Source organism: Methanobacterium sp., assembly GCA_016222945.1.
GTDB lineage: Archaea > Methanobacteriota > Methanobacteria > Methanobacteriales > Methanobacteriaceae > Methanobacterium_D.
The window spans coordinates 173,014-230,684 of sequence record JACRPY010000006.1; the positions used below are offsets into that span (position 1 = coordinate 173,014).

General features: G+C 34.8%; 68 protein-coding genes and 2 tRNA genes (2 of these 70 only partly in view). 65 read left to right on the forward strand and 5 right to left on the reverse strand.

Annotated elements, in window-relative coordinates; all coding sequences use genetic code 11:
- From HZC47_09860 to HZC47_09875, 4 genes are all read left to right on the forward strand, one after another.
- Positions 1-169, forward strand: the final stretch of a protein-coding gene (locus tag HZC47_09860; protein ID MBI5681188.1) for a hypothetical protein. The gene continues 176 nt to the left of window position 1, outside the view; 169 of the gene's 345 nt are visible here — the last part of the coding sequence; its start codon lies off the left edge, out of view; the stop codon is at positions 167-169.
- A 285-nt stretch (positions 170-454) separates the two neighbouring features.
- Positions 455-979 carry a TIGR00288 family NYN domain-containing protein gene (locus HZC47_09865; protein MBI5681189.1) on the forward strand — a complete coding sequence of 175 codons (525 nt, stop codon included), beginning with the start codon at positions 455-457 and terminating at the stop codon, positions 977-979.
- The gene (locus HZC47_09870; GenBank protein ID MBI5681190.1) at positions 969-2,144 is read left to right on the forward strand and encodes a TIGR03576 family pyridoxal phosphate-dependent enzyme; all 1,176 of its coding nucleotides are present in this window, start codon (positions 969-971) and stop codon (positions 2,142-2,144) included. The genes HZC47_09865 and HZC47_09870 overlap by 11 nt, the downstream gene beginning before the upstream one ends.
- 62 nt (positions 2,145-2,206) lie before the next feature.
- Complete coding sequence (locus HZC47_09875) at positions 2,207-3,223, forward strand: RNA 3'-terminal phosphate cyclase (GenBank protein ID MBI5681191.1); 1,017 nt, start codon at positions 2,207-2,209, stop codon at positions 3,221-3,223.
- On the opposite strand, the gene HZC47_09880 is transcribed toward HZC47_09875, so the two are convergent.
- Both HZC47_09880 and HZC47_09885 read right to left on the reverse strand, forming a co-directional pair.
- The gene (locus HZC47_09880) at positions 3,220-4,188 is read right to left on the reverse strand and encodes a biotin--[acetyl-CoA-carboxylase] ligase (protein ID MBI5681192.1); all 969 of its coding nucleotides are present in this window, start codon (positions 4,186-4,188) and stop codon (positions 3,220-3,222) included. The genes HZC47_09875 and HZC47_09880 overlap by 4 nt on opposite strands.
- 63 nt (positions 4,189-4,251) lie before the next feature.
- Entirely contained in the window at positions 4,252-5,730 is a 1,479-nt protein-coding gene (locus tag HZC47_09885; protein ID MBI5681193.1) for an acetyl-CoA carboxylase biotin carboxylase subunit, read from the reverse strand.
- 185 nt (positions 5,731-5,915) lie between these two features.
- On the opposite strand from HZC47_09885, the gene HZC47_09890 reads away from it, so the two are divergent.
- The 57 genes from HZC47_09890 to HZC47_10170 all read left to right on the forward strand — a co-directional run bounded on the left by HZC47_09890 (position 5,916) and on the right by HZC47_10170 (position 44,024).
- Positions 5,916-6,554 carry a methyltransferase gene (locus HZC47_09890; GenBank protein MBI5681194.1) on the forward strand — a complete coding sequence of 213 codons (639 nt, stop codon included), beginning with the start codon at positions 5,916-5,918 and terminating at the stop codon, positions 6,552-6,554.
- Between the two features lie 201 nt (positions 6,555-6,755).
- Positions 6,756-7,571: an RNA-binding protein gene (locus HZC47_09895; protein ID MBI5681195.1), complete on the forward strand. Its 816-nt coding sequence runs from the start codon at positions 6,756-6,758 to the stop codon at positions 7,569-7,571.
- A gap of 44 nt (positions 7,572-7,615) precedes the next feature.
- On the forward strand, positions 7,616-8,629 hold the full coding sequence (gene rpl3p / locus HZC47_09900) for a 50S ribosomal protein L3 (protein ID MBI5681196.1): 1,014 nt from the start codon (positions 7,616-7,618) through the stop codon (positions 8,627-8,629).
- 47 nt (positions 8,630-8,676) lie between these two features.
- Complete coding sequence (locus tag HZC47_09905; protein ID MBI5681197.1) at positions 8,677-9,459, forward strand: 50S ribosomal protein L4; 783 nt, start codon at positions 8,677-8,679, stop codon at positions 9,457-9,459.
- Positions 9,460-9,478: 19 nt separating this feature from the next.
- Entirely contained in the window at positions 9,479-9,739 is a 261-nt protein-coding gene (locus HZC47_09910) for a 50S ribosomal protein L23 (protein ID MBI5681198.1), read from the forward strand.
- A 64-nt stretch (positions 9,740-9,803) separates the two neighbouring features.
- Positions 9,804-10,529 carry a 50S ribosomal protein L2 gene (locus HZC47_09915; protein MBI5681199.1) on the forward strand — a complete coding sequence of 242 codons (726 nt, stop codon included), beginning with the start codon at positions 9,804-9,806 and terminating at the stop codon, positions 10,527-10,529.
- Positions 10,530-10,704: 175 nt separating this feature from the next.
- A complete protein-coding gene (rpsS, locus tag HZC47_09920; protein MBI5681200.1) occupies positions 10,705-11,115 on the forward strand; it encodes a 30S ribosomal protein S19 in 411 nt (136 codons plus the stop codon).
- A 12-nt stretch (positions 11,116-11,127) separates the two neighbouring features.
- Positions 11,128-11,595, forward strand: coding sequence for a 50S ribosomal protein L22 (locus HZC47_09925; GenBank protein ID MBI5681201.1), 468 nt, complete (start codon positions 11,128-11,130; stop codon positions 11,593-11,595).
- A complete protein-coding gene (gene rpsC / locus HZC47_09930; protein ID MBI5681202.1) occupies positions 11,596-12,639 on the forward strand; it encodes a 30S ribosomal protein S3 in 1,044 nt (347 codons plus the stop codon).
- Positions 12,640-12,679: 40 nt separating this feature from the next.
- Entirely contained in the window at positions 12,680-12,886 is a 207-nt protein-coding gene (rpmC, locus tag HZC47_09935) for a 50S ribosomal protein L29 (GenBank protein ID MBI5681203.1), read from the forward strand.
- A gap of 5 nt (positions 12,887-12,891) precedes the next feature.
- On the forward strand, positions 12,892-13,197 hold the full coding sequence (yciH, locus tag HZC47_09940) for a stress response translation initiation inhibitor YciH (protein ID MBI5681204.1): 306 nt from the start codon (positions 12,892-12,894) through the stop codon (positions 13,195-13,197).
- A 92-nt stretch (positions 13,198-13,289) separates the two neighbouring features.
- A complete protein-coding gene (locus HZC47_09945) occupies positions 13,290-13,574 on the forward strand; it encodes a ribonuclease P protein component 1 (GenBank protein MBI5681205.1) in 285 nt (94 codons plus the stop codon).
- A 4-nt stretch (positions 13,575-13,578) separates the two neighbouring features.
- A complete protein-coding gene (locus HZC47_09950) occupies positions 13,579-13,899 on the forward strand; it encodes a 30S ribosomal protein S17 (protein MBI5681206.1) in 321 nt (106 codons plus the stop codon).
- Positions 13,900-14,298 carry a 50S ribosomal protein L14 gene (locus HZC47_09955; GenBank protein MBI5681207.1) on the forward strand — a complete coding sequence of 133 codons (399 nt, stop codon included), beginning with the start codon at positions 13,900-13,902 and terminating at the stop codon, positions 14,296-14,298.
- 10 nt (positions 14,299-14,308) lie between these two features.
- Positions 14,309-14,662: a 50S ribosomal protein L24 gene (rplX, locus tag HZC47_09960; protein MBI5681208.1), complete on the forward strand. Its 354-nt coding sequence runs from the start codon at positions 14,309-14,311 to the stop codon at positions 14,660-14,662.
- 1 nt (position 14,663) lies between these two features.
- Entirely contained in the window at positions 14,664-15,392 is a 729-nt protein-coding gene (locus HZC47_09965) for a 30S ribosomal protein S4e (protein ID MBI5681209.1), read from the forward strand.
- Positions 15,393-15,899 (forward strand): 50S ribosomal protein L5, encoded by a 507-nt coding sequence (locus HZC47_09970; protein ID MBI5681210.1) that lies wholly within the window; start codon positions 15,393-15,395, stop codon positions 15,897-15,899.
- A 51-nt stretch (positions 15,900-15,950) separates the two neighbouring features.
- Positions 15,951-16,103, forward strand: a complete 153-nt coding sequence (locus tag HZC47_09975; GenBank protein MBI5681211.1) for a 30S ribosomal protein S14 — start codon at positions 15,951-15,953, stop codon at positions 16,101-16,103.
- Positions 16,104-16,121: 18 nt separating this feature from the next.
- On the forward strand, positions 16,122-16,505 hold the full coding sequence (locus tag HZC47_09980; GenBank protein MBI5681212.1) for a 30S ribosomal protein S8: 384 nt from the start codon (positions 16,122-16,124) through the stop codon (positions 16,503-16,505).
- A 9-nt stretch (positions 16,506-16,514) separates the two neighbouring features.
- Entirely contained in the window at positions 16,515-17,048 is a 534-nt protein-coding gene (locus tag HZC47_09985) for a 50S ribosomal protein L6 (protein ID MBI5681213.1), read from the forward strand.
- Positions 17,049-17,061: 13 nt separating this feature from the next.
- Positions 17,062-17,397, forward strand: coding sequence for a 50S ribosomal protein L32e (locus HZC47_09990; GenBank protein MBI5681214.1), 336 nt, complete (start codon positions 17,062-17,064; stop codon positions 17,395-17,397).
- Between the two features lie 225 nt (positions 17,398-17,622).
- Positions 17,623-18,069: a 50S ribosomal protein L19e gene (locus HZC47_09995; GenBank protein ID MBI5681215.1), complete on the forward strand. Its 447-nt coding sequence runs from the start codon at positions 17,623-17,625 to the stop codon at positions 18,067-18,069.
- Between the two features lie 16 nt (positions 18,070-18,085).
- Entirely contained in the window at positions 18,086-18,667 is a 582-nt protein-coding gene (locus HZC47_10000) for a 50S ribosomal protein L18 (protein MBI5681216.1), read from the forward strand.
- Positions 18,667-19,308 (forward strand): 30S ribosomal protein S5, encoded by a 642-nt coding sequence (rpsE, locus tag HZC47_10005; protein ID MBI5681217.1) that lies wholly within the window; start codon positions 18,667-18,669, stop codon positions 19,306-19,308. Before HZC47_10000 ends, rpsE begins: the two co-directional genes overlap by 1 nt.
- A 9-nt stretch (positions 19,309-19,317) precedes the next feature.
- A complete protein-coding gene (gene rpmD / locus HZC47_10010; GenBank protein ID MBI5681218.1) occupies positions 19,318-19,776 on the forward strand; it encodes a 50S ribosomal protein L30 in 459 nt (152 codons plus the stop codon).
- A gap of 65 nt (positions 19,777-19,841) precedes the next feature.
- Positions 19,842-20,279 (forward strand): 50S ribosomal protein L15, encoded by a 438-nt coding sequence (locus tag HZC47_10015; GenBank protein ID MBI5681219.1) that lies wholly within the window; start codon positions 19,842-19,844, stop codon positions 20,277-20,279.
- A gap of 27 nt (positions 20,280-20,306) precedes the next feature.
- Positions 20,307-21,650, forward strand: coding sequence for a preprotein translocase subunit SecY (gene secY, locus HZC47_10020; GenBank protein ID MBI5681220.1), 1,344 nt, complete (start codon positions 20,307-20,309; stop codon positions 21,648-21,650).
- A gap of 15 nt (positions 21,651-21,665) precedes the next feature.
- On the forward strand, positions 21,666-22,223 hold the full coding sequence (locus tag HZC47_10025) for an adenylate kinase (GenBank protein ID MBI5681221.1): 558 nt from the start codon (positions 21,666-21,668) through the stop codon (positions 22,221-22,223).
- 40 nt (positions 22,224-22,263) lie between these two features.
- A complete protein-coding gene (locus tag HZC47_10030; GenBank protein MBI5681222.1) occupies positions 22,264-22,833 on the forward strand; it encodes a DUF106 domain-containing protein in 570 nt (189 codons plus the stop codon).
- A 181-nt stretch (positions 22,834-23,014) separates the two neighbouring features.
- Positions 23,015-23,281, forward strand: coding sequence for a 50S ribosomal protein L34e (locus HZC47_10035; GenBank protein ID MBI5681223.1), 267 nt, complete (start codon positions 23,015-23,017; stop codon positions 23,279-23,281).
- Positions 23,278-23,808 (forward strand): AAA family ATPase, encoded by a 531-nt coding sequence (locus HZC47_10040; GenBank protein ID MBI5681224.1) that lies wholly within the window; start codon positions 23,278-23,280, stop codon positions 23,806-23,808. Before HZC47_10035 ends, HZC47_10040 begins: the two co-directional genes overlap by 4 nt.
- On the forward strand, positions 23,796-24,023 hold the full coding sequence (locus HZC47_10045; GenBank protein MBI5681225.1) for a 50S ribosomal protein L14e: 228 nt from the start codon (positions 23,796-23,798) through the stop codon (positions 24,021-24,023). The genes HZC47_10040 and HZC47_10045 overlap by 13 nt, the downstream gene beginning before the upstream one ends.
- Positions 24,024-24,068: 45 nt before the next feature.
- Positions 24,069-25,031, forward strand: a complete 963-nt coding sequence (locus HZC47_10050; GenBank protein MBI5681226.1) for an RNA-guided pseudouridylation complex pseudouridine synthase subunit Cbf5 — start codon at positions 24,069-24,071, stop codon at positions 25,029-25,031.
- A 165-nt stretch (positions 25,032-25,196) separates the two neighbouring features.
- Positions 25,197-25,281 (forward strand) — tRNA-Ser (locus HZC47_10055).
- 193 nt (positions 25,282-25,474) lie between these two features.
- Entirely contained in the window at positions 25,475-25,930 is a 456-nt protein-coding gene (locus HZC47_10060) for a 30S ribosomal protein S13 (protein MBI5681227.1), read from the forward strand.
- Positions 25,931-25,963: 33 nt separating this feature from the next.
- Positions 25,964-26,494 carry a 30S ribosomal protein S4 gene (locus tag HZC47_10065; protein MBI5681228.1) on the forward strand — a complete coding sequence of 177 codons (531 nt, stop codon included), beginning with the start codon at positions 25,964-25,966 and terminating at the stop codon, positions 26,492-26,494.
- 14 nt (positions 26,495-26,508) lie between these two features.
- Positions 26,509-26,901 carry a 30S ribosomal protein S11 gene (locus tag HZC47_10070; protein MBI5681229.1) on the forward strand — a complete coding sequence of 131 codons (393 nt, stop codon included), beginning with the start codon at positions 26,509-26,511 and terminating at the stop codon, positions 26,899-26,901.
- 1 nt (position 26,902) lies between these two features.
- Complete coding sequence (locus tag HZC47_10075) at positions 26,903-27,706, forward strand: DNA-directed RNA polymerase subunit D (GenBank protein ID MBI5681230.1); 804 nt, start codon at positions 26,903-26,905, stop codon at positions 27,704-27,706.
- Positions 27,703-28,062, forward strand: coding sequence for a 50S ribosomal protein L18e (locus HZC47_10080; GenBank protein MBI5681231.1), 360 nt, complete (start codon positions 27,703-27,705; stop codon positions 28,060-28,062). Before HZC47_10075 ends, HZC47_10080 begins: the two co-directional genes overlap by 4 nt.
- Before the next feature lie 15 nt (positions 28,063-28,077).
- Positions 28,078-28,506, forward strand: coding sequence for a 50S ribosomal protein L13 (locus tag HZC47_10085; protein ID MBI5681232.1), 429 nt, complete (start codon positions 28,078-28,080; stop codon positions 28,504-28,506).
- Positions 28,507-28,514: 8 nt separating this feature from the next.
- The gene (locus HZC47_10090) at positions 28,515-28,916 is read left to right on the forward strand and encodes a 30S ribosomal protein S9 (GenBank protein MBI5681233.1); all 402 of its coding nucleotides are present in this window, start codon (positions 28,515-28,517) and stop codon (positions 28,914-28,916) included.
- 207 nt (positions 28,917-29,123) lie between these two features.
- Complete coding sequence (locus HZC47_10095) at positions 29,124-29,291, forward strand: DNA-directed RNA polymerase subunit N (protein ID MBI5681234.1); 168 nt, start codon at positions 29,124-29,126, stop codon at positions 29,289-29,291.
- Positions 29,292-29,445, forward strand: a tRNA-Gln gene (locus HZC47_10100).
- An 84-nt stretch (positions 29,446-29,529) separates the two neighbouring features.
- Positions 29,530-29,703 carry a DNA-directed RNA polymerase subunit K gene (locus HZC47_10105; GenBank protein MBI5681235.1) on the forward strand — a complete coding sequence of 58 codons (174 nt, stop codon included), beginning with the start codon at positions 29,530-29,532 and terminating at the stop codon, positions 29,701-29,703.
- Between the two features lie 29 nt (positions 29,704-29,732).
- Positions 29,733-30,971 carry a phosphopyruvate hydratase gene (gene eno, locus HZC47_10110; protein MBI5681236.1) on the forward strand — a complete coding sequence of 413 codons (1,239 nt, stop codon included), beginning with the start codon at positions 29,733-29,735 and terminating at the stop codon, positions 30,969-30,971.
- A 37-nt stretch (positions 30,972-31,008) separates the two neighbouring features.
- Positions 31,009-31,200 carry a 4Fe-4S binding protein gene (locus HZC47_10115; protein MBI5681237.1) on the forward strand — a complete coding sequence of 64 codons (192 nt, stop codon included), beginning with the start codon at positions 31,009-31,011 and terminating at the stop codon, positions 31,198-31,200.
- Between the two features lie 123 nt (positions 31,201-31,323).
- A complete protein-coding gene (locus HZC47_10120) occupies positions 31,324-31,920 on the forward strand; it encodes a 30S ribosomal protein S2 (GenBank protein MBI5681238.1) in 597 nt (198 codons plus the stop codon).
- 22 nt (positions 31,921-31,942) lie between these two features.
- Complete coding sequence (locus HZC47_10125; GenBank protein ID MBI5681239.1) at positions 31,943-32,782, forward strand: MEMO1 family protein; 840 nt, start codon at positions 31,943-31,945, stop codon at positions 32,780-32,782.
- 67 nt (positions 32,783-32,849) lie between these two features.
- Positions 32,850-33,815 (forward strand): mevalonate kinase, encoded by a 966-nt coding sequence (gene mvk, locus HZC47_10130; GenBank protein MBI5681240.1) that lies wholly within the window; start codon positions 32,850-32,852, stop codon positions 33,813-33,815.
- Positions 33,816-33,829: 14 nt separating this feature from the next.
- On the forward strand, positions 33,830-34,633 hold the full coding sequence (locus HZC47_10135) for an isopentenyl phosphate kinase family protein (GenBank protein MBI5681241.1): 804 nt from the start codon (positions 33,830-33,832) through the stop codon (positions 34,631-34,633).
- 1 nt (position 34,634) lies between these two features.
- Positions 34,635-35,696 (forward strand): type 2 isopentenyl-diphosphate Delta-isomerase, encoded by a 1,062-nt coding sequence (locus tag HZC47_10140; protein MBI5681242.1) that lies wholly within the window; start codon positions 34,635-34,637, stop codon positions 35,694-35,696.
- Positions 35,697-35,832: 136 nt separating this feature from the next.
- Positions 35,833-37,182: an RNase J family beta-CASP ribonuclease gene (locus HZC47_10145; protein MBI5681243.1), complete on the forward strand. Its 1,350-nt coding sequence runs from the start codon at positions 35,833-35,835 to the stop codon at positions 37,180-37,182.
- Positions 37,182-38,168 (forward strand): polyprenyl synthetase family protein, encoded by a 987-nt coding sequence (locus tag HZC47_10150; protein MBI5681244.1) that lies wholly within the window; start codon positions 37,182-37,184, stop codon positions 38,166-38,168. Before HZC47_10145 ends, HZC47_10150 begins: the two co-directional genes overlap by 1 nt.
- A 45-nt stretch (positions 38,169-38,213) precedes the next feature.
- On the forward strand, positions 38,214-39,887 hold the full coding sequence (locus HZC47_10155; GenBank protein MBI5681245.1) for a glutamate--tRNA ligase: 1,674 nt from the start codon (positions 38,214-38,216) through the stop codon (positions 39,885-39,887).
- Between the two features lie 25 nt (positions 39,888-39,912).
- Complete coding sequence (locus HZC47_10160; protein MBI5681246.1) at positions 39,913-41,145, forward strand: LL-diaminopimelate aminotransferase; 1,233 nt, start codon at positions 39,913-39,915, stop codon at positions 41,143-41,145.
- Positions 41,146-41,530: 385 nt separating this feature from the next.
- Positions 41,531-42,859, forward strand: coding sequence for an ATP-binding protein (locus HZC47_10165; GenBank protein ID MBI5681247.1), 1,329 nt, complete (start codon positions 41,531-41,533; stop codon positions 42,857-42,859).
- A 142-nt stretch (positions 42,860-43,001) separates the two neighbouring features.
- Positions 43,002-44,024, forward strand: coding sequence for an adenylosuccinate synthetase (locus HZC47_10170; protein ID MBI5681248.1), 1,023 nt, complete (start codon positions 43,002-43,004; stop codon positions 44,022-44,024).
- Positions 44,025-44,091: 67 nt separating this feature from the next.
- On the opposite strand, the gene HZC47_10175 is transcribed toward HZC47_10170, so the two are convergent.
- Positions 44,092-44,892 carry a CPBP family intramembrane metalloprotease gene (locus HZC47_10175; protein ID MBI5681249.1) on the reverse strand — a complete coding sequence of 267 codons (801 nt, stop codon included), beginning with the start codon at positions 44,890-44,892 and terminating at the stop codon, positions 44,092-44,094.
- A 241-nt stretch (positions 44,893-45,133) separates the two neighbouring features.
- Here HZC47_10175 and HZC47_10180 point away from each other — a divergent pair, with 241 nt between their 5' ends.
- Together HZC47_10180 and lon are read left to right on the forward strand one after the other, a co-directional pair.
- Positions 45,134-45,469 (forward strand): winged helix-turn-helix transcriptional regulator, encoded by a 336-nt coding sequence (locus HZC47_10180; protein MBI5681250.1) that lies wholly within the window; start codon positions 45,134-45,136, stop codon positions 45,467-45,469.
- 150 nt (positions 45,470-45,619) lie between these two features.
- On the forward strand, positions 45,620-47,995 hold the full coding sequence (gene lon / locus HZC47_10185) for an endopeptidase La (GenBank protein ID MBI5681251.1): 2,376 nt from the start codon (positions 45,620-45,622) through the stop codon (positions 47,993-47,995).
- 180 nt (positions 47,996-48,175) lie between these two features.
- On the opposite strand, the gene HZC47_10190 is transcribed toward lon, so the two are convergent.
- A complete protein-coding gene (locus HZC47_10190; GenBank protein MBI5681252.1) occupies positions 48,176-48,526 on the reverse strand; it encodes a zinc-ribbon domain-containing protein in 351 nt (116 codons plus the stop codon).
- Between the two features lie 445 nt (positions 48,527-48,971).
- Between HZC47_10190 and HZC47_10195 the strand changes: the two genes are divergently transcribed.
- Together HZC47_10195 and HZC47_10200 are read left to right on the forward strand one after the other, a co-directional pair.
- Positions 48,972-51,008 (forward strand): hypothetical protein, encoded by a 2,037-nt coding sequence (locus HZC47_10195; protein ID MBI5681253.1) that lies wholly within the window; start codon positions 48,972-48,974, stop codon positions 51,006-51,008.
- A 118-nt stretch (positions 51,009-51,126) separates the two neighbouring features.
- Positions 51,127-56,814: an RHS repeat protein gene (locus HZC47_10200; protein MBI5681254.1), complete on the forward strand. Its 5,688-nt coding sequence runs from the start codon at positions 51,127-51,129 to the stop codon at positions 56,812-56,814.
- Between the two features lie 157 nt (positions 56,815-56,971).
- Here HZC47_10200 and HZC47_10205 read toward each other — a convergent pair whose 3' ends face one another.
- On the reverse strand, positions 56,972-57,671 hold the 3' portion of the coding sequence (locus HZC47_10205) for a sensor histidine kinase (GenBank protein MBI5681255.1). It continues 587 nt past the right edge of the window; 700 of the gene's 1,287 nt are visible here — the last part of the coding sequence; its start codon lies beyond the right edge, outside the window — the gene reads right to left on this strand; its stop codon occupies positions 56,972-56,974.

Here is a 57,671-nt window from a genome sequence, read left to right on the forward strand (position 1 = left end):
TAACTTTGCAGATGGGCTTTATCTCTACATTGATAACAGCGGACTAATTGTAGATGCAGATTATTATTTTAGAAAAACTAATGATGGTGCAGTAACCAGATTAGAAGGTGAAGAACTGCAAATAGTTAAAGACTTATTCCAGGATGCGTTTTCCCTTGAAATAGAATAAATTGTTCCTAAATAACTTATCAAACTATCTATAAATAGAGTTTAACGCTTAAAATAATATAGAATTTATTTTTTTAAGAATAATTTAATTAGGAAAATGAACATACTTTAGATGTATTTAATATAAATTAGAAATTAATAAAAAATTCAGAGTATAAAAAACAGATTATACTATGATTTAAACATAATTAAAGAAAAAAATATTTAAATAGAATAAACGATTTAAATTAACTTTCAGAATTATTTCAATAATATGCATACATTAAATTAAGCATGGAGGATGAAAATGCGCAGCTTTGAAAGACTGACTTCTCTAAAGGATTATATTCCTTTAAAAAGAAGGGAATCAGGAGGAAAAAATATAGGTCTTCTTGTTGATGGGCCTAATATGTTAAGGAAAGAGTTCAGCCTTAATCTTGATATTGTAAGGAAAATAATAGCTGAATATGGGGACATGAGGGTTGGTAAAGTTTTACTGAATCAATATGCTTCAGATAAACTTATAGAAGCAATTGTAAATCAAGGATTTACTCCTGTTGTTGTTGCTGGTGATACTGATGTTTACATGGCAGTTGAAGCCATGGAATTAATTTATAATCCTAATATTGATGTTGTTGCACTAATGACTCGTGATGCTGATTTTCTGCCCATCATAAGCAAGGCAAAAGAAAATGGGAAAGAAACAATTGTAATTGGAGCTGAACCCGGATTCAGTGCAGCACTGCAAAACTCTGCAGATCATTCCATAACCTTGAAATCTGAAAATCATAGGGGTAAACAAAGTCATAATAGGGAAGAAAATGCTTATTAATTCGTCTGTTGATGAGGTAAAAAAAAGGGAAAACTCCCTTAAAATCATTGATTCCATTATTAAAAACCATGGAAGAAATGCTCTTTATGATTTAACAGGTCTTGCCGGAGGATTTAAACTTAATCCTCAAGATATGGATTTTCTTGAGACATATGCAGGGCCTGCAATGTTTGAAAATGAGCTGCAGCGCCTTGGAACAGACTATCTTGGTGGGGAAAAAGTATTTGCTTTTAACAGAACCACATCAGGCATCCTTGCAACAATTTTAGCCCTTGTAAAACCAGGGGATGAAGTTATTCATTATTTGCCTAAATTTCCATCACATCCATCTATTCCTCGAAGCACGAAGCTTGTAGGGGCTTCTTATAAAGAATTTGACAATATTAATGATTTTGAAGTTCAAAATAACACAGCTCTTGTTATTATAACTGGTTCTACCATGGATCATGATATATTAGAAGAAGAGGAGTTTTTTAAGATAATTGACATTTCCAAATCAAAAAACATCCCTGTATTTGTAGATGATGCATCAGGGGCAAGATTAAGAACAGTGCTCTATAAACAGCCTAAAGCCATGGATATGGGTGCAGATATTGTTATAACAAGCACTGATAAACTAATGAATGGTCCAAGAGCAGGTTTAATGGCAGGGAAAAAAGAAATAATTGATTTAATAAAATCAAAAGCCCATGAATTTGGTCTTGAAGCCCAAACAGCTACTATTGTTGGTATAATAAGGGCAATTGAAAATTTCAGCGGGAAAAGAATGATTAGAGCATTCAAAGATAAACATGAAATTTATGAGGCCTTAAAAAAAGATATTGAATCTGTTAGGGAAACCCCAACAGGTGTAATGATTTCAGCAGATGATATAATTGCAGAATTGAAAAAGAAAGGTGTTAAAACAGATTTCACATCAGACGATGTTGCATGTGTATTTGCAGCTCTTTTACTTAGAAACTACCATATTTTAACTATTCCTGCTGTTGGAATGCCTGGCGCTTCTGCAACTTTGAGAATAGATCTTGCAGCTTCTGATTCAGAAAGGATTGATAATGAATATATTGTTAAGGCCATGATTGAGACTTTTTCACATCTTAGTGAGATTGTAAACTATAAAATGGCCTGTAAATTGATTTTATATGAAAATGACATAAGTAAATGATTTAATTTAACTATTTTATTCTTTTTTATATTTTTTTAATAGAAAGAGAGGCTTTTGAGCACATGATTGAGATCGATGGTTCGGATGGCGAAGGTGGAGGTTCTATTGTACGTATTGCTACTGCATTATCTGCTTTAAGTCAAGAAACCATAAACATAAAGAATATACGGTCAAACAGACCAAAAACTGGGCTAATGCCGCAACATTTAAATGCAGTAAAGGTAGTTGCGCAATTATCTCATGCATCATGTGATAAATTAGAGATAGGGTCAAATGAAATCTTTTTTAAACCTGAATCCATAAAGGGAGGGAATTTTGAAATTGACATAAAAACTGCAGGGAGCATTGCACTTGTTCTCCAGGCATTTATGATACCTGCTTTTTTTGCAAAATCAAGGGTAAATATAACTATTTGTGGAGGTACTGATGTTAGATGGTCTCCATCAATAAATTACCTGCAAAATATCACCCTGCCAATTCTAAAAACAATGGGATATGTTGCAGAAATAGATATAATCCGTCGCGGACACTATCCTCGTGGGGGAGGCATTGTAAAGGTTGAAATTGCTCCTGTAAAAAAATTAAAGCCAATTATAAGCACTGAACTTGAAGTGGATAGAATAAGAGGAATATCGCATAGTGTTAAGATACCAGAACATGTTGCAGTAAGGCAAGCTGAAAGTGCAGAAAAAGTGCTTAAAGCAAATGGATTTGATGCTGAAATTGAAATTGAACATTCAAACAATGCTTTAGGTGCAGGATCGGGAATAGTTCTTTGGAGTGAAGGAAAATCAAGAGTTGGTGGAAGTTCAATTGGAGAACGTGGTTTAAAAGCTGAAAACGTAGGTAAAAACGCAGCAAAAGAAATATTATACCATATATCAAAGGGCGCAGCAGTTGATAAATACATGGGTGACCAGTTAATTCCATATATGGCCATAAAAGGTAATTCTAAGATAAAAACAGCTGAATTAACTCTTCATACCCTTACTAATATTCATGTTGCAGAAAAAATAATGGATAAAAAATTTAGTGTAATTGGTGAATTGGGTGATATTGCAACTATTTCTGTTATTTAAGCTACGTGTCTGCATTCTCCAGATATAATCTTTTCAAGAGAGCCATTATTTAGCTCTACAATCAGTGCACCATCACTATTTACACCGACAGCTTCTCCTTTAATAATTTTTGTCCCTGTTTTAACTTCTACGCTGCTTCCAATAGTTTTTGAGTATTCACGCCATTTATTTAAGATGCTGTGGAAATTACCTTTACTAAATTCATTATAAATCTCTTCAAAGTTTTCAAGGAACTTCTGCACCAATATCATCCGGGACACGTCACCATCACGCAATTCACTTTTAATAGAAGTTGCTGTATCCTTTAATTCGGGAGGAAATGAACCTAAGTCAATATTTACATCAATACCTATTCCTATTACCATATAATCAATGGCATCTCTTTCAGTGCTTATTTCAGTTAATATGCCGCAAACTTTTTTATTATCTATTAAAATGTCATTTGGCCATTTAATGCCTACTTCTAATCCATATTCATCTTTTAAAGTTTTTGCAGCTGCAACACCTGCAGTAAATGTTAACTGAGGAGCATTAATAGGCAATATATCTGGTCTTAAAATTACAGACATCCAAGCACCACCCATAGGTGATATCCATTTTTTACCTCTTCTTCCCCTTCCTTTACTTTGACTTTCTGCTATTACAACTGTTCCTTCTGGTGCTCCATCAATAGCTAATTTTTTAGCAACTTCATTTGTAGAGTCAACCTCTCTAAAATAATGAATTTCATTACCTATACGGCTTGTATCAAGTATACTTTTGAGTTTATGGGGTAATATCAAAGTTAATTCCTCGTTAAGCTGGAATGCGTCGTTTGATATGTTTATTGTGTATCCTTCTTTTTTAAGTGTTTTAATGTGGTCTAGTATCTGGGAATGCTCAAATCCAAGTTGTGATGTTAATTCGTCAATACTCACAAATTCGCCTTTCTTTTCATAAAGAGATTCTAATACTTTATTTTTCATTTTAACACCAGATTTTTTTTATGAAATATTAAATTATTTATTTAATGAAACTAACTTTATGGCCTATTTTTTACCTAAATTAGCCATATAACTGTTTACAGCTCCAGAAACTGCAGCAATCTTAGGTGAAGGTAAAAATGTGGATTTTAGTCTTGCTGCTCTTTTTTCGTCGGATTTAATTACATCTTCCATGTGACCCATAATTTCATCACGATAATGGTCAACAAAATGTGTATGCAAATCTCCATCCCTGAAATGTTGGCTTAACATCATGGATTTGTGGAAAGGAATTGTAGTTTTAACTCCAAGTATAATATATTCATCTAAAGCCCTTTTCATACGATTTATAGCTTCATTTCTTGTCATTCCCCAAACTATCAGTTTAGATATCATTGAATCATAAAATGGAGGTATTGTATAGTTCATATAAACTCCACTATCTACTCTAACTCCAATTCCTCCTGGTGATCTGTAACCTGTTATTTTACCAGGATTTGGGGCGAAATCTGCAAGAGGATCTTCTGCGTTTATTCTGCACTCAATAGCATGACCTTTAACTATAATGTCTTCCTGCGCGCAGCATAATTCTTCCCCAGAAGCAATTTTAAGTTGCTGTTTTACAAGATCAATTCCTGTTACAATCTCTGTAATAGGATGCTCTACTTGAATACGAGTATTCATCTCAAGGAAATAATAATCACCATTAGAATATAAAAATTCAACAGTTCCTGCGTTTGTATAATCTATAGAAGAGGCAGCTCTTACTGCAGCTCCACCCATCTCTTCACGTAGTTCTTCTGTCATGATAGGAGAGGGAGATTCTTCAATCAATTTTTGATGCCTTCGTTGAATAGAACATTCCCTATCTGCAACATGAATAGTGTTTCCATGTTCATCAGCTAATATCTGAAACTCTATATGCCTTGGTTCTTCCACATACTTTTCAATATAGATAGTTGAATCTCCAAAGGCCGAAGCTGCAACAGATTGGGTGGATTCAATTGCCCTTACAAGTTCATCTTCTTCATAAACCGTACGCATCCCTATTCCACCACCACCGGCTGAAGCTTTTACAATAACAGGATAACCAATAGATTCAGCTATATCCACAGCCTCATCAAGTTCAGTTACACCTTTAGCAGTACCTGGAACCACAGGAACTCCTGCAGCTCGCATTAGTTTTTTGGATTCAATCTTGCTTCCCATGGAATTTATAACAGAACCTTTAGGTCCTATTAATTTAATACCGTGTTTTTCGCATTCTTCTCCTAATTTAGCGTTTTCTGCTAAGAATCCGTAACCAGGGTGGATTGCTTCAGCCCCGCATTTTTCTGCAGTGTCTATTATTTTCTCTATATTCAAGTAACTGTCTGATGGACTTGGTTTACCTATGTTATATGCTTCGTTAGCGTATTTTGCAAAAAGTGAGTTTTTATCAGCATCAGAATATACTGCAACGCTTTTTACGCCCAGTTCTTTACAAGCTCTCATAACTCTTATTGCGATTTCGCCACGATTGGCAATGAGGATTTTATTAAACATGATATCGCCTCTAAAATTTGTAGAAGTCTGTAGATCGACTTTGAAATCATTTGTATATATAATATATTCTATTATAACATTGATTTCTAATCATATTAATTATTTTATATCTATTTCATTATATTATTATATCTTCCAAAATCAAATATTAAAAATAAGATTCACAAGGTTAGGGGATGTTAAAAATGAGTAAAAAACCAGAAATCACTAAAAAAAGACATCTTGAAATGGTACTACAAAATATACTTCCCCATACAAAACCAAAAGTTCATTTAGAACAGTATACAACACCTGCAAACATAGCAGCAGCTATTTTGTGGAATGCATACTCTCTTGGTGATATTGAAGATAACAAAGTTGTGGATATGGGCTGCGGTACAGGGATATTTGCTGTTGGTGCCGTTCTCATGGGTGCAAGAAAAGTTATGGGAATAGACATTGATCCAGATGCAATAGAGATTGCAAAGAAACATGCATCTGAATTTGGCATTGATAATCTGGCTGAATTTATTTCAGGCGATGTTAAAGATATTGTTTGCAATGCAGATACTGTAATTCAAAATCCGCCTTTTGGCGCCCAAAAAGCCGGGAGAAAAAATGCAGATAGAATTTTCATGAAAAAAGCCATTGAAATTGCCCCTGTAGTTTATTCTTTCCATATGAAAGAGACAGAAGAATTTGTAGAGAAATATTTTGCTTCTTTAGGGGGTTTGGTTACTCATAAGTTTTATTACAGTTTTAATATACCTAAAATTTATGATTTCCACCGGAAAGAGAAAATTAACATTGATGTAGTTGTTTTTAGGATAGAAAAGAATATATAAATAGAATAAGGAATACACATTAAGATTTTAAAATCTTCTTAAGGTGTATAAAACCATAAAATATTTTATGCTGATTTACATATATTATTAATAGGTTAAAATGGTAAATACTTCAAATCTGCATTATTTATATATAACTTAAATCAAACCTTAGGGTGTTGTACACAATATATATATGAAGACAAAAACAGATAATGGAGAATGGAACAGAAACATTTAACCATTTTTATACCTGCCTCAATAACTGCTGAGACAAAGGATTTAAGAATTAAAACTTACAAGGTGGGTTTGATTGGTAGATCTGCAGCTATCTTCAAGGCTGACAAGATCGTTGTTTATAACGATAATTCAGATAGGAAAGAGGTAAAGTTTATTAGTGATGTTCTCGCTTATATGAATACGCCTCAATACCTTCGTAAAAAGGTATTTCCAATCTCAAGGGAACTAAAAAATGTGGGAATTCTTCCACCACTTAGAACTCCCCACCATCCTACAGATGAAGCAGAAGTAGGCGATTATAGGCAGGGATTCACTGTAAAAAGGACAAAGAAAGGTACAATAGTTGATATTGGGGCGGATAGACCCGCGCTTTGTCGTGAAAAACTCAGCATAAATAAAATATTTAGCTTCCGTGTAGTGAAGCTGTCAAAAAAAGACATATTAATAGAACCGGATAAACCAGACTTTTACTGGGGTTACGAGGTTTTATCTACTTATAAGGACTTGTATGAAAGCATATTAGAAGTAAAACCCGATTTTGTTATTGGAACTTCTAGATATGCCGAGCCCATCACTTCTATTTTAGATGAAGTAAAGCACAAGATAAAAGATGCCAAACACGTGGCTATTTTGTTTGGTGGTCCTTATTCAGGCTTGCATGAACTTATTCAGGGCCGAAAAAACTTAATAGATCTTGAAGTCAATACGGTCCCATCACAAGGAACTAAGACTATAAGGACTGAAGAGGCGGTTTTAACAACTTTATCTGCATTTAACTTGCTTTTAAATGCAGAATAACTAGGAAAATTGAAAGAATTGTGAAGTAAGGAGGTAAATTAAAAATGAGTAGACATCATCAACCACGAAGTGGATCAGTTGCATTTAGTCCTAGAAAAAGGGCAGTAAAACAATCCCCTAGGATCAAATCCTGGCCTGAGACAGAAGAAACGGGGTTACTTGGATTTGCAGGGTATAAAGTGGGAATGACCCACGTAATAATGAATGATAATAGGAAAAACTCACCAACTGAAGGAATGGAAATATCAACTCCCGTGACTATATTGGAAGTACCACCTGTTGTTGTAATGGGCATAAGGGCCTACAAAAAAACTACTTATGGGCTTAAAACCATGATTGACGTTATGGCAAGTGATTTAAGCGAAGAACTCTTGCGAAAAATACCAATACCTGAAAAATATGATACTGATTCTAATTTAACTAAATTAAATGAAAATATTGATAATGTTGCAGATATACGCGTTTTAGTACATACCAACCCAAAACAAGTTACAGGTATTCCAAAAAAGAAACCTGAGATAATAGAATGTGGAGTTGGCGGAGCTACAGTTGCTGAAAAACTTGAATACGCTAAAAGTATTCTTGGAAGCGAAATAAATGCAGCTGACGTTTTTTCTGATGGAGAACATATTGATTCTATAGCAATTACCAAAGGTAAAGGATTCCAAGGACCTGTTAAAAGATGGGGAATTAGAATACAATACGGAAAAGCTGCTAGAAGTAGTAAAGGAAGGCACGTTGGTTCATTAGGTCCATGGTCACCAGAAAGGACAATGTGGACAGTTCCACAAGCAGGTCAAATGGGATACCATAAAAGAACTGAATATAATAAAAAGATTCTTAAAATTGCAGATGTATCAGAAGTAGATGCTGTAAATCCTGATGGAGGATTTATTAAATATGGTCTCGTGAAAAATAATTATATTATAGTGAAAGGATCACTTCCAGGCCCATCAAAAAGGCTTGTAATATTAAGAAAAGCAATGAGACCTCACAGAAAGCATAATGATGCACCAGTGATATCACATATCTCAACTGCTTCAAAACAAGGAGTTTGAGTTTAAATCATGTTTATGTTTGGAAATAATTAAAGAGGGATATTAAAATGAAAAAGATCAAGGTTTACTCATTGGAAGGCGAAGTCATTGACGAAATCAAGCTGCCTGAGATTTTCAACGAAGAATTCAGACCAGATGTCATTAAAAGAGCGGTAATTTCATCACAAACTGCAAGGATTCAACCATGGGGAACAGATCCTATGGCAGGAAAAAGAACAACTGCTAAATCATATGGTTCTGGTCGTGGTGCAGCAATGGTTCCTCGTGTAAAGGGAAGCAGACACCCAGCAGGTTCAAAAGCGGCATTTGTACCTCAAGCTGTAGGTGGTAGGAGAGCACACCCTCCACGAGCTCAAAGAATCATCCATGAGAAAGTAAACAGAAAAGAAAGAAGATTAGCAATAAGATCAGCAGTTGCAGCGACTACAAACAACGAATTGGTAGAAAACAGAGGACACAAGATCCAAAATGTTCCTCAAATTCCATTTGTAGTTGATGACGAACTGGCTAAAATTAAAAACACCAAAGAAACAAGAGAAATATTCAAAAAACTTGGAATAATGGATGACATAGTCCGAGCCAAAACCGGTAAAAAGATAAGAGCTGGAAAAGGTAAAATGAGGGGCCGAAAGTACAAAGTACCAAAGGGACCTCTAATAGTAGTTGGCGAAGACAAAGGAATAAGCTTGGGTGCAAGAAACCATCCTGGTGTAGATATAGTGTCGGTAGAAAACTTAAATGCTGAACTTTTAGCTCCAGGTACACACGCAGGTAGATTTACAATATACACAAAATCTGCCATTGAAAAATTAGGTGAATTATTCCAATAAAGTTATAGGACGTGTGAAAATGGATCCTTATGCAATAATAGTAAAACCACACTTAACAGAAAAAAGTATGAACTCTATTGACCAAAATAATGAGTTAACATTCATAGTACTGCGAACTGCTAGAAAAGCAGATGTAAAAAGCGCGTTTGAGGACCTTTACGCTGTTAAAGTAGAAAGAGTAAACACTCAATTTACTTCAAAAGGTGAAAAGATAGCATATATTAAACTTGCAGCAGAACACAGCGCAGAGGATATAGCAGTTAAAATGGGAGTATTCTAAATAACTCCAATTTAATCTAATTATCCGCAAAGACCAAATAGGGTCATGTATGGAGGAATAAATAATGGGAAAACGTTTAAAATCACAAAGACAAGGGAGAGGAACTCCTACTCATAGGAGTGCATCCCATCGATTCAAAGGAAGGATCGAATACAGATCGTATGATAATGTAGAAAAAGAAGGCAGTTTGAAAGGAAAAATTGCTGATATCATTCACGATCCTGGAAGAAGTGCACCAATAGCATTGGTAAAATTTGAAAATGGTGAAAAATTACTGGTATTAGCACCAGAAAGTATACAAATAAATGATGATATAGAATTTGGAGCTTCAGCACCAATCAAAGCAGGAAATGCATTACCACTTGCACAGATTCCAGAAGGAACACCTGTATATAATCTTGAAAAAAGCCCTGGAGACGGCGGAAAATTCGTTAAAGCATCAGGCACTCACGCTTCTTTAATAACCCATGATGTAGGAAAGGCAATAGTAGAATTGCCATCAGGAGAATTAAAAGCATTTCATCCTGCCTGCAGAGCAACCATTGGAGTAGTTGCTGGAGGAGGAAGGAAAGAAAAACCATTCCTTAAAGCAGGAAACAGATACTACGCTTTAAACGCTAAAGGTAAAAAGAATGTTAGCGTTAGAGGAGTGGCAATGAACGCAGTAGATCACCCACACGGTGGTGGAAACAGACAACATCCTGGAAAGCCGACTACAGTTTCAAGACATGCGCCACCAGGAAGAAAAGTAGGTTCAATCGCTGCTAGAAGAACAGGGAAAAGAAGATAAAATTAAAATTTTTAAAAAAAGGGAACCCTCAAACATTTCAGTTTGGGGCACCGAAAATCGAAGCTTGCAAAAATCTTTTCAAAGATTTTTGCGCTCCAAAAATTCTTCGAATTTTTGAGAGATTTTCGAGTGTAAATAAAATAAAAGCTCAAATAAAATATGAGGAGGCGACTAATTGGCTAGAAAAGAATTTATATATCGCGGTTATACATTAGAAGAGTTACAACAGATGCCTTTGGATAATGTTATACAACTCTTCCCATCAAGACAGAGAAGATCCCTTAGAAGGGGATTTCTCCCAAGACAAAAGAAAGTGCTTGAAAATATAAGAAAAATAAAAAAAGAAGGAAAAAAGGGCGGAAGACCACAGATAATCAAAACTCATTGTAGGGACATGATTGTTCTCCCAGAAATGGTAGGATTAACCTTTGGAATTTACAATGGAAAAGAATTCACAGAAGTAACCATACTACCAGAAATGATTGGATGTTACTTTGGGGAATTTGCACTTACAAGAAAACGAGTACAACACGGGGATCCTGGAATGGGTGCTACAAGGTCATCTATGTTCGTACCTCTTAAATAAGGAGAGAATACAATGGCAAAGATTAACTACGCTTATACGGATGACAATAAAGCTAAAACAGCTAAGGCTCTTGGAAGATCCCTTAAGATCTCTCCAAAACATTCTGTTGAAATATGTAACAAAATAAGAGGAATGAATGTAGAAACTGCCAAAAATTACCTTGAAGACGTAATTGAAATGAAAAAAGCAGTTCCTTTCAAAAAGCATAACAAAAAAGTAGGTCACAGAAGAGGGTTAGAAGGCTGGCCAACTGGTAGATATCCAGTGAAAGCAGCAGCCCAAATTCTTGATATAATTAAAAGTGCTGAAGCAAATGCTGAATACAAAGGCCTTGATACCGAAAATCTTAAAATAATACACATATCTAGCCACAAGGGATACGTAATACGTGGATGGACTCCAAGAGCTTTTGGAAGAGCCAGTCCATTTAACACACCAACCACCCACATACAGATTGTTCTAGAGGAGGCACAGAATTAAATGATTGAAAAAGATTTTGTCACAGAAGGTCTTAAAAGGACAAGAATTGATGAATACCTTGAAAACGAGCTTGAAAGGGCAGGTTATGGTGGAATGGAAATTCAAATAACCCCTCTAGGTACAATGATTGTTGTTTATGCTGAACGTCCAGGAATGGTTATTGGAAGAGGTGGAAAAACCGTCAGAAACATAACACAAACCCTAAAAACAGGCTACGGACTTGAAAATCCTCAAGTAGAAGTTAAAGAAGTTGACATTCCTGAACTTAACCCTAAAATAATGGCTCATAAAATTGCAGCAATGCTGCAGCGTGGAATGCACTTTAGAAGAGTAGCGTACACAGCACTTAGAAGAATAATGGGTGCCGGAGCACAGGGTGTAGAAGTTACGATTTCTGGTAAAATAAGAGGTGCAAGGTCAGCAACAGCAAAATTCAATGATGGTTACATTAAAAAATGTGGTGAACCATCTATAAGGTTTGTTAAAGAAGGATTTGCAACTGTTCAACTAAAACCTGGAGTTTTAGGAATATATGTTAGAATTATGCCGCCAGGAATGATTTTACCTGATAAAGTGGATATTCTACAAGTTGCTGTTGAAGAACCGGAAGCTGAAACAATCTCTGAAACTTTAGAAGTAGAAGAAGTTGAAGAATCTTCAGATCAAGAAATTGAGGACACAAAAATCAGTGAAATCGCTGAAGAGCTTGAAGAAGAAACTTCTGAAGAGTTAGAAGAAGCAGAAGATATTGCTGAGGAACTGGAAGAAGCAGAGGAATCTGTTGAAGAGGAGCCTGAATCTGAAGAAGCTGTTGAACCGGAATCTGAAGAGGAACCTGAAGAATCTGTTGAAGAGGAGCCTGAATCTGAAGAAGCTGTTGAACCGGAATCTGAAGAGGAACCTGAGTCTGAAGAAATTACTGAAGATGAATCTGGTGAGGAACTGGAAGAAGCAGAGGAAACTATTGAGGAACCTGAAGAGGAGCCTGAAAAAGCTTCTAAAGAACCTGAAAAGGCACAAGAAGAGTCAAAAAAGCCAGAATAGAAATATTGCATATGCATAAATATAAAAAGGATGGAATAACATGGTAATATTAAGGAGCAAAGAAATACGTGAAATGGAAACCGAGGACATCCAGAAGAAACTGGATGAACTCAAAGCAGAATATGCAAAAAATATTTCAAAGAGTTCTGCAGCAGGAGTTTATGAAAATCCTGGGAAAATCAAGGAACTTAAAAGAACAATTGCACGTGTCCTTACCATAATGAACGAAAAACAGAGGGAGAAGTAAAATAGATGAAAGTCTGCGAGATTTGTGGTCTTCCAGAAGAACTTTGTGTCTGTGAAGAAATAGCTAGAGAAATTCAAAAAGTTAAAGTATACACAGTAAGAAGGCGTTTCGGAAAGCTTATGACCATTGTAGAAGGTATAGATAAGCACGATATAGATATAAGAGAACTAACAAAGGAACTCAAGAATAAATGCGCCTGTGGAGGGACTGCTAAAAAAGGCCAGATTGAACTTCAAGGGGACCATAAAAGGAAGGTCAAGCAAGTTCTGGCTAATATGGGTTTTTCTTCAGATACAATAGAAATAAGATAATTTCAATAGAAAATTCAGTGAAATAAAGACAATCTCTCAGTTTAAAGCTATTAAACTGCTAACAAAGTAAATAAGACTTTCAAACACGAAAAATGATAACTCCAAAGAATATATTCCAACATGAGCTAATAGGACTCCCTGTTAAGATTGTAAATAGTACTCATGATGGATTCATAGGAATAGAAGGAAAAGTTGTTGATGAGACTAAAAACACCATCAAAATTGAACAAGAGGACGAAACTGAGAAAGTAGTTCCCAAGGGAGTTGCAACTTTTCATTTTAATTTGCCTGAGGGCATTATTGTAGAAATAGATGGCAATATTATCATTGCTCGCCCTGAAGATAGGATAAAAAAGAAATTCAGGAAATATTGGTGATAACATGGTAGGTATTGATGTTCAAGAACCTAAAGAAAAATGTGACGATCCGAACTGCCCATTTCATGGAGCTCTTCCAGTAAGAGGCCAGATTTTAGAGGGTATTGTTACAAGCGACAAAGCTGAAAGGACAATCACAGTAGAAAGAAGTTTTTATAAATTTATAAGAAAATACGAAAGATACGAAAAAAGAAAATCAAAAATAACCGCTCACAAGCCTGACTGTATTGATGTAAATATAGGTGATGCAGTGAAAATCGCAGAATGCAGGCCTTTAAGTAAAACCAAACATTTCGTGGTTTTAGAGGTTAAAGGAGACAAATAAATGAAAGCTATCACTTCAAATGTTACAAGAGTTTTACCAATAGGTGCAAGACTCCAGTGCATTGACAACACAGGTGCAAGGGAAGTTGAAATTGTATCTGTTAAAGGATACAAAGGTGTAAGAAGGAGACTTGCAATCGCAGGTGTAGGTGACATGATTATAGTTACTGTTAAAAAAGGAACTATAGACATGAGAAAAGAAGTTATGACTGCTGTTGTTGTAAGACAGAAAAAAGAATACAGAAGAGCAGATGGCTTAAGGGTTAAATTTGAAGACAATGCTGCAGTTATAATAACTCCAGAAGGTACATTAAAGGGTTCTGAAATAAGAGGCCCTGTTGCTAAAGAAGCAGCTGAAAGATGGCCAAGTATTGGAAGTGCTGCAAGCACTATAGTTTAATGGTGATAAAATGTCAAAACAACCAAGAAAACAAAGGAAACTTCTTCACAAAGCACCATTACATGTAAGACATAAATTAATGAGTGTTACATTAAGTAAAGAACTCAGAGAACAGCATGGAAAAAGATCCATCCCTGTAAAAAAAGGTGACACTGTAAAAATAATGCGTGGAGACTTTAAAGACCACGAAGGAAAAGTAGAAAAAGTGGATCTTAAAAAATACAGAGTTCAAATTGAAGGAGCTTCATTACAAAAACCAGACGGAAATCAAATTTATCACTCTGTACACCCATCCAAACTTATGATAGTAGAGCTTGATTTGGATGATGAAGAGAGGAATAAAATAATGGAGAGGAAGGGATAAAATGGCAATAATGGGATCTAGAAAACATCTCAAGCGTTTTAAAGCGCCAAAACATTGGCCAATCCATCCAAAAGAAAATAAATGGACCGTAAAACCAAATGCAGGTCCTCACGCTATAGATGAATCATTACCTTTACTTCTTGTAGTTCGTGATATTCTCAAAGTTGCTGATAATGCCAGAGAAGCAAAACGAATTATAAACAGCGGCGAAATTCTTGTAGATGGAAGGGTAAAAAAAGATTATAAATTCCCTGTTGGATTTATGGATGTAATAGAAATTCCAAAATCAGAAAGTATATATAGAGTTTTACCGGATGAAAAAGGAAGATTAGTACTTTATCCAATAGCAACAGAGAATAAAGAATTTAAACTCTGTAAAATCACTAATAAAACCACTATAAAAGGTGGCAAAACTCAACTTAACTTACATGATGGAAGAAACTGTCTTAGTGAAGATGAATGCAGGGCAGGGGATGTAATAATCCTTAAAGTTCCAGAACAGGATATATCTGAAGTAATTAAATTCGAAAAAGGAACTATTGGCCTTATAACTGGTGGAAAACACATTGGTGAAATTGGTAAAATTAAGGAGATTAACATAACAAAATCTTCAATGCCTAACACCGTTGAAATAGAAACCGAAAATAAAAAGACATTTCTTACATTAAAAGAGTATGTTTTTGTAATCGGTAAAACCAAACCTGTAATCACACTTCCTGGAGGTAAATAGATGAACCCAATGGAAGAAGTAAAAATAGCAAAGGCAACAATCAACATTGGTGTTGGTGAAGCTGGAGAAAGGCTTGTAAGGGCTGAGAACTTAATTAAAAGCATAACAAACCAACAACCAGTACGTACTTTTTCTAAAGTTACAAATCCTGAATTTGGTATAAGAAAAGGGCAACCCATAGCATGTAAAGTTACATTAAGGGGAGAAAAAGCTGACAAAGCCATTAAAATGATTCTTGATGGTATTGAAAACAAATTAAAAACAAGCCAATTCGATGCTCAAGGAAATGTTTCATTTGGAATAGAAGAACACATAGACATTCCAGGAATGCGCTATGATCCAGATATAGGTATATTTGGAATGAATATTTCCGTAACATTCGAAAAAGCAGGTTATAGAATTAAAAAAAGGAAAATCCAAAGGAAAAAAATCCATAATAAACATAAAGTAACTTCAGAAGAAACTATAAACTTTATGAAGGAAAATTTCCAAGTTAGGATTAAATAAGGTTGCAGGAAATGTGTAAATTTCCTGAACCCCAAAATGAAAAATTTTTAGGTGATACACTTGCCAAGAAAATACGGAAAAGCATCAAGAAAATGTAGAAGATGCGGCGATCACTCTGCATTAGTTAGAAGATACGGGCTTATGTTATGCAGACAATGCTTCAGAGAACTCGCACACAAAATAGGATTTAAAAAATACAATTAAGAGGTGTTATTCGTGCTTATGGATCCTTTAGCAAACGCGCTTACTAACATGAGAAATAATGAAATGCAGGGAAATAATAGATGTAAAATTTCACCTGCATCAAAAATGATAGGGCGCGTTCTAAGAACAATGCAAAAAGAAGGATATATCGGCGAATTTGAATTTGTCGATGACAACAAAGCCGGACAGTTCATAGTAGAACTTGAAGGAAATATAAATAAATGCGGTGTTATAAAGCCAAGACACGCCGTTGGAAAGGACGATTTTGAAAAATTTGAAAAGAGATACTTGCCCTCCAAAAACTTTGGAATTATGATACTTACAACACCAGAAGGAATCATGACTCACAAAGAAGCAAAAGAAAAGGGAATTGGCGGTAGACTCTTAGTATATGTCTATTAAGGTGATAAAATGGTTGAAGCAGTAGTCCTTAGAGAAGAAATCGAGATTCCTGAGGGTATCGACGTCACCATAAATGGTGAAGTAACCGTGAAGGGATCAAAGGGACAGCTCTCAAGGAAATTTAAGCATTCCAATATTGTCATTAAAAAGGAAGATGAAAAAATTGTTTTAGAAAGTAATTTTCCTAAAAAAAGAGATAAAGCAATGCTTGGAACTATAAAATCCCATATTGATAATATGATTATAGGATTAACTGATGGATTTACTTATAACATGAAAATAGTTTATGCTCACTTCCCTATGACTGTAAAAGCTGCAGGGGATAAAGTTATAATAGAAAATTTCCTCGGTGAAAGATACCCGCGAACAGCAAAAATTGTAGGAAACGCTAAAGTCCAGATAAAAGGTGAAGAAGCAATCGTTACAGGTGCTAACAAAGAAGAAGTTGGACAAACAGCAGCTAACTTAGAGCAAGCTACAAAAATAAAGGGAAGAGATCCAAGGGTGTTCCAAGACGGAATATACCTTGTAAGTCGGGAATAACGGCGGTGACAATATGAAAAAACCAAATTTCAAAAGACAGGAATGGTTTAGATACAAGAAACTTGGGGATAAATGGAGAAAGGCTAGAGGTAAAACTAGTAAAACCCGAAGATACGAAAAAGGGAAACCCGCAATGCCTTCAATAGGCTACGGATCTCCAAAAGTAACAAGAGGGCTCCATCCATCAGGATACAGAGATGTACTTGTCCGCAACCTAAACGAACTTGAAAACCTGGATCCATCTGTTCAAGCCGGTAGAATTAGTGCTACAGTTGGAAAAAGGAAAAAAGAAGTTATGCTTCAAAAAGCAAAAGAATTAGGGATCAAGATTCTAAATAAGGGAGTTTAAGTACTAAATGCAGAGTGCTTAAGTCAGTAAAATCTGACACACAAATATAAATTGCAATTTAATCGCAAAAAAACCAATTAAGGTAAATTTTGATCAGCCTTTCAAAAATAAAGCTCTAAAACTTTCAATAAATATAAACTTGTATATAATGGCTTAAAATCTATATTTCAAGGAATTATTGACAGTTCTATAGGTTTTTTGAAGAGGTTGAAGGGAGGTTTCTTAATGAATCTTACTACTCAAAAGAGATTGGCCGCAGATATACTCAAAGTCGGGGAAAACAGGGTATGGATAGATCCTGAAAGAACAGAAGAAGTATCAAGAGCCATAACTCGTGAAAACGTAAAACAATTAATTGATGATAAAGCCATAAGAGCTAAGCCTCAAACTGGCATAAGCAGCTATAGATCAAAGAAAATTGCTGCACAGAAGAAAAAAGGAAGAAGAAAAGGTCAAGGTAGTACTAAAGGAGCTAAAGGAGCTAAAAATCCAAAGAAAGAAGCATGGATGACTACTATAAGGGCTTTAAGAACTGATCTAAAGGATATGAGAGAAAACAGGGAGATAAACAAAACTACCTACAGAAAGCTCTATAGGATGGCAAAGGGTGGCGCTTTCAGAAGCAAATCCTACATGAAAACCTATGCAAGGGATCATGGCCTGCTCAGGTAGATAAGGAGGAATTTAATTGGCACACGGATCAAGATACAAAGTGGCATTTAAGAGAAGAAGAGAAGGTAAAACTGATTATGGGGCCCGATTAAGGCTTATTGATTTAGAAAAAGCAAGGATGGTTGTAAGAATTACAAACAATCATGTAATTGCTCAAATAATAAAAGTAGCTCCAGAAGGAGATGAAACAATTATTTCAGCACATTCCAATGAACTTAAACAAATGGGATGGCTTGGATCTACAAAAAACAGCTCTGCAGCATATTTAACTGGATTCTTATGCGCTAAAAAAGCTTTAAAAGATGATGTAGACACAGCTGTTTTAGATATTGGTTTAAAATCACCTACAAAAGGCACTAAGGTTTTTGCTGTATTAAAAGGAGCAGTAGATGCTGGACTAAACATTCCTCATGGCGATTCAGTCTTACCTACAGATGAAAGGATAAGAGGGGAACACGTAGCACAATATGCAGAATCTTTAAGTGAAAAAGAACTTAATGAGAAATTTTCACAATATATAAAGAATGGATTATCCCCAAAAGATCTCCCAGACCATTTTGAAAAAATTAAACAGAAAATAAGTGAAGAGGGATCATAATGAATTATAATAAAGAAGAATGGGAGCCTAAAACTAATTTGGGACATTTGGTCAAAGACGGAACTATAACTGATATAGATGAAATCTTTGAAAAAGGACTTCCTATAATGGAACTTGAAATTGTTGATAAACTCCTACCTGATTTAGAAGAAGAAGTAATGGATGTAAACCTCGTGCAGAGAATGCACAAATCTGGTAGAAAAGTTAACTTCAGAGTAATTGTCGCAGTTGGAAATAAAAACGGATATGTAGGTCTTGGACAGGGAAAAGCCAAAGAAGTAGGTCCTGCAATAAGAAAAGCTGTTGATAACGCTAAATTTAATATAATCAAAGCCAGAAGAGGCTGTGGTGATTGGGGATGCGTATGTGGAAGAGAACACACCGTACCATTTAAAGTTGATGGGAAAAAAGGCAGTGTAAGAGTAACATTAATCCCAGCACCAGGTGGAGTTGGTCTTGCAATAGGAGATGTTGGAAAAACTATCTTAGGACTTGCAGGAATAGATGATGTATGGTCTCAAACAATGGGCCAAACACAGACAACCATAAACTTTGCAGGCGCTGTTTTTGATGCTTTGAAAACTTTAAGCAAAGTTAAAGCAACAAAATCTGACCTTAAAAATCTTGGAGTAGCAGTATAAGGTGATAACATGATTGCAGCAATAAGAGTAAGAGGTAGGACAGGGATTAAAAAGGACATTGCAGACACACTTGACATGTTAAAACTTACAAGAATCAATCATGCAGTCTTAATCGAAGAAAACCCTAGTTATCAAGGAATGCTTCAAAAAGCCAAAGATTACATAACTTGGGGAGAAATTGACTCTGAAACAGTGGCTAAAATTATATCCAAAAGAGGAAAATTAGCTGGTAACATTAAAGTCACTGAAGATTACCTAAAGGAAAATACAGATTATTCCTCAGTAGAAGAACTTTCAAAGGCAGTAGTAGATTCTGGTGCTAAACTGGAAGATAGTGGAATAAAACCAGTATTTAGACTTCACCCTCCACGAAAAGGATACGAAGACATTAAAAAAACTTTTGTAGAATCTGGAAGTTTAGGTTACAGAGGAGATAAAATAGGAGATCTTATAAAAAAGATGATCTAATATTTTTTAAAGATCAAAAAACTCTTATTTCATGAATTTGATGAAACTTTCAAGAGGGAATAACGATGATAAGAAGGACAAAAAAAATAAGGAAATTGAGAGGATCACGAACCATTGGTGGCGGATGTTCTAAAAAACGAAGAGGAGCAGGCCATAGAGGTGGAAGAGGAAATGCAGGTCTCCATAAAAGTAAATGGACATGGACCGTTAAATATGATCCAAAACACTTCGGAAAATATGGATTTAAAAGACCACCACGAAGTATTTTAAAATTCAATCCGGTTAATTTAGATTACTTAGATGAAAAATCAGAAGAATTAGTAAATCAGGGTTTAGCTTTAAAGAAAAATGGCGCAATTGAAATAAACGTCACAGACCTTGGTTACAATAAAGTTTTAGGAAAAGGTAAAGTAAACAGGCCTTTAATAGTAAAATCTCCTAAATTCTCCAGTTCCGCAATACAAAAAATAGAGGAAGCTGGCGGAGAAATAGTAACTTTATAATGTATTTAAGGCAAGGAGTGAAGCTCATTGATTGAAAAATTACAGCCAATTTTTTCATGGATTCCTCAAGTCAAGTCACCTCAACACAGACAGCCTTTTAAGGATAAACTCAAGTGGACAGGTATAATTCTTATATTATATTTTGTCCTTGCTAATATCCACCTTTTTGGGCTTAGTCCAACTGCTGTTGACCAATTTTCGCAGTTAAGGGCAGTACTTGCAGGGGAATTTGGTTCCATTATTACTTTGGGTATAGGGCCTATAGTAACATCATCCATTATTCTCCAGCTTTTAGTTGGAGGAAAAATATTGAATCTGGATCTTTCAAGACATGAGGATAAAGCTTTGTTCCAGGGCACTCAAAAGCTCCTTGCTATAATATTTACTTTATTTGAAGCAGCAGTAATGGTTTTGGCAGGTTTACTTCCTCCATCAGCACCAGAACTTGCAGCAATTCTTATAGCTCAAATAACTCTTGGTGGAATCCTCATTATATTTTTAGATGAAGTTGTATCAAAATGGGGATTTGGAAGTGGTGTAGGCCTCTTCATTGTTGCAGGAGTATCACAGGCAATAGTTGTGGGAACGTTTAACTTCCTTGCATCTCCAACATCACCAGGAGTACCTGCAGGAGCAATTCCTAAGTTTATATATCTTTTAACTACAGGAGCTCCTGATTTCAGCATACTCATTCCAGTACTTGCTACTATTATTGTTTTCCTAGTAGTAGTATACGCTGAAAGTATGCGGGTCGAAATACCTCTTTCTTATGGTGGGGTAAAAGGAGCAAGAGGAAAATATCCCCTAAGATTTATTTATGCAAGTAATATGCCTGTTATTTTGACTAGTGCACTTCTTATGAATGTGGCATTATTCGCTGGTTTATTCCAGAAAATTGGTTTCCCTATTCTGGGGACAATTTCTCAAGGCCAAGCTGTAAGTGGAATTGCATATTATTTATCAACCCCATCCAGCCTAAGTGTAGTGCTTACAGACCCCATAAAAGTAGCAATTTATGGAGTTGTGTTTACAGCATTATGTGTACTTTTCGCATGGCTTTGGGTGGAAATGAGTGGAATAGGACCAAAAAAGGTCGCTGCAGATCTTCACAGAATGGGAGTGCAAATTCCAGGACATAGAAGCAGTAAAACACACTTTGAAAGAATATTAAAGAAATATATTCCAGCTATAACTATCCTTGGTGGTGCATTTGTTGGTCTTTTAGCTTTTGGTGCAGATTTAACCGGTGCATTAGGCGGAGGTACAGGTGTTCTACTTACTGTTGGTATTGTGTACAGATTATATGAAGAAATAGCTCAAGAACAGTTAATGGACATGCACCCAATGCTCAGAAAGTTCTTAGGTGATTAATTAGAAGGGATAAAAATGAAAGTTGTTGTAATTGCAGGAATTCCAGGATCAGGAAGTACTACAGTACTAAATAGCGCACTTGAAAATCTTAATTACATAAATGTGAATTATGGAGATGTTATGATTAAGATAGCCCAAGATGAGGGTATTGTTGAAGATAGAGATGCTTTAAGGACATTATCTCCAGATGTACAAAAAGAAATTCAAAAGAATGCTGCAAAAAGTATAAGAGAGATGTCGCAAGTAAATAATATAATTGTGGATACTCATTGTACTATTAAAACACCTGCTGGTTTTTTGCCTGGACTTCCAAAATGGGTATTAGATGAGCTTCAACCAGACATGTTCATATTAATTGAAGCAGACAATGATGAAATCCTGATTAGAAGGCTAAGCGATAAGACTAGAACAAGAGATATGGAGAAACTAATTGATATTGGACTTCATCAAGAAATGAACCGTTCAGCTGCAATGGCTTATGCTACACTTACAGGTGCTACTGTAAAAATCATTAAAAATCATGATAATCGGCTTGAAGAGCCAGTTGAAGACATGGTAAACACATTAAAATGACTTATAGAATAATAAAACTTTAAGAGAAGAGGAAAACAAAATGGTACTTGAAATATTATGGGGTCCGCTAAATGCTGCTTTAAATCCTTTTATACAATATATGGGTCCACTTATGGCTATATTGATAATAGGTGTTGTAATATCACTTATAACTACAGTTGCACAAAAAGTTCTTGTAGATCAAGACAGGCTTCTATTCCTTCAAAAAGAAATGAAGGATTTCCAGCAAGAGATGATGGAAGCCAGAAAAACAAATGATCCAAAAGCATTAGAGAAAATGCAAAAAAAACAGATGGAATTCATGGGTTTGCAGAAAGAAATGATGACAATGTCATTTAAACCGATGATAGTGACATTCCTTCCTATAATTATCATATTTTGGTGGATATCCCAAAATTCATTATTAAATTCAATGATTGTTAATTTACCAGCAACTGCTTATTACGCGCTTTTAGTTCCATTGTGGCATGCACTCCCATTTTATGGGGGGACAATACCTGGAGCTCCTGAAATGTCAATCACATGGCTTGGATGGTACATATTATGTTCATTTGGGTTCTCAATGCTTTTCAGGAAACTAATGGGAATTAAAAGTGGCGGAGGAATGTAACTCCATTATATTTCAATTTCATGGACTCATTAAGTGTCAAAATTAAACTCCCAAAAATCGTAGATTTTTGGTGCCCCAGAAATCCTCAAAAACCTTCGGTTTTTGGGAGTTAGAAAATACTTAGTATTTTCTAAAATTCGTAGAATTTCTGTAGGGTTTTAAAGAAGTAGGAGAGATGTAAATGCCTGAATTAAGATACAGATCTAGATCATATAAAAGAGTATTCAAAAAAACCCCTGGAGGAAAAACGGTTTTACGTTACAAGAAGAAAAAGCCCAGCAAGCATATTTGTGCCGAATGCGGTAAACTTCTTCATGGAGTTCCAAGGGGAAGACCATACCAAATAGGAAAACTTTCCAAATCTAAAAAAAGGCCAAACAGGCCTTATGGTGGAAACCTTTGCCCACAATGCACACGAAAAGTGTTTAAGCAAGGGGCAAGGGAATGATTATAACTATCAGTGGATTAGCTGGAAGTGGTACCACTACAGCATCTAAAATCCTATCAAAAAAAATGGATATTCCATATATCTCAGCAGGTGATATATTTCGCCAGATGGCTGCAGAAAAAAATATGGATATTCTGGAATTTAGTAAGTTCGCTGAAGAAAATGAAGATATTGACATTGAAATTGACAAACGACAAGCAGAAATAGCTAAAAATAAAGAAAATTTAATTGTCGAAGGAAGGCTATCTGCCTATTTTGTAGAATCTGACCTTAAAATATGGTTTATAGCTCCAATTGATGTTCGAACAGAAAGAATAAGTCAAAGAGAAGAAAAACCATACGAAATTGTCAAAGAAGAAATAATTAAAAGAAGTGAAAGCGAAGCAAAAAGATATCATGAAATTCACAATATCCATATTGGAAATATGGAAGTTTATGATGTAATCATAAACACAAGGAATTTTCATGCAGAAAGCGTCGCAGATATCATATTAAAAGCAGTAGAGGTGATTTCATGCCAGCAATAGAAGTAGGAAGAGTATGTGTAAAGATTTCAGGAAGAGAAGCAGGCGAAAAATGTGTTATAGTCGAAATTATCGATGATAAATTTGTTGAAGTTGTAGGAACAAATATTAAAAACAGAAGATGCAACATCAAACATTTAGAGCCAGTTGATGAAATTATTGAAGTAAAATCAGACAACGTAGAAGAAATTAAAAAAGCTCTGGAATCAGTAGCTTAAAAATATAGGGCGTTGATAGCAATTTCAACGTTTAAGGGTTATTTAATGGTAGATTTACTTATAAAAGCTGAAGGTGAAACTGATCCAAACTATGGGAACTTTCCATATGAAAGACCAATAGAGGATCATATAAAAAGAGGGATAATTAATCTCGATAAACCTTCAGGCCCCACATCCCATGAAATAGACTCATGGGTAAAAAGAATTTTGGGTGTAGAAAAAACTGGTCACGGAGGTACTTTAGACCCTCGAGTCACAGGAGTTTTACCTATAGGTATGGATTATTCTACAAGAGTTATTCAACTTTTATTAGGTGCAGATAAAGAATATGTATGTCTTATGAGGCTGCATGAGGAAATATCTGAAAGCAAAATAAAAAATATATTAAATGAATTCCAAGGAAAGATTTTTCAGACACCACCACTTAAATCTGCTGTTAAAAGAGAATTAAGAGTTCGGAAGATACACTATGCAAATATCCTTGAAATTGATGGTCAGGATGTTCTATTTAAAATAGGGTGTGAAGGTGGGACTTATATACGAAAGTACTGCCATGATATTGGTGAAGCACTGGGAATAGGTGCACACATGGCAGAACTAAGAAGAACAGTTTCTGGACCGTTTAAAGAGGATGATACTCTAAAAACTCTTCAAGATGTAACTGATGCTTATCATATCTGGAAGGAGGAGGATGATGAATCATTCCTTAGAGAAGCAATACTTCCAGTGGAGAAAGCTGTTGAAAATCTTCCAAAAATTGTTATAAGAGACTCTGCAGTGGATGCTATTTGTCATGGTGCAGACCTTGCATCTGGCGGAATTATAAGTATTGAAGATAATATTAAGAAAGGAGACACTGTTGCGGTGATGACGCTAAAAGGTGAGCTGATTGCAGCAGGTGAAAGTCTAAAAACATCTGAAGAAATATACAGAGCAAGTAAAGGCATAATGATAGATATAAATAAAGTTTTCATGGAACCGGATACATATCCTAAGATGTGGAAGTAAAAAAACTACTCTTTCAAAATAACTTCCAATCATTGGATTGATTTGAACATGTAAATAACAATTAGGCATGTGATCTGTTACCATAAGCTTTTAAATGTTTAAGAACATACATTTTGTGTCTAGCATTTGTGCTTGATAATCATAATATAAAATAATTAATCAGATGCCGGGATAGTCTAGCCAGGTAAGGCGCAAGACTGGAAATCTTGTGGAGCTTTGCTCCGCCTGGGTTCAAATCCCAGTCCCGGCGCTCAAAAATTCAGAGAATTTTTGGCGCCCCGAAAATTCTGTTTTCGAGGGCGCTTGAAGCAGGTTTATATTTGTATTCACGCGTCCAAAACACTGAACACAAAAATACTTGCTTAATATGCACAAATAAATCAATCGCACAAATTTAATAAAAATAGAATGTAAAGGCATTTGCTCTTACTGGAGGTTAAAAAATGGAAGAAGATTTTAAACACATGGTTCGTATTGCCAGAAAGGATATAGATGGTAATAAAACCATTGAAAATGCTCTTGCTGGAGTAAAAGGTGTAGGAAAAGCATTATCAAGAGCAATAGGTATTTCTATGGATCTTGATTTAAACCAAAAAATTGGATATTTACCTGATGAGGAAGTAAACAAAATCGAGGAAGCTATAAGAGATCCTAAATCACATGATGTCCCTGACTGGATGTTAAACAGACGTAATGATTATGAAACAGGTGAAACAGTCCACTTAATAGAATCTGATCTCATGATGATGTTGAGAGACGATTTAAACAGATTAAAAAAGACTAGAAGTTACAAAGGAAGAAGACATGAAGTTGGACTCCCAGTTAGAGGTCAAAGGACAAAATCCACTTTCAGAAAAGGATCATCTGTTGGTGTTAGAAGGAGAAGAGGACGACAATAATTTATTTAATATAATGCGGAAGGAGATATTAATATGGGACATCCAAGAAAAGCAAGAAAAAAATATGATACACCCCCTCATCCATGGAATGCTGATAGAATAAAAGAAGAGAACAAACTTCTTCAAAAATATGGTTTAAGAAACAAAAAAGAAGTTTGGAAAGCAGAAACCATGGTTAAAAGATACAGAAGAGATGCAAGACATCTTTTAGGGATGGAAACTGAGCAGACAATTAAAGAAAGACAAGATTTGGTAAACCACCTTGTAAGGCTCGGTATTTTAGGGGAAGAATCAAAACTGGAAGATGTATTGGACTTAACTGTTGAAGATATTTTAAGAAGAAGATTACAAACCATGGTACACAAAAAAGGACTTGCAACCACTGCAAAGGGAGCAAGACAATTTGTTATACATGGACACATAGCTTTAAATGAAAAGAAACTGGATTCACCAAGCTATATGGTAAAAAGAGGCGAAGAAGAATTAATAGGATTTTACCAATCTTCATCAGTAGAAAAACAATACAAAGCAAGAACCGAAGGTAAAGGCACTGAAGAGGCCTAATAAAAGGTGATAAAATGGCAGAAAAAGAAAAATGGGGTGTAGCTAACATATATTCCTCATTTAACAACACAATCATAACCATAACTGATGTAACTGGTGCAGAAACCATTTCGCAGTGGTCTGGTGGAAAAGTTGTAAGGGCAGATAGACAGGAGTCATCCCCATTTGCAGCTATGGAAGCTGCTTCAAGAGCAGCAGACGATGTAAAAGAAAAAGGAATAATTGGGCTGCACATAAAAGTGAGAGCACCTGGTGGAAATGGACCAAGAACTCCAGGACCTGGTGCACAAGCTACAATAAGGGCTCTTGCAAGAGCAGGCATTAGAATAGGAAAAATAGAAGATGTAACTCCAATTCCTCACGATGGTACTGGAAGACCTGGAGGTAAGAGGGGAAGAAGGGTCTAAAATGGAGATAGACATTAAAGAAAAGAACGATAATCAACTTACATTCATAGTTGATGGTGTAGATATATCCTTTATTAATGCAATAAGGAGAATATGCACTGTTGAAGTTCCAACAATGGCCATAGAAACTGTTTCAATAATTAGAAACGATTCAGCATTATTCGATGAAGTATTAGCTCAAAGATTAGGATTAGTACCTCTTGAAACAGATACTGAAGCGTTTATACCTGTATCAGAATGTGACTGTGAAAACAATAATTGCCCACTATGTAGTGTATCTCTTGTTTTAAAAGAAAAAGGACCGAAAGTGGTTTATTCTGGAGATTTAACTTCAACTCATGAAGCTATAAAACCAGTATATGACACAATACCTCTCTTAAAACTTAAAGAAGGGGAAGAAGTAGAGCTTGAAGCTACAGCAAATCTGGGAAAAGGAGTAGAACACGCAAAATGGCAGCCTACAACAACATGCGCCTATAAATATTATTCATTAATCACAATAGATGAAAAGTGTGAAGCATGCAAAAAATGTGTAGATGAATGTCCAAGGAACGTGTTAGACTATGATGAGAAAGCAAATGAAATCATCATAATTGATTCTGAAAACTGTTCCATGTGCAAAACTTGCATGAGAGAATGTGAACAGAATGTAATTCATGTCGATGCTCAAGAAGGTAAATTCATATTTAAAATTGAAACAGACGGGTCATTATCTCCTGAAGATGTTTTACGGGATGCATGTGATATATTAAGCGAGAAATCGGAGAAAATTGTAGCATTTTGTAAAGGAGGATCTAAGAAATGAAACTTACAAAAACAAATCCTAAACTTATCGAACTTATAGGGACTCTTAAAAAGAAGTCCTATCAAGAAGACGTTGCAATATGGAAGGATGTTGCAAAAAGACTTGAAAGATCAAATAGAAGATATGCAGAGGTAAACATATCACAAATTAACAGACATTCATCTCCAGATGAGACAGTTCTGGTTCCAGGAAAAATCCTTGGAAGCGGTGAACTTAATCATAAGGTTGATGTTGTAGCTCTTGGATTTTCAAAAAAAGCTGAAGAAAAGATAGCTGCTGCAGGTGGAGAATGTTTAAATTTCTCAGGAATACTCGATAAAAATCCAAAAGGAAGCAAAATAAGGATAATTGAGTAAAAAGAAGGTGTATTTATGATTATAGATGGAGAAGGACTCATATTAGGAAGACTTGCAAGTAGCGTAAGTAAAAAGCTTCTTAATGGTGAGGAAGTAATAGTTTTAAATGCCGAAAAAGTTATACTCTCCGGTACAAAGGAGTGGGCATACGCAAGATACAAACAAAGACTTGATAGGGCAAGTATATCAAATCCAAGGAAAATGGGGCCAAAGTACCCTAGAAGACCTGATGATATCTTTAGAAGAACAGTAAGGGGAATGATACCTTACAGAAAAACAACAGGAAGAGAAGCTTTCAAAGGTTTAAAAGTTTATGTGGGAATACCACAAGAATTTGAAGGTGTTGAACTCTCAAAAGTACCTGAAGCTGAGCCAAGAAACATTAAAAAGAGCATAGAGCTTGGAAAACTATCCAAATTATTGGGTGCAAAGTTTGAAGTATAGGTGAGATAATGAAAAAAGTAATTCACACAAGCGGAAAAAGGAAAACTGCAATTGCAAGAGGCAGGTTCCGAGAAGGAAAAGGAAGAATCAGAATAAATAAACGTCCAGTAGAACTTTATGACCCTGAACTTGCAAGACTTAAAATAACAGAACCCATTATACTCGCTGGAGATATCGCCAACAAATTAGACATAGATGTCCATGTTGTTGGTGGGGGCGTAATGGGACAAGCTGAAGCAGCTCGTATGGTCATAGCCAAAGGTATCATCCAATGGACAAGTGACATGGATTTAAAAGAAAAATTCACACAGTACGATAGAACTATGCTTGTAGGAGATCCAAGAAGATCAGAACCTAAGAAGTATGGTGGAAGAGGCGCTAGAGCCAGAAGGCAAAAGAGTTACAGATAACCTAAATATTTTAAATCTTCTTGCAAAACAACCTTTAAATTATATGAAACGCAAGAAGATACTTTCAAATCCTCAAAAATCTATGATTTTTGTGGCCGAGGAAAAAGAGCTTACAAACTCAAAGCGTTTGTGCTCTAAAATCCATAGGATTTTGAGAGGGTTTCTAAAATTTTAAAAAAATGGTTTAAAAAATTAAGATGGTTTAACATGATTCCTGTAAGATGTATAAGTTGTGGAAAAGTTGTATCTGCCTATTTTGATGAATTTACAAAAAGGGTAGCAGATGGGGAAAATCCCAAGGAAGTCCTTGATGATCTTGGACTTACAAAATATTGTTGTAGAAGAATGTTGATCACTCATGTTGAAGTATGGTGAGGGGCTGTAGGGTAGCTTGGTCCATCCTCCCAGCCATTGAGTGAAATATCAATGTTTTTTAATAAAATCTTATAATATTAGGTGTTTTTTCAACTGGATCGGGGATGGTCACACCGGAACGCTGGAGACCCGAGTTCAAATCTCGGCAGCCCCATCTTTATCGATAAAAGGTGTTAGAATACATTAGTATGATAAAACTTAAGATTCAAATTTTGGATCTTTAAAAGGAGAAGATTTTATGCCATCTAAAAAATTAACAAGGTTTGAAAAAGCAAGACTTATTGGTGCAAGAGCTCTTCAACTATCAACAGGAGCAAAACCTATGATAGAAGTTGATGAGCCATTAGATCCGATTGATATTGCAACTTTAGAACTTAAAAAAGGTTTAATTCCTCTTGATATTAAAAAATAACCATTATTTTTTCCAAGAGAGGTGTTTTTGTGGATAGTATTATTGAAGACGTCCGTGTAAGAAAAATTTTAGATAGTAGGGGAAACCCTACAGTAGAAGTAGATGTTGTAACCTGGAAAGGTTTTGGAAGAGCTGCGGCACCAAGTGGTGCAAGCACCGGAATACGTGAAGTTACAGCATTCCCAGAAGGAGGCGTTGATAAAATAATAAGTGAAGTTGAAGATATAATTTCATCTGAGCTTATTGGTATGGACGCTGAAGACTTAACTGATATAGACATGGTTTTAAAAGAAATAGATGGCACTCCCACTCTATCTTCATTAGGTGGTAACACCATAGTCGCTGTTTCTATGGCAACGGCAAAAGCTGCTGCAGCATCATATAACATGCCATTATATAAATTCCTTGGAGGAAATATGAAAAATGAAATTCCATATCCTCTAGGAAACATGATAAATGGCGGAGCACACGCAGGTGAAAATGCGCCTGACATTCAGGAGTTTTTAATTATTCCTGTAGGTGCCGAAGACATTACAGAAGCTGTTTTTGCTAATTCTAAAGTTCACAAGAAAATTGGTGAATTAATAAAAGCCAAAGATAAAACTTTCACTGGTGGAAAAGGAGACGAAGGTGGATGGGCACCTAACTTAACTAATGAAGAAGCTCTTTTCATTCAATCAAAGGCATGTGAAGAAATAGGCGATGAGATGGGTATTGAAATAAAACCTTGTCTTGATATGGCTGCAAGTGAAATGTGGAACGGCTCAAAATATGTTTACCAAAGGGAAGGCATTGAAAGAGACATTGGAGAGCAGATAGATTTCGTTGCAGAAATAATTGACACTTACAAAATGTTCTATGTAGAAGATCCCATTCAAGAAAGTGATTTTGATGGATTTGCAGAACTTACACGGAAAACTGGAGATAAATGTCTTATATGTGGTGACGATTTGTTTGTTACAAATGCAGAGATTCTTCAAGAGGGGATTAGTTTAGGTGCTGCAAACTCAATTATAATAAAGCCTAATCAAATAGGAACTTTAACTGACACCTATGAAACTGTTAAACTTGCAAAAGCTAATGGATATGTCCCAGTTGTCTCACATAGATCTGGTGAAACAACAGACGATACAATAGCTCATTTAGCAGTAGGATACTCAAGTCCAATAATTAAGACTGGTGCATTAGGCGGAGAGAGAATCGCTAAATTAAATGAACTTATAAGAATTGAAGAGGAAATGGTAAATCCAAAAATGGGAGATATATGAATATAAAACTTAAAAATTGAAATCAGGTGATATTAAAATGGTTAAAATAACAATTGATTACGAAAAATGCGATGGTACAGACTGTGCAGAATGTGTGGATGTATGTCCAATGGAAGTTCTTATAATTGAAGGAGACAAGATTGTAATCCAAAATAAAGAAGAATGCAGCTTATGTGAAGTATGCATGGATGTATGTCCAACTGAAGCAGTAGAAGTTGAGGATGACTAAATTCTCATTAAATCTCAAAAAACCGGTTGAAATACTGGAAAAAAACCACTATATTTTAAAAAACTAATAAAACTACTTAAAAAACAATTAAATTTTAAAATTATTAATATTGAGGTGATTAATTTGTCAGAACTTTTAATACCGCTAGACAAGTACTTAGCAGCAGGTTTACACATTGGAACTCAACAAAAAACTAAAGACATGGAACGTTACATATACAGAGTAAGAGCAGATGGCCTATATGTTTTAGATGTAAGAACAACAAACGACAGAATTAAATCAGCAGGAAAATTCCTTGCAAAATTCGATGCAGACGATATACTGGTCGTATCAACAAGACAGTATGGACAGGCTCCTGTTAAGAAATTTGGACAAATAACTGGTGCAAAAACAATACCTGGAAGGTTCATACCAGGAACATTAACCAATCCAAATTATGGTAAATTCATAGAACCAAAAGTACTTGTAGTTACAGACCCAAGATCTGATTTACAAGCTATTATTGAAGCAAAACAGATAGGAATACCTGTTGTTGCATTATGTGACACAGAAAACTTACTTGGAAATGTGGACATAGTATTGCCTGTAAATAACAAGGGTAGAAAAGCTATAGCACTTGTTTACTGGTTACTTGCAAGGCAAATTTCAAGGGAAAAAGGAATAATAGGCGAAGATGAAGACCTCGAAATCCAGCCAGCTGATTTCGAGCTAAAAATGTAAAAATGGAAGAGGCAGTGATTTAATGATAAGAAAACCTGCAGTTGCAGGAATTTTTTATGAAGAAAATCATGATTCTTTAAAAAAACAGATTGAATGGTGTTTTGAACATAGATTAGGCCCTGGAAAAATCCCTTCAGTTGGAACTAAACGAGAAATAAAAGGATTGATGGTGCCACATGCAGGTTACATTTATTCAGGACCTGTAGCAGCACATTCTTACTGTAAACTCGCGGAAGATGGATTTCCAGAAACATTTGTAATATTGAGCCCCAATCATAATGGATTGGGATCAGCCATATCCACAATGATTGAAGGTGAATGGGAAACACCACTTGGAAATGTAGAAATAGATACAGAATTTGCAAGAGAATTAGTGGAAGATGCAGGAATCATTGATTCTGATATATCCGCCCATATCCAGGAACATAGCCTGGAAGTTCAAATCCCTTTTTTACAGTATTTCAGCGAAGATTTCAAAATAGTACCTATAAGCATGTGGATGCAGGACATTGAAACATCCTATGACGTAGGTAAATCCATTAAAAATGTAGCAGAAACACTTCAAAAGGATATAGTAGTGATTGCAAGCTCAGATATGACTCATTACCAGCCACAAAACATTGCAAATCAAAATGACAGTTACGTGCTGGATGCAATCAAAGCTATGGATGAAAAGCTCATGATTAAAAGAATAATGGAACGAAATATCACTATGTGTGGTTATGGCCCTGTAGCATCAACTATTATAGCTTCAAAAGAACTTGGAGCGAGGGAATCTCAAATACTAAAATATGCAACAAGTGGAGATATAACTGGAGATTTAAGTGCAGTTGTTGGATATGCATCAGCTATGTTCTGGTAAACTAATTAATCTAAAAAATTAACATTAAATCTTTATTTAGAAATTACTATAATTAAATGGTGAATTCATGCAAGTAATAGCATCTGCACCTGCAAAGGCAATTCTTTTTGGAGAACATGCCGTAGTTTATGGCAAACCTGCTATTGCAATGGCTTTAAATAAAAAGGCCCATGTAAAAGTTTCAGATAACTCAAATAATAAAATTTATGTAAATGTGGATAAATTAAAATTATCAGGTTATCTTGATTTTAAAAATAATAATATACTTTCAGATTCACCAAAAAAAGGCATTTTAAAATATATATTAGCATCAATTAAAAAAGTGCATGATGGTTCGGGATTAGATATATATATTGATTTAGATATTCCTATAGGTGGAGGGCTCGGTTCTTCAGCAGCAGTAACTGTTGCAACTATTGCAGCAGTATCTAAATATAATAATATGGATTTAAAGAAAGAAGAAATAGCTAAATATTCTCATGAGGTTGAATTAGAAATTCAAAAAGCAGCAAGCCCTCTGGATACCACTGTAAGTACGTATGGTGGCTTAATTTATCTTGAAAAAGATGCTAAAGATATTGTACAATTAAATGTCAATCAAGATATCCCTGTTGTTATAGGATACACAAATTCAAGAGGAAACACAGGAAAACTTATTGAAGCAGTGCGAATAAGAAAAAATAGCTATCCAGAAATTATTAATCCAGTAATAGATTCAATTGAAACTGTAACTTTAAATGCAAAGGATGCTATCATTACTAATGATAAAAAGAGAATTGGAGAACTAATGAACATAAACCATGGACTTCTGGATGCTCTGGGTGTAAATACCAAAGAACTTTCAAATATGGTATATAATGCGCGAAATGCAGGAGCAATCGGCTCAAAAATTACAGGAGCTGGAGGAGGAGGCAGTATAATTGCATACTGCCCAGAAGGATTAGAAAAAGTAATATCTGTATTTAAAGAAACAGATAGGGCTTTAAAAGCAGATATATCCAAAGAAGGAGTCAAAGTAACAGTTTCAGAATAAGAGGTTGATTATAATTGATTATCCTTAAACTTGGCGGAAGTATAATAACAAAAAAAGAGGCAAAGGAGCCTACTATTGATTATGAAAATTTAAATAGAATTGCAAGGGAAATAGCAAGCTCATCAATTGATAAACTGATAATTGTGCATGGTGCCGGTTCATTTGGACATATATATGCTAAAGAATATGAAATTGGTGCTGAAATTCAAGATGAAGAAGATTTCAAACAAAAAAAGATGGGATTTTCTATTACCCAAAGCTGGGTTAAAAAATTAAACACCATCGTATGTGATAGTTTAAGAGAAAACGGAGTTTTAACAGTATCAATTCAACCATCATCATTTATTATAACTAAAAATAAGAGAATACACCACTGTAATCTGGATTTAATTAATAAATATTTAGATATGGGATTTGTTCCAGTTATTTATGGAGATGTAGTCCCTGATCTGGATGAATCCATTAAAATATGTGTTTTATCTGGAGATCAGATAATAAAATATTTAGGAGAAAATTTAAAACCTGAAAGAGTTATTTTAGGTTCAGATGTTGATGGGATATACAATAAAAACCCAAAAAAGCATGAAGATGCTAAACTAATGAAGATAGTCACATCCTGTGATGATTTAGCCACAGAAGGTTCATTAAATGTTGATGTTACAGGTGGGATGAAAGGAAAGCTAATGGAATTAATAGAACTTGCAGAAATTGGAGTTGAATCCGAGATTTTAAATGCAGGTCGAAATGGCCTAATAAAAAAAGCGTTGAATCACGAAAAAGGAATAGGAACAATAGTTAAAAAAGAAAAGGAAGTATAACATGACTTCGGACAGAAAATTGGAGCATTTATTATTATGTGCCAACTGTGATGTTGAATACAGGGAAAAGACTACTGGATTTGAGGACATAGAACTCATCCACAAAGCTATTCCTGAACTAAATAAAGAAAAAATAGATATAAGTGCAGAAATTTTTGGAAAAAAAATGGATGCACCATTAATTATATCTGCAATAACTGGAGGCCATCCTGCATCATTATCCATTAATAGAGATCTTGCAAAAGCAGCTGATAATCAAAATATTGGGATGGGAGTTGGAAGTCAGCGTGCAGCAGTGGAAAATCCGGAATTAATCCCAACTTATAGTGTTGTAAGGGAAAATGCTCCTTCAGCAGTTATAATAGGAAATATAGGTGCACCACAGATTGAATATGCAAAAGCAGCAGCAGAAATGATAGATGCAGATGCACTGGCAATCCATTTAAATCCATTACAAGAATCTATCCAGCCAGAAGGAGATATAGATGCGCGTGGATACATTGAATCAATTAAAAAAACTGTAGAAATAGTTGACATGCCTGTTATAGCAAAAGAAACAGGTGCAGGTATTTCCAAAACAGATGCAATAGCTCTTCAAGAAGCAGGAGTAGCAGCAATTGATGTTGCAGGCTCTGGAGGCACAAGCTGGGCTGCTGTAGAAACATACAGAGCTAAAGATGAATATCTCGGAAATTTATACTGGAATTGGGGAATTCCAACTGCAGCAAGTACAGTTGAAGTATGTGAATCAGTTGAAGTTCCTGTTATATCCTCTGGAGGTATAAGAACTGGACTTGAAGCAGCTAAAGCCATAGCATTAGGTGCCGAAGTTGTAGGAATGGCATTGCCTCTACTTAAAGATGCTTACATAAGCCAAGAAACAATTATTAAAAGAATAGAACAATTTAAAGAGTCTCTTAAAGTAGCAATGTTTCTTGTTGGTGCAAATAACATCAAAGAACTAAGAAAATGTGACCTCGTGATAAGAGGTAAAACAGGCGAATGGCTTAGAGAAAGAGGATTTAATACTAAAAAATATGCACAAAGAAGCTTTAAAAAATGATTTAAAGGTTTTTAGTGCTTAAATTTTCATAATAATATAATTAACTTAGAATTAGGGATATTTTTAATCAACCTCTCAAAAATTCATGGAATTTTTGGGGATTCTTTAAAAAAAGGTTGACGATGGAGGACAATTTATGAGCGTTGAAGTAATAGCAATAGGCGGATATGAAGAAGTAGGAAAAAACATGACCGCAGTTAAAGTAGGTGACGACGTAGTAATCTTTGATATGGGAATTCACCTTGACAGAATTCATATTCATGAGGATACAGATATAGCAAGGATGCACAGTTTAGATTTAATCGAAAGGGGAGTTATACCTGACGATACATTGATGAAAGAAGTTGATGGTAAAGTAAGGGCCATAGTATTTACTCATGGCCATTTAGACCACATAGGGGCTGTTGCAAAGCTTGCACATAGATATGGAGCCCCTATAATAGCTACACCTTACACATTAGCACTTATAGAGCGTACAATTAAAGGCGAGAAAAAATTTAGTGTAACAAATCCTCTTCAAGTGCTGAATCCTGGTGAAAAATGTCAAATATCTCCAGATATTACATTAGAATTCATTAACATGACTCACAGTATTCCTCAAGCTGCAATGGCAGCATTGCATACATCTGAAGGAATAGTAGTATATGCAAATGATTTCAAATTTGACAACTATCAAATGATTTCACCACCACCAGATTACAACAGATTAAAAGAACTGGGTAGAAAAGGGGTTCTAGCTCTTATTGTAGAGACAACAAGAGTTGGAGAAGATGGAGAAGCTAAAACTCATTCTGAAAAGATTGCAAGAATCATGCTCAAAGACATAATGCTTGATCCACTTGATGAAAAGAACGGAATGCTTGTAACAACATTTTCGTCCCATATAGAACGTATTCAGGCTATATGTAATATATCTGAGCAGAGTGATCGGAATTTGCTGCTTCTTGGAAGGTCAATGGAGAGATACTGTGGTATGGCTGAAGCTATGGGAATTTTAAAACTTCCTGCAACTGCAAGTATATATGGAAGTCCAAAGGCAGTTAACAGAGCCCTGGCAAGAGCTGAAGAAAAACGTTCAGAGTATCTTTTAGTTACAACTGGCCATCAAGGTGAGCCCGATGCGCTCTTGCCTCGAATTGCAAGTGGAAAAACTCAATTTAATGTTAGAAATGGTGATAATGTTGTGGTTTCAGCACCTATTATCCCCAATCCAATGAACATAGCAAACAGGAATTTACTGGAGCGAAGACTTAAATCAAGTGGTGCCAGAATATTTACTAATGCTCATGTTTCAGGGCACGCAGGACGTGAAGATCACAGGGACTTTATAAGAATGTTAAATCCAATGCATATAATCCCTGCCCACGGAGATCTGGCAATGCTTGCATCATACACAGAACTTGCAGAAGAAGAAGGCTATAAAATGGGAAATAACATCCATGTACTTAGAAATGGCCAGGCACAGGTATTTAACGGAGGAGTTTAATGAAGGTAATGGACATCTTAAAAAAATATTCTGAAAGCATTGATAAAGAAATTGAAGCATCATTAAACACAATAGACCCCACAAAACTTTGTGAAGCATCAGATCATCTTATTAAAGCTGGAGGAAAAAAAATCCGTCCATCACTTGTAGTTTTAAGCTGTGAAGCTGTAGGAGGAAAGAGCGAAGATGCTCTTAAAACCGCTGCTTCCATGGAACTAATCCACACCTTTTCATTGATACATGATGACATAATGGACAAAGATGAAATGCGCAGAGGAAAACCATCTGTCCATATGTTATGGGGAGAACCAATGGCCATTTTAGCAGGAGATACTTTATTTTCCAAGGCATTTGAAACCATTCTGGATACTGATGTTGAAAATATTCCTCCAAAAAGAGTTGTAGAAGCTTTAAGAACAGTTGTAGATTCATGTATCAAAATATGTGAAGGTCAAGCCTTAGACATAGGATTTGAAGGAAAATTAGATGTTAAAGAAGACGAATACATGAACATGATCTACAAAAAAACAGCAGCACTTATTGCAGCCTCAACAAAAGCAGGAACCATACTTGGGGGAGGAACTGAAGAACAAATTCAAGCTCTTGCAGAGTACGGCCGTTTAATTGGATTAGCATTCCAGATCCAAGATGATTATCTCGATGTTGTAAGTGACGAAGAAGATATAGGTAAACCAGTCGGTAGTGACATAGTAGAAGGTAAAATGACACTAATGGTGGTACATGCACTTGCAAACGCATCAAAAGATGATAAAGAAAGGCTTATTTCAATACTAAAAGCAAATAATGAAGATTTAGTTGATGATGCCATTGCAATATTCAATAAATATGGATCAATAGAATACACGCGTGACATAGCACTCCGCAATGTAAAAACCGCAAAAGAGCTTTTAGATGTTTTAGAAGATTCTGAAGCTAAAGAATCTCTCAAATTACTTGCAGATTTCGTGCTTGAGAGAAACCATTAATAATATTTATATATTTTTTATTCATTATTCTAACCCTGTGATTTTATGAACAATTTAAAAGACATTGTATACAAATATGCTCTTCAAAATGCCGTGAAACATAAAAAAAATGCTCAAAATGGTGCTGTAATTGGTTCAATTATGAGTTCTCATCCAGAATACAGAAGGGAAGCTAAAGAAGTTTCTAAAACTGTGGGTGAAGTTTTAAATAAAATAAATGCCATGACTCTTGATGAACAAGTTAGAGAACTTGAAAAATTAGGTGGCATGATAGAAGAGAAAAAAAAGGTTTCTAAAAAGGGGCTTGCTGACCTTCCAAACGTTAAAGGAAAAGTAGTTTTGAGATTTGCTCCAAATCCAAGCGGACCTCTCCATATTGGTCATGCAAGAGCTGCGGTTTTAAATAATGAATATGTGAAAAGGTATGATGGTAAATTAGTTCTACGTATTGAAGATACAGACCCTCGCAGAGTTGATCCAGACGCTTACAAAATGATAGATGAAGATCTGGCCTGGATGGACGTTAAAATTGATGAAAAAGTTATCCAAAGTGACAGACTTCCTATTTACTACGAATATGCCGAAAAACTCATTGAAATTGGCGGAGCATACATGTGCACATGTGAAGGTGGTGCATTTAAAAAATTAAAAGATGAATCAAAATCATGCCCATGCAGAGATTTAAATATCGATGAAAACCTTAAACGCTGGAAGGAAATGGAAAATCTGTCTGAAGGAGAAGCAGTACTTCGAGTTAAAACAGACATAAATCATAAAAATCCGGCAATAAGAGATTTTGTTGCAATGAGGGTTGTAGATGCTGAACATCCTCGTATCGGATTTAAATATAAAATTTATCCTATGATGAATTTTTCTGTAGCAGTAGATGACCATTTACTGGGAATAACCCATGTATTACGTGGAAAAGACCATCTTGCAAACTCAGAAAAACAGGAATATCTTTATAATCATTTTGGATGGGAAATACCTGTTTTTATCCATTATGGACGGCTTAAAATGGAAGATATTGCATTAAGCACATCTAAAGCAAGGGCAGGTATTGTGGAAGGCAAATATTCTGGTTGGGACGACCCAAGGCTGGGAACAATAAGGGCCATCGCTAAAAGGGGAATAATGAGGGAAGCGATTTACAAATTAATGAATGAAATAGGTACTAAAATAGCAGATACAACTGTAAGCTGGAAAAAAATATATGGATTAAACCGTACAATCCTGGAAGAAACAGCAAACAGATATTTCTTCATATGGAACCCAGAAGAAGTTAAAATAAAGGATCTCCCTGAATCTGCTAAAGGAATTATAGAAAGACCGTTACATCCAGACTTTTTAGAACGTGGAAACCGCGAACTTCAATTTAATGGTGAAATTTATCTTGTAAAAGAAGATATAAGAGAAAATAAGATGTTAAGACTTATGGATGCTGCGAATATAATCTTTAAAGATGAAAAAGCTGTTTTTGAAAGCTCAGGATTTGAAGAAGCAAGAGAAGCAGGTGCACAGATTATTCACTGGATTCCCAAAGAAGGCAATATAAAAACAGAAATAGTAATGCCTGATGCAAGCATTATAAAAGGATTAGCAGAGCCTTCATGCTGTAAATTAAAAGTAGATGATATTGTACAGTTTGAAAGGTTTGGATTTGCTCGTTTAGATGAAATAAATGAAAATAAGTTAAGATTTTACTTTGCGCATAAATAATAGTTGATTAATAGGAGTGTTAAAAATGGTGCAGATTAATGAAAACTATCTATTGCTTAAAAGCAATTATATCTTTGCAGAAATTGATAATCGTGTTGAAAAATATGAAAAAGAAAATCCTGATGCAGAAATAATCAGAATGGGCATTGGTGATGTCACAAAGCCATTAACTAAAGCTGTAATTGATGGATTCAAGCAGGGTGTAGATGAAATGGGTCATGCTGAGACATTCAAAGGCTATGGACCATATAGAGGTTATGATTTTTTAATTGAAGAAATTATAAAGAATGATTATACTCCTCTTGGAATTCAATTAGACTCTGAGGAAGTATTTGTAAGCGACGGTGCTAAACCTGATACTGGAAATATTCAGGAAATATTTGGTATGGACAATGTTGTAGCAGTAACAGACCCTGTTTACCCAGTTTATGTTGAAAGTAATATCATGGCAGGTCGTGGTGGCCAGATGGGAGAAGATGGAAGATATCAAGGACTTGTTTATCTTCCATGTACTAAAGAAAATGATTTTATCCCTGAACTCCCTAAAACACCAGTGGATTTAATTTATCTTTGTTATCCAAACAACCCAACTGGAACAGTACTTACAAAGGAACAATTGGCTAAATGGGTTGAATATGCGCGTGAAAACAAATCAATAATATTATTCGATGCAGCATACGAAGCTTACATACAGGAAGATAACATTCCTCACAGTATCTATGAAATTGAAGGAGCAAAAGAAGTAGCTATTGAATTTAGAAGTTTTTCTAAAAATGCAGGATTTACAGGAACAAGATGCGCTTACACTATAGTTCCTAAAGAATTAATGGGCTTTGATACTTCTGGAAATTCATATTCATTAAATGAATTATGGTTTAGAAGATTGACTACCAAGTTTAATGGTGTTTCTTATCCTGTACAGGCGGCGGCTAAAGCAATTTATTCAGCAGAAGGTCAGGAAGAAATTAAAGAATTAGTAAGCTATTATATGAAGAATGCAGCAATTATCAGGGAAAGTTTAGCTGAACTGGGCTTAAATATTTATGGTGGAATTAACTCGCCTTATATCTGGGTTAAAACGCCAAATAACATGGACTCGTGGGAATTCTTTGATCTTCTTTTAAACAAAGCACACGTGGTAGGAACACCAGGTGTAGGTTTCGGGCCAAGTGGTGAAGGTTATTTTAGAATAACAGCATTTAACACCCTTGAAAACACTAAAGAAGCTATGGATAGAATATCTGGTTTATCCTTCTAATTTTTATTTATTTTCCTTTTTTTAATTTATAATAGTTAATTTGTTTAGTATATCTATATTTATTCTTCAAAATATAAAAAAAGCTTTTTATAATCGTCTTTTAAGGTATATAACCTAAAAATATAAGTTTTATTAATTAAATCTCACAATATCTATGTATTTATTTTAATTCCATGACTTTTTATATTTAAAAATACATAAATAAGATTCATTAGTAAGTATATGTTACAACAAATAAAAAACAGAGTATTTGAACTTCAATTAAATTCATTGAGGCATTCATTTAAAAGCAAGTGAATAAAAACAAATGCATATTAATGGGACTTTCCATGTATTAAATTATTTTGATAAGTAAAGGTTTAGTAATTGGAGAAGATGATATCCTATGGATTACTATCATAATGAGAAAATACAGAAAATTTTTAATTATTTAAAGCAACCTAAATCACTTAAAGAAATAGATCTTTCCAGTACTTTTATTATCAATTTAATTTTAAAATTAGTTTCATCTTATGGTAGTATCAAAGTACTGCAAATACATGAAATAACGGGCTTAAATATGGATTTAGTGGAAGAATGTATGCGAATTCTTGAAAAAGAGGATTTTTGTGTCCCTACAAGTGGAAGTTTTCTCTTTTCTAGTGTTGAATACACAGTAACAAAGCAGGGACGTGAAAAAGCAAATAAGATGTTAAGTGAAAACCAGTATGTAGGTTTAGCCCCTGTACCATATGCTCATTATCAAAAAATCATGGAAATTCAACTTAAAGACAGATTTCCAACAAAAATTCCTGATGAAGTTATAAAAAAAGCTTTTAAAGGGGTAGTTGGTTCAAAAAAAGCAAAACAAACATTAGTTGAAGCAGCAATAGGGGGTAATGGGTTTTTTATTTATGGACCTCCAGGAACAGGTAAAACATTTCTTACAAGCAAAATGTCAGATTTACTGTCTCCAATTGTAATTCCAAAATTTATAGAATTTAATGAACAGGTAATCCAACTTTTTGACCCGGATTTCCATAGAAAATGCCCTGAACAGCCTGAAGACCCACGGTGGGTTAAAATATATGCACCATATGTTTTCACTGGTTCAGAACTTACACTTGAAAAATTTGAAACCAGTTATAATCATAACAAGGGATTATATGAAACATCTCCCATAATAAAGGCTAATGGTGGAGTTTTACTTTTAGATGATCTTGGAAGGCAGAAAGAAGACCATAACGCGCTTTTAAATAGGTTAATAGTATCAATGGAAAGTAAAAAAGATATAATCTATATTAAAGGTGCGCCTGTAGTAATTGAAACTCATTTTATACCTGCATTTTCAACTAATTTGAATATAACCATATTTGATGAGGCACACCTTAGACGAGCACCTTTGAATATTCATCTGGAAACACCCTCAACAAACGAAATTATAGAAGTTTTTAAGAATAATTTAGATGCACTTGGAGAAAAATACGATGAAAAAATGATAAAAAGGTTTGAAAAGGTGTATACTCCTCTTGTTAGTGGTGGAGAGCAGCTTCAACCGACTTTTGCACATGCAAGGGATATTGCACAGATTGCACAGGCTATACGCATGAGGAAAAATGAGGAAAGAATAACTGAAGAAATCTTAGAAGACGCTTTAAATCAGCATATTTTAATAGTGCTTCAAAGGAAGTTCACCCCTGATATTTTTGCAAGAATTCTAGAGAAAAAAGGTTAACAAAGCTATTTTACTTTGATTATGAATCTAAAAAGTTATTTTTAAATATATGATCAGAATTTCTAATTTTTTAATAATATGGAAAGGTATTTATTAAGAGCTTCCAAAAATAAAAGAGGCAAAGAAATATGGAGAACTAAAAATGACATGTAGTATATTAGTCGGTGGCGGCTGGGGAGATGAAGGTAAAGGAAAATGTATCACTTACCTTTGTTACAACGATAAACCTGATATAATAGCAAGGGCAGGAGTAGGCCCAAATGCAGGACATTCTGTCGAATTTAAAGGCGATAAATATGGATTAAGATTAACTCCTTCTGGATTTTTCCATAAAGACGCAAGATTACTTATAGGTGCAGGAGTACTCGTAGATCCTGAAGTCTTCATGCATGAACTTGATTATTTAAATAAATATAATGTCAGAGGTAGAACATTCGCAGATTATAGATGTGCAATTATAGAAGAAAAGCATAAAGCACAAGATAAAGCTTCAGATCATTTATCTAAAAAAATAGGAAGTACTGGAACAGGATGTGGACCAGCAAACGCAGATAGGGTAAATAGAAGTATAAAACGTGCTGAAGACATTTTGGAAATGAAAGATTTCTTAACTGATGTTCCTCGTGAAGTAAATGAAGCGTTAGATGATGAAAGAGACGTTTTTATTGAAGGATCACAGGGTTTTGGACTATCACTCTATTATGGTACATATCCATTTGTTACAAGCAAAGATACAACAGCAAGTACTGCAGCAGCTGATGTAGGCGTGGGACCAACTCGTATTGATGATGTAATTGTAGTATTTAAATCATACATCACACGTGTTGGAGAAGGGCCATTTGGCACTGAAATTTCCCAAGAAGAAGCTGAAAAATTGGGTTTAGAAGAGTATGGGACTGTAACGGGCAGAAGAAGAAGAGTTGGAACCTTTGATATGGATCTAGCTCGAGAATCATGCATGATAAATGGAGCTACCCAAATAGCCTTAACATGTGTTGATAAGATTTTCCCACAATGTGAAAGAGTAAAAGATTATTCAAAACTTTCTGGAGAAGTCAAAAAATTTGTGGCAGAAATTGAAGGAGAAACTGGAGTACCAGTAACCATTATTTCAACAGGTCCAGATCTTGAAGATACAATTGATTTAAGGGATGAACTTCTTTAATTATCCCTTAGAAACTATTTTTAATTTATTTTAAATAAATTTAATTTTAAAAAAAAGAATAATTGGTTTATAAAATAGCACCAATTAGTAATGCAGGAATTACGTGTAGGACGATATCTGCAGAAAAATGCGCAATCATTGCAGATTCTAATCCCTTTTTCCAGTAAAGCCATCCAAAGATGATTCCACCAACACTGTTTAAAATAATTGTACGGACAATAAGAATTGGAGTTAAAGCTGCCATTGCTGCGACAGTTGGTAAATGACCAATTCCAAATATAATCGCTGCTAAAATAATGGAAAACCACATAACTGCTTTTCCTGGTTTTTCAATCTGGATTTTTTTAGTTTTAACAAGTATCCATGAAACTATTTTAAAGGATATCCACACTATTAGGGTCATCAAGAATAACCTAAGTAATATTTCTTCATTTATCCCCCCATAGAATGATGCTAGTAATCCTTGCCATGCTGGAGGAGTGAATTGACTTGCTGTAATATTAATGGCAGCACCTGCAAATGAAAATAGGTAATCTAAGCCAATTATCAAAATACCTGCTATAATTCCAAGTCCAACGGATATAGGGAGTATAGATTTAAGGTATTCTTTAACGGGTTTACCTTCAAGCCAACCTTCTAAAATAGGAAGCCCAAGCCCCACTCTTTTTGCAAAGTAAAGACCTGCAATGATAGCAATCACAAATAATATTAGACTTTGAATAAATTGTCCTAATAATAAAACATAAAGTGGTACAGGTAAATTTTGGAGTACATTGCTTTGGAGAGTTAGAGTATAGGGTAATACAGTAAACCATCCAAAAATACTCATGATCAATAATATTATAAATAATTTCCAGTTAATCTTCATTTTTTTTCACCAATCTTTCTTTGAATGTGATTATAGTTTTTCTATTCATATATATTTTTAAGTAAATCCTTAAAAAGCATGTAAATTAATTGCCAGACCTATAGGTAAATAACTCAAAAAGGTAATTTTAAACAATTAGATATTTCAGATAATATTGATCTGATTTTTTGGTTTTGATCATCATACAATATAATATAACGATCGAAAAGTATATAAGGATATTCTTATATACTTATGTTACATGATGTTGAATCCTGAACACTGTTGTGATCTATCAGAAGAATTGGAAGAGCTGTTTAAAGCACTCGGAAACATCAACCGACTGTTATTAATTTACAGAATGACATCCGGCGAAATAGAAAAGATAAGCGTTACAGAAATGGCACATATGATAGGTTTAACCCAACCTGCAGCATCACAACATCTTAAAATACTAAAAACTGCCAATATATTAAACGCAGAAAAGAAAGGAAACTACATTTACTATACATTCAACCATAGTGCCATGATAAACCATAAAAAAAAGATTGATTTTTTATTTGGATGTGTTTTATCAAAATGCGAAAAAAATGAGTGAATAAACTCCAAAAAACATGTTAAAAACCAGTTTTTTTAAAATCAAAGAAATAAAGAAAGAATTTTAATTAATCATAGGTAAAAACAAAGATAAAGAGGAACCCGAAGTAAATGGGGCCAAATACTCTTTACTCTACATAGGAGTGAAACTATGAAAGAAATGAACGTTAATAAAGAATTATCCATATTAGTTATACCTGATACAGTCCTATTACATGAAACTAATATGACTCTCAAGATAAGTAAAAAAATAGGGAGTGAAATATACCAGCGAGTTGCAAAAGACGATTTTTACGGTATTGCAGTAGCTACTAAAGATGGAACTGGAGAATTATACACAGAATCTGATTTATATAATGTTGGAACATTAATTAGAGTGGAAGGAGTCCAAAAATCAAGAGATTTTTATCAAATACGCGCAGAAATCATAGAAAGAGTAGAAATAGAAAAAATAGTTCCTGAAGGCGTAGATTACAGGGCAACTTATAAATTCGTTCCAGATATCATGGACTTAAACTCTGAAGAGCAGAAAGAAATGCTAAAACACATAAGACACTTAGTATCAGAGATAAGTGAAAATTTCAAGGGTTCAAAAACTTATGTTGACCATATAAAGAAATTAGATGACCTTACAAAGGTTATTGCCTATGTATTTCCATACATGAGATTATCACTTAAAGAAAAACAAGCATTACTTGAAATGCGCTCTTTAAAAGAAAAAAGCTTAAAATTCATGGACATTTTAATTGAACAAAAAGAATCAATAAAATTCCAAATGGAAATAGCTGCTAAATTCAATGAAGAAGTGAACAAAAAGAACAGAGAAACAATGCTTAAAGAGCAGTTAAGAGTTATACAAGAAGAATTAAGTGAAACAGAGGGAGTTTCAGGCAAAAAAGATTACAGGGAACTAATTGAAGAAGCAAATATGCCTGCAGATGTAAAAGAAGTGGCAATAGAAGAAGTTCACAAATTAGAAAGACAGGGACCTCACAGCTCAGAAGAAAATGTCATCAGAAACTACTTAGACCTGTTAGTCAGCCTTCCATGGGGTGAAAGCGAGATTAAAGACATTAACATCGAAGCTGCAAGGAAAATACTGGATGAAAAACACTATGGGCTTGATAAAGTAAAAGACCGTATAATCCAACATCTTACAGTAATGAAACTAAAACAAAACAAACAAGGATCAATTCTATTGTTAGTAGGACCTCCAGGAACCGGTAAAACCAGTTTAGGAAGAAGTATTGCTGAAGCTCTGGAGCGAAAATATGTTAGAATCAGTCTGGGCGGTGTCAAAGACGAATCAGAAATTAGAGGACACAGAAGAACATATCTGGGAGCGTTACCTGGCCGAATCATCCAGGGAATGAAGCGTGCAACAGAAAGAAATCCTGTATTTATCTTAGATGAAGTAGACAAACTAATGGCATCATACAGCGGTGACCCTGCAAGCGCCTTATTAGAAGTTTTAGACCCTGAACAAAACAATACATTCTCAGATCACTACTTAGAAGTGCCATATGATTTATCTGACGTATTCTTCATTGCTACAGCAAACTCATTAAGAGGTATCCCTGGACCTTTAAGGGATCGTATGGAAATAATCGAAATTGGAAGTTATACCAACCATGAAAAGTTTCGTATAGCAAAAGACCATTTAATTGAATTGGTACTTGAAGAACACGGTCTGGATAACACCCAGCTTCAAATTGATGATGAAGCATTAAAAACAATCATAGAAAAATATACTCGAGAAGCAGGAGTAAGAGGTGTCAAACGCCAATTATCAGCTGTTGCAAGGGTAGCATCAGAAAAAGTTGTTAGGGGTACAGTTGAAATGCCTTATATGGTCAAAGAAGATATGTTATATGATATTTTGGGTCATGAAATCGCCCAAATTCATCAGGCAGGTAAAAAAAATCCTCCAGGAGTTGTAACTGGTTTAGCATGGACACCAGTAGGTGGAGATATATTGTTCATTGAAGGTGCTTTCATGCCAGGAACAGGTAAATTAACACTTACGGGTCAATTAGGTGATGTAATGAAAGAATCAGCTAAAATATCCCAAACATTGATTCGTTCAAGATTAGCATTTAACTTAAAGCATGTTGAATTTGATAAAAAAGATTTACACATACATGTTCCATCTGGGGCTATTCCAAAAGACGGGCCATCAGCAGGTGTGGCTCTTTTAACCACTATTGCCTCCCTTGTAACAGGTCATGAGGTAGATTCAAAATTGGCAATGACTGGCGAAATATCACTTCGAGGTGCAGTCTTACCAGTTGGTGGAATTAAAGAAAAAGTTATTGCAGCTCACAGAGCAGGAATAAAACGTGTTATCTTACCAAAAGATAATAAAAAAGATTTAGATGACATACCAGAAGATGTAAAGGATGAATTAGAGTTTATATTCGCTGAAACTGTGGAAGATGTTATAAAAGAAACTATTGGTATTGAATTACCTAAACCAATGATGATTGATACACCAACAAATCCTGTAACTGGTGGAACTGGAGCATGAATCTTTTTATGCTCTAAAATCATTTTTAAAGAAAATTAACTTTAAAATATTTCCCATCTACCCTTAAATTAACAATATTGTCATCTAGAATTGGAGGTTGGATGGGATTCCTCCTTTTTTTAAGTAAATATATCTTATTTTACCTTAAAATTTATTCTAAGCAAATTCAATTCTATTAATTTAATCTTGTAGTTGTTGACCACATTCTGTGCAAAACTTATTTTTAGCAGGATTCTCTTTTCCACAGGATGGGCAAACAACTGCCACATCAGAATCTGATGAAGGTTCAACGGATTCATCTATGGGTTCATCAAAGAATTCATCAAGAGATTCGGTATAAATTAATTCTCCGCCACAACTACATTTATCAAAACTACCTGGAGATTCGCCTTTTTGTAGTTTATAATACCCATTACACTCTTTACAAATTAAATATCCTGTTTTTTCATCTTCTAAATTGTCAGATTCACCAAAATCTTGTTCTTTTCTTTTTTCCTCTAACTTCTTTTTAATTTCTTCAGTTGTCACCATGAAAACCAGCTCAAAACATTTTAATTTTTATACTAATGTTATATCATTTAATGAGAGGTATAATATTTGCTATCTGAAATTAATGGAATTCTCTTTACTTAAAATTATAACTGAAAATATACAAACTTCGTTATATGTAGATATGGCGAAGTAAAAATAGATTCATTTATCATCATATCTCCTTTTTAGCTTCAATTTGATTATAATTAAGGCTACTTTAATTTTTTTATACGAGAATAAAGGATTCTCATAAATTAAATATGTTTTTATAAGTAGTAATTTGTGTCATATTTTTAGATAATATTATTTTAGTGATAAAAGTCACCAAGATTTTTTTGTAATTATAAATGACTGTGAGTAAACAGTATCAAAATAATAGGGGATAATAATTTCAATCCCTAAAAAATTACCAGGTAGTGACTTCATTTACTAAAGGAGGAGTATAATGTCAAACTTTAAACTAAATTTGCCAACAGATATTCCGTGGGAACGTATATGTGTTACAGAAGATATGATTGATAGGAAAGTGTGTGATGATATATTGCCATCAAAGTGGCAGAGTTCTTTAGCTGTTTTTAAGTACGTCCCTGGAGATGACTGTCAATTATTGCCAGATTATAACATTACTTATTTAAAAGTTACAGCAACCATTACAGGATATCAGCCACTTGATGAAGAAATCCAAGGTCAAATAAATTGGGACGGACTAAATGTAGAAACAATCCCTGGATTAACAGAACTTCTTAATTCATATAATCCCTGTCATGGTGCCATATTACAAGTAGTTGTAGGTCCAAAAGATCCTGAAGAAAAAATTCAATTAAAAGATCATCCTTTTTTTCTAGATTTTGAACCCAAAAAAAGAGAACTTTATGAATTAGCTACGGATACTAAAGAAAAACAATCCCGTTCTCTAGAATCACTTAACATAACTAAATCTGGTGGATCAGCTCAATCTCAAGAAATTTTTGATATTGACATGGGAGAGAGTTTTGGTTATGGGAGTAATTTTAGTTATGGAGGTACTGGTGGTGGCATAAACCTTTCGGGTTCTAAGCAAGGAGAGCATGGTACAAAAAGAATGAATTCAGAAGAAAGCATGTCATCAAGATCTAGCGACGTAGGGCAAGAGAAAAGAGAATCTTTTTCTTTTTCTACTCAAATATCTCAAATGTATCATTTGTTGGATAGCTATCATTTAGGAACAAACAGAGTAGTATTTTTTATTCAACCCCGTCCCCACGTACTTGAAGAACCAACTGGCTTTGTTAAAGGCCCAAGACCTATAGATGGTATTCAGGAATTTTTTATGATTGTAGCTCACTCCAAAGAGCAAAAAGACTTTTGTGTTTCTTTGAGGTTGGATACCAGTCATCTTACTAAAACACAAATAATGGATTACGATAGAAAATCGGAGGTCACACAACTAGCGCATGTTGATGCTCCAATTCCTACAAATCAAGATATTAAAGCAGAAAAATATAATTGGGGAAGAACATGTGTTGAAACCACTTGCTGGGATATTTATTATCAATGTTTTGTTTCTAAGAAATTTGAAGACAGTGTAACATATAATGCCCCTTCAGGATATATAATTGAAAGTTACGATGATTTAATTAATGAATCTGATCATGGCTCTAGTGATGTTGTCATTACACCAAACAGAGCTTCATTGAATATAAACGTTGAAGCTCAAGGACATAATTGCTATAGAGTTTCAGATTGCGTTTATAATTGTCCTGCTATGACAATTCAAGGATGGGGAGGATCCGCTAGGAGGCAGCTTCAAGTTAACCTAAAATCAACCACACCAACTGTAAAAACTGGAGAAGAAGAGGTTATGTTGATAACTACCAGAGGATTATGTTGTTGTTCTTCTGATTTGATTGAACTCCCATATAAGGGGGAAGTGGTAGTTGGAATAAGAGCGATACCTTCACATTTGCAAAGTAAGGTATTAAGCGGTGAGTCTTTATCAACTGGATTTGAAAATGTCAGAAATAATTTATCAGACAATCTTGCGCAAAACGAGGTTAGTTTACTGAAAGATGGTAATGATAAAATACAGAAAGATTACGCAGCTTCGGATTCTAAATCATTAATTCGTCAGGTAAATGAATTAAGCAATTTTATTAAGGCCGAAACCATCAAAAGTATGAATGATCCTTTTTTAAAACCACAAAAGTTCATTGAAACTGATTTTTTTGCACAGCAGCTTGAATACAAACTACGGCAAACTGAAATGGGACGATCAATATTGAATAAGTCAGCAGTCAAAGATTTACCAAAAGAGAGCATGCAAAAACTGGAAAAACATTTAAAAAAAGATGCAAAAAATATCACAAATCAAGATATCATGAAAATCCAGAATGCCAAGTTAGCCAAAATAACTGGAATTAACGAAGAAAGAATCTACAAATTAAAACTTCAATCAGTTGGTGTTAAATTCCATAAAGAAACTGATAAAAAAAATGAAAGATGATAAATCCTCAGAAAATGGAATAAGAGCTTGAACTAATTTTTTTGTACGGATGAGAATCCCTTTGAATGGAAAATTTACAATCAGTGCCATTCATTTATTAAGTTGAAGGTGAGAATGAATGCCAGACGAAAATGAGGAAATATACACGTTTGAATTAACTGTACCAAATGATGCAAATGAATTTGAGTATGAGGGGGAGTCATATGGAGCTAATTCTACATTTGTAGATGTTGATCCTTGTGAGGCAATTGGGTTTTTCAATGCTTATCTTGAACAAAATCCAAATGGCAGTAGATTTGATGTAACTAAAAATTTTTGGGCTAATGCAGATAAAGCGTGCGAAATAAAACAAGCAAATGCACCGGTTAATATTTCACCTGAAACACCTACCTCCAACATACCTCCTGAAGGTGATTCAGCAGAATCCCAGGGGGCGCATCCACCTCCTTCATCAGTTAGTGGCGAAACTTTAACTGGAAGTGGCACTCTATCAACAACAGAAGAAGAGCGCAGACCTCCTGAAGGAGAACAGCATCCTACTCATGCAGATGAGAGTCCACAACAACAAAAAGATGCAGGAGAGCCTGTTGATATTTTTAACGGTATTTTTTATCTTCAAGAAAATGACCTGGATCTTCCCAATACAATACTTCCAATGACTTTTAGCAGAATTTACCGTAGTGGAGCGCCTGCTTTTGGTCCTTTAGGCTGGAATTGGGATCATAATCATAATCTTTATCTCAGGGAACTTAGCGATGGTAATGTAGCCTTATGGCGTAATTTACATGAAGATATATTCATAAATAATGGTGCCAGTTTTGAACCTCCAAGGGGTGTTTTTGAACAATTAGAAAGGGTTGCAGGGCTCACACAGACTTACGAGTTAAAAGTTGAAGGCGGCGTAGTTATGCGTTTTGAACGCCCTTTTGGCTGGATAGATGGTGAAAGAATTCCTTTGGTTTGGATAAAGGACCGCCATGGAAATAAATTACAATATACCTATGGGACTGAAGATAAAATCATAGAAGTTAAAGATGATGATAATAGGTATCTGCGTTTCGATTATGATATTAATGGATTTATCACAGAAGTATCAGATCACGCTGGGAGAAAATACACTTATGAATATAATGAGGAAACTGAGCAACTTGTTTATGTTAATTCACCCCCAACAACAGATCAGCCCCATGGCAGCTATAGGGTTTACTATTATGACAAATATTCCATACTTCCAGAACTAAAAAATAATATTATAAGAATTGAAGACTCTGAAGGCAGGATATATCTTGAAAATAAATATGAAGAAGATCCAGCATCCTGGAGCTATGCAAGAATAAAAGAACAGTTATATGGGGGTTTTTTATTTCAGTATCAATACACACAACTTCAATACGTTCCCTCAAATTCTCTTTATATTAATATTCCTGCAGTTAGGGTAGAAGTATTAAATCCTGATTTCGGACTGGAAACTTATACTTTCAATTATCGCGGCGACTTGCTGGATGAGCGGTTTAGATTAAATAAAGATAAAACATTTAGAGTGGTCATCTTGCAGTATGAGTACGACGAACAAGGCAATTTATCCAAAATAATCGAGCCTAATGGAAGCAGTGAAATTTTAACCTATGATTTTACCAATGCTGATCCTAGAATGAGAGGAAAACTGCTTCAAGAAGAATTGACTTCATCACTTTTTTCCCCAGCTCCAAGCCGTATTGTTTGGCGAGGAAAATATGAACCAAATTACCAGTTGCTCACAGAAGAAACAAACGAATCTCATATGAAAACAGAATATAAATATGATTTTGATAACAATCCTGCTTCACCAACCAACACTGGAAAACTAGAGAAAATAATTTACCCTGATGTAACTCTTCTGGATGGAACAATCCAAAATTGTATTTCTTTACTTGAAAATAATCAAAAAGGTCAAATTGAAGCAATAATCCTTCCAGATGGAACACGTCATGAACTGGTTTATGGAATAAAAGATAATGAAAAAAGCAGATTAATAAAAAAGATATTTGATGTAAATGGCCTAAATATTGAGAATTACATTGTATATGATTCCTATGGCTATGAATCTGAAATGATAGATGGAAATGGTAATATTTCTAAGAATATTTATAATGCATTGGGGTTGATTGAAAAAAGTATTTTACCGCCGGTAAATGGCATATCGGCTGAGCATATAATGCATTATGACTCAGATAAAAAGTTGAGTGCTATTGACAATCCAAAAGGGAGTTTTAATGATCCAAATATTGCAGGGAATCATATCATTGATAAATTCCAAAGAAATGTTTTAGGTTATCCCACAAAATATCATTTAAGCAGCAATACAAATGAAAAGAGAGACATTAGGGTTTGTTCTGATTTTAGAGGTTATCCACTTAAAACTATAAACCCAGATGATAGTCTAATTATACAAATATATGATGAACGAGGTTTGCTAACACATCAAGAAGTCAAAGGCACAGAGGGGACAACACTTTCTGTAAATCATATATATGATACAAGTGGTCGCTTGATAAAAGAAGTTAATTCATATAAAGCAACGACCATTTATGGTTACGATGGATTTGGCAGATTAAAGAAAATTATTTTTCCCAATGGCACAAAAAAATTACATGAATGGGGAAAAAATGATTTATTATTAAGTGAAGAAATCATCGGCGATGATGGATCTGGGACTAACCGGTTACTTTCAAAAAAATCTTATGAATATGATGAAAAAAACAGACAAATCAAGACAATTGAAAAGTCATTTGCAGATGATCCAAATCTTGCAATTGATGTGATAACTACTTTTTATTATGACAAATTAGACCAGATAGAAAAAATAGTTGATAATAGAGGTGGAGTTAAAACTTTCCAGTATGACGGATTAGGGCAGTTATTAGCTCAGATCGACCCAATGGGAAATGAAGAACGCAATACCTATGATAAAAATGGTAACTTAATTCAAACAGACAGTTATCACAAAGAACCGGATGGTTCAGTTTCTCTTATTTCAAAAAAATACGTTTATGATGCAAGAAATAGAAGAATAGAAACTATTGAACCGGATGGAACTAAATTCATAGAAAAATATGACGATAGGAATTTGGTGGTCAGCCAGACTGACTATTTAGGAATTATTAAAGAAACCACTTATAACTCGTTTCACGATCTAATTAGTGAAACATACGACGTTGGCGGTTTATCTGTAACTCATCAATGGATTCTTGACAATATGTCCCGCGTTAATGCTTACATAGATCCAACAGGAGAAATATCAAAATATCATTACGATAGTGTAGGTAGATTCTACAAAACTGAATATCCAAATGGATTTTCGAGTACAAGAGTCTTCAATGACATTGGACAACTTAAAGAAGAAGTTTTAGGAAGTGGAGTGAAATTTGAATATGGCTATGATGGTGCAAATCGTTTATTGAGCATCAAAAATACTGGAGTGCCCAAATCCATAAATCAACTAAAAACACATGAATTCACTTATGATGGTTTAGACAGGGTTGTTTCTGCAAAAACTGGGAAAAATAAAATAGTGCGTAAATATGACAGTAGGGGTCGCTTGCTATTAGAAAGAACACACCAAAATGATATTGTGTGCAATTATGATGATAATGATGGCACTGTTGAAAAAATATGGCCAGATGGTAGAATTGAAAAATATTCTCATGACCTCAACGGCATAATAACTACAATTGAAGAAATTACTAACGGTTCATTAGGTGCAGGAGCTAATTTAATTGCATCATTAAAACCAAGCGGTAATTATTTAGGGGAGGCTAGTTATCAAGGAGGCCTAAAGATTGCTAATAAGTATGATGAAAGAAAGCGTTTAGTTGAATTAGCAATAAACAGTCCTACAGGGTTGGATGAGAAAATTAAATATCGTTATGATAAAGCAAATAGAATGCATGTTGAAGCCATTATAGGGAAAAAATCAAAGATCAGTTATTTTGAGTTTGATAATAAAAACAGGCTTGTAAATACAAAGGATAATTTTGATGCCGTAGTTCCAGATGCCACAACACAAGCTGAACATGACATTGCTATTAACACCCTAAAAGTTGCATCTGCAGGTGCTGCTCATGAAGAAAAGTTTGAATATGATTCATCTGATGCCCGTACTAAGTATACTGAAACAGGAAGTGTTGATAAAAACTATACTTACCGTTCAGGTCATAGAATAAAAAATGACGGAACAAATGATTATAGTTATCATTTAGATGGAACACTTGAAAGTGATGGTGTATTTAAATACGAAGTGGACGCATTAGGGCGAGTTGTTCAAATAAAATCTGGCATAAATGAAGTTTGTGAAATTGAGTATGATGCATTTGGCAGGCCAAGCATTATCAAAGAGTTAAATAAACCAGATAAATCACTCAATTATCTGGGTGGTTTTGTGGAGCAGGAAAATGAAAATGGGATTGCTTCAAGGCAAATTTCAATGCACCCAGTAACAGGCGTGCCTATAGCCTATCATTCTGGGATGGGAACACATTATACTCTTTTTGATAACAAGTATAATTTATGGGGCTTAGCAGATACTAATGGAGATTTGTTAGAGACATATAGATACAAGTCTTTTGGTGTTCCTGAAATCTATGATTCAAATGGAGATGCATTAGTGGCCTCTAATTTTGGAATTGACCCATTTTTTGGAGGAGAAAAGCTTTTATCATCTGCAGGATTGTACCTCTCCAAGCGAAGATTGATGAATCCTCTAAATGGAGTTTTCTTATCTTGCGATCCACAAGGTTATGCAGACTCTCCCTCGTTATATGTTTATGCTGCACAAAATCCTGTAAACAATATTGACCCAAATGGAGAACTTATCCCAGTCATCGTTGGAATTTTTGTGATAGGCGGATTAATAGCTGGAACAGGTTATAGTATCTATGATAGTATTAATCATCTTGAGAAGTATCAGGGAGCCGCAGGGATATGGAGGCCGGTTGTAAATGTTATTGGCGGCGGATTAGCTGGTGCCGCAAGCATATTGGCAGGCGAGGGCATTATATATGCTGCAGGAGGAGCAAGTATCTTTGGAGCGGGAACAGCAACCCTAAGCATAGCAAAATCTTTTGCGCTTTACGGTGCTTCAAGCGCTTTTTCCGGATTGTTTTTACGCGGCGGGTTTCATTTAATGTTTCCTGAGTATATAGATCCAGTATCACCAAGGACAATTGGTATAGATTTTGTCACAGGAGGTGCTTTGGGTGCTACATTTAGAGCAATGGCTAATTATGTCGCATCTCCAGGATTTGTGAAAACTTTGGGTGGATCGACAAGTAGGGGCGAGAGTTTAGGTCCTTATTCGGGCCGTATTGGGCGTTGGTTAGACAGAATAGGAATTCGGAAGGGTTATGAATCATTTGTTCGCAACAAAAATTTAGATGCGAATTTGAAATATGAGAAACTAGGAAGACATGATTTAGTTGATTTGATTGCTGAAAGAAGAACGGATATACATGAATGGGGCCATACTTTGTTTGATCGTTACTTACCTACCCTCAGATATTTATCAGATAATACTTCGTTGGGAGGTATTGCAAGTTTTCCTGAAGAAGTAGTAACATATTCGTTAGGTCATGCTGCAGTAGGAGAAATACATAGAATTCCTTTCGCTCCATTTGAAGCTTTAGGTAGTGTGGCAAAAGACTTAGGAATGAGTGAAGCAGCGAAAGCTGCAATTTTTTGGTCAAGATCATCTGTAGCAACGGGTATAGGAATAGCAGAGTATTTCTGGGCCAGTGATAAAAGTCAACCTACTTCATCATCAAAAAAATAAGCATTTATCAGATAAATTTTATTCAACCTTAATTTTAACTGATGTTTTGTGCAAAACAAGCTTCATTGGACTCATTAATAGTAGTTAATAGATATACTCTTTTTTAATTCACCTTTCTAATTAGGAGTTTTTAGATAAGATATAAATAAATGTATAATCAGTACAAATCTTCAAAAGTAATTATAAATTCAGCCCCATTATCATTATTTAATTTTATATCGCCATCAATTTGGGATATAAGCATATTAACAATCTTTAATCCCATAGAAGGACTATTATGGAAATCTAAATCATCAGGAAATCCAATTCCGTTATCTTTAATTATGAGAATGAATATATCATTGGATTTATGAAATTCAAGGGTTATTTCACCTTCATTTTCATCTGGATTTGGAAATGCGTATTTTATGCTGTTGGTGATGAGTTCATTGGTAATTAATCCTAAAGCCACTGCAGTATTGATATCTAACATGCTGTCTTCTATGTTTAAATTTAGTTTGATGTGTTTAGAATTGTCTACATATGATTTAAACAGATTTAAAGCAAGAGTTCTGAGGTATTCTCCAAAATTAATACGTTTTAGATCTTTTGAAGAGTAAAGATGTTCATGTATTAAAGCCATGGACTTAGCCCTGTCCTGGCTTTCTTTAAGGATAGCACGAGCATGGGGGTCTTTTATATTTTGAGATTTCAGGTTTAATAATGATGAGATTATCATAAGATTATTTTTAGATCTGTGATGAATCTCCTTCATAAGCAGTTCTTTCTCTTTTAAGGCATTTTTCATTTCATTTTCGGCTTTTTTTCGCTGAAAAGCCACAGAAACCATGGAAACAAGTGTTTCTACAATTTCCTTT

Coding starts and splice junctions, on each gene's coding strand:
- HZC47_09865 (MBI5681189.1), top strand. CDS start 455: ATGCGCAGCTTTGAAAGACTGACTTCTCTAAAGGATTATATTCCTTTA.
- HZC47_09870 (MBI5681190.1), top strand. CDS start 969: ATGCTTATTAATTCGTCTGTTGATGAGGTAAAAAAAAGGGAAAACTCC.
- HZC47_09875 (MBI5681191.1), top strand. CDS start 2,207: ATGATTGAGATCGATGGTTCGGATGGCGAAGGTGGAGGTTCTATTGTA.
- HZC47_09880 (MBI5681192.1), bottom strand. CDS start 4,188: ATGAAAAATAAAGTATTAGAATCTCTTTATGAAAAGAAAGGCGAATTT.
- HZC47_09885 (MBI5681193.1), bottom strand. CDS start 5,730: ATGTTTAATAAAATCCTCATTGCCAATCGTGGCGAAATCGCAATAAGA.
- HZC47_09890 (MBI5681194.1), top strand. CDS start 5,916: ATGAGTAAAAAACCAGAAATCACTAAAAAAAGACATCTTGAAATGGTA.
- HZC47_09895 (MBI5681195.1), top strand. CDS start 6,756: ATGGAACAGAAACATTTAACCATTTTTATACCTGCCTCAATAACTGCT.
- rpl3p (MBI5681196.1), top strand. CDS start 7,616: ATGAGTAGACATCATCAACCACGAAGTGGATCAGTTGCATTTAGTCCT.
- HZC47_09905 (MBI5681197.1), top strand. CDS start 8,677: ATGAAAAAGATCAAGGTTTACTCATTGGAAGGCGAAGTCATTGACGAA.
- HZC47_09910 (MBI5681198.1), top strand. CDS start 9,479: ATGGATCCTTATGCAATAATAGTAAAACCACACTTAACAGAAAAAAGT.
- HZC47_09915 (MBI5681199.1), top strand. CDS start 9,804: ATGGGAAAACGTTTAAAATCACAAAGACAAGGGAGAGGAACTCCTACT.
- HZC47_09925 (MBI5681201.1), top strand. CDS start 11,128: ATGGCAAAGATTAACTACGCTTATACGGATGACAATAAAGCTAAAACA.
- rpsC (MBI5681202.1), top strand. CDS start 11,596: ATGATTGAAAAAGATTTTGTCACAGAAGGTCTTAAAAGGACAAGAATT.
- rpmC (MBI5681203.1), top strand. CDS start 12,680: ATGGTAATATTAAGGAGCAAAGAAATACGTGAAATGGAAACCGAGGAC.
- yciH (MBI5681204.1), top strand. CDS start 12,892: ATGAAAGTCTGCGAGATTTGTGGTCTTCCAGAAGAACTTTGTGTCTGT.
- HZC47_09945 (MBI5681205.1), top strand. CDS start 13,290: ATGATAACTCCAAAGAATATATTCCAACATGAGCTAATAGGACTCCCT.
- HZC47_09950 (MBI5681206.1), top strand. CDS start 13,579: ATGGTAGGTATTGATGTTCAAGAACCTAAAGAAAAATGTGACGATCCG.
- HZC47_09955 (MBI5681207.1), top strand. CDS start 13,900: ATGAAAGCTATCACTTCAAATGTTACAAGAGTTTTACCAATAGGTGCA.
- rplX (MBI5681208.1), top strand. CDS start 14,309: ATGTCAAAACAACCAAGAAAACAAAGGAAACTTCTTCACAAAGCACCA.
- HZC47_09965 (MBI5681209.1), top strand. CDS start 14,664: ATGGCAATAATGGGATCTAGAAAACATCTCAAGCGTTTTAAAGCGCCA.
- HZC47_09970 (MBI5681210.1), top strand. CDS start 15,393: ATGAACCCAATGGAAGAAGTAAAAATAGCAAAGGCAACAATCAACATT.
- HZC47_09980 (MBI5681212.1), top strand. CDS start 16,122: ATGGATCCTTTAGCAAACGCGCTTACTAACATGAGAAATAATGAAATG.
- HZC47_09985 (MBI5681213.1), top strand. CDS start 16,515: ATGGTTGAAGCAGTAGTCCTTAGAGAAGAAATCGAGATTCCTGAGGGT.
- HZC47_09990 (MBI5681214.1), top strand. CDS start 17,062: ATGAAAAAACCAAATTTCAAAAGACAGGAATGGTTTAGATACAAGAAA.
- HZC47_09995 (MBI5681215.1), top strand. CDS start 17,623: ATGAATCTTACTACTCAAAAGAGATTGGCCGCAGATATACTCAAAGTC.
- rpsE (MBI5681217.1), top strand. CDS start 18,667: ATGAATTATAATAAAGAAGAATGGGAGCCTAAAACTAATTTGGGACAT.
- rpmD (MBI5681218.1), top strand. CDS start 19,318: ATGATTGCAGCAATAAGAGTAAGAGGTAGGACAGGGATTAAAAAGGAC.
- HZC47_10015 (MBI5681219.1), top strand. CDS start 19,842: ATGATAAGAAGGACAAAAAAAATAAGGAAATTGAGAGGATCACGAACC.
- HZC47_10025 (MBI5681221.1), top strand. CDS start 21,666: ATGAAAGTTGTTGTAATTGCAGGAATTCCAGGATCAGGAAGTACTACA.
- HZC47_10030 (MBI5681222.1), top strand. CDS start 22,264: ATGGTACTTGAAATATTATGGGGTCCGCTAAATGCTGCTTTAAATCCT.
- HZC47_10035 (MBI5681223.1), top strand. CDS start 23,015: ATGCCTGAATTAAGATACAGATCTAGATCATATAAAAGAGTATTCAAA.
- HZC47_10040 (MBI5681224.1), top strand. CDS start 23,278: ATGATTATAACTATCAGTGGATTAGCTGGAAGTGGTACCACTACAGCA.
- HZC47_10045 (MBI5681225.1), top strand. CDS start 23,796: ATGCCAGCAATAGAAGTAGGAAGAGTATGTGTAAAGATTTCAGGAAGA.
- HZC47_10050 (MBI5681226.1), top strand. CDS start 24,069: ATGGTAGATTTACTTATAAAAGCTGAAGGTGAAACTGATCCAAACTAT.
- HZC47_10060 (MBI5681227.1), top strand. CDS start 25,475: ATGGAAGAAGATTTTAAACACATGGTTCGTATTGCCAGAAAGGATATA.
- HZC47_10065 (MBI5681228.1), top strand. CDS start 25,964: ATGGGACATCCAAGAAAAGCAAGAAAAAAATATGATACACCCCCTCAT.
- HZC47_10070 (MBI5681229.1), top strand. CDS start 26,509: ATGGCAGAAAAAGAAAAATGGGGTGTAGCTAACATATATTCCTCATTT.
- HZC47_10075 (MBI5681230.1), top strand. CDS start 26,903: ATGGAGATAGACATTAAAGAAAAGAACGATAATCAACTTACATTCATA.
- HZC47_10080 (MBI5681231.1), top strand. CDS start 27,703: ATGAAACTTACAAAAACAAATCCTAAACTTATCGAACTTATAGGGACT.
- HZC47_10085 (MBI5681232.1), top strand. CDS start 28,078: ATGATTATAGATGGAGAAGGACTCATATTAGGAAGACTTGCAAGTAGC.
- HZC47_10090 (MBI5681233.1), top strand. CDS start 28,515: ATGAAAAAAGTAATTCACACAAGCGGAAAAAGGAAAACTGCAATTGCA.
- HZC47_10095 (MBI5681234.1), top strand. CDS start 29,124: ATGATTCCTGTAAGATGTATAAGTTGTGGAAAAGTTGTATCTGCCTAT.
- HZC47_10105 (MBI5681235.1), top strand. CDS start 29,530: ATGCCATCTAAAAAATTAACAAGGTTTGAAAAAGCAAGACTTATTGGT.
- HZC47_10115 (MBI5681237.1), top strand. CDS start 31,009: ATGGTTAAAATAACAATTGATTACGAAAAATGCGATGGTACAGACTGT.
- HZC47_10125 (MBI5681239.1), top strand. CDS start 31,943: ATGATAAGAAAACCTGCAGTTGCAGGAATTTTTTATGAAGAAAATCAT.
- mvk (MBI5681240.1), top strand. CDS start 32,850: ATGCAAGTAATAGCATCTGCACCTGCAAAGGCAATTCTTTTTGGAGAA.
- HZC47_10140 (MBI5681242.1), top strand. CDS start 34,635: ATGACTTCGGACAGAAAATTGGAGCATTTATTATTATGTGCCAACTGT.
- HZC47_10145 (MBI5681243.1), top strand. CDS start 35,833: ATGAGCGTTGAAGTAATAGCAATAGGCGGATATGAAGAAGTAGGAAAA.
- HZC47_10150 (MBI5681244.1), top strand. CDS start 37,182: ATGAAGGTAATGGACATCTTAAAAAAATATTCTGAAAGCATTGATAAA.
- HZC47_10155 (MBI5681245.1), top strand. CDS start 38,214: ATGAACAATTTAAAAGACATTGTATACAAATATGCTCTTCAAAATGCC.
- HZC47_10160 (MBI5681246.1), top strand. CDS start 39,913: ATGGTGCAGATTAATGAAAACTATCTATTGCTTAAAAGCAATTATATC.
- HZC47_10165 (MBI5681247.1), top strand. CDS start 41,531: ATGGATTACTATCATAATGAGAAAATACAGAAAATTTTTAATTATTTA.
- HZC47_10170 (MBI5681248.1), top strand. CDS start 43,002: ATGACATGTAGTATATTAGTCGGTGGCGGCTGGGGAGATGAAGGTAAA.
- HZC47_10175 (MBI5681249.1), bottom strand. CDS start 44,892: ATGAAGATTAACTGGAAATTATTTATAATATTATTGATCATGAGTATT.
- HZC47_10180 (MBI5681250.1), top strand. CDS start 45,134: ATGATGTTGAATCCTGAACACTGTTGTGATCTATCAGAAGAATTGGAA.
- lon (MBI5681251.1), top strand. CDS start 45,620: ATGAAAGAAATGAACGTTAATAAAGAATTATCCATATTAGTTATACCT.
- HZC47_10190 (MBI5681252.1), bottom strand. CDS start 48,526: ATGGTGACAACTGAAGAAATTAAAAAGAAGTTAGAGGAAAAAAGAAAA.
- HZC47_10195 (MBI5681253.1), top strand. CDS start 48,972: ATGTCAAACTTTAAACTAAATTTGCCAACAGATATTCCGTGGGAACGT.
- HZC47_10200 (MBI5681254.1), top strand. CDS start 51,127: ATGCCAGACGAAAATGAGGAAATATACACGTTTGAATTAACTGTACCA.